The 57,671-nt window shown below is 54.7% G+C and carries 44 protein-coding genes and 2 tRNA genes (1 of these 46 running past the window's edge); 31 read left to right on the top strand and 15 right to left on the bottom strand.

Annotated features, from left to right (window positions below):
• Positions 1-617 carry the 3' portion of a VWA domain-containing protein gene (locus VEV40_RS14020; protein WP_324833176.1) on the top strand. The gene continues 508 nt to the left of window position 1, outside the view, so only the last 617 of its 1,125 coding nucleotides appear in the window; its start codon lies beyond the left edge, outside the window; its stop codon occupies positions 615-617.
• Positions 618-641: 24 nt separating this feature from the next.
• Here the strand turns inward: VEV40_RS14020 and VEV40_RS14015 are convergent, their stop codons facing one another.
• Entirely contained in the window at positions 642-1,454 is an 813-nt protein-coding gene (locus VEV40_RS14015; protein ID WP_324833174.1) for a hypothetical protein, read from the bottom strand.
• A gap of 284 nt (positions 1,455-1,738) precedes the next feature.
• Between VEV40_RS14015 and gcvT the strand changes: the two genes are divergently transcribed.
• The 5 genes from gcvT (at position 1,739) to VEV40_RS13990 (ending at position 6,574) form a co-directional block, all read left to right on the top strand.
• Complete coding sequence (gcvT, locus tag VEV40_RS14010) at positions 1,739-2,878, top strand: glycine cleavage system aminomethyltransferase GcvT (RefSeq protein WP_324833172.1); 1,140 nt, start codon at positions 1,739-1,741, stop codon at positions 2,876-2,878.
• 35 nt (positions 2,879-2,913) lie between these two features.
• Positions 2,914-3,303, top strand: coding sequence for a glycine cleavage system protein GcvH (gcvH, locus tag VEV40_RS14005; protein ID WP_324833170.1), 390 nt, complete (start codon positions 2,914-2,916; stop codon positions 3,301-3,303).
• Positions 3,304-3,368: 65 nt separating this feature from the next.
• Positions 3,369-4,733: an aminomethyl-transferring glycine dehydrogenase subunit GcvPA gene (gene gcvPA, locus VEV40_RS14000; RefSeq protein ID WP_324833169.1), complete on the top strand. Its 1,365-nt coding sequence runs from the start codon at positions 3,369-3,371 to the stop codon at positions 4,731-4,733.
• A 12-nt stretch (positions 4,734-4,745) separates the two neighbouring features.
• A complete protein-coding gene (gcvPB, locus tag VEV40_RS13995) occupies positions 4,746-6,299 on the top strand; it encodes an aminomethyl-transferring glycine dehydrogenase subunit GcvPB (protein WP_324833167.1) in 1,554 nt (517 codons plus the stop codon).
• A 5-nt stretch (positions 6,300-6,304) separates the two neighbouring features.
• Positions 6,305-6,574, top strand: a complete 270-nt coding sequence (locus VEV40_RS13990; RefSeq protein WP_324833166.1) for a hypothetical protein — start codon at positions 6,305-6,307, stop codon at positions 6,572-6,574.
• Here the strand turns inward: VEV40_RS13990 and VEV40_RS13985 are convergent.
• Complete coding sequence (locus tag VEV40_RS13985; RefSeq protein WP_324833165.1) at positions 6,571-7,122, bottom strand: DUF2911 domain-containing protein; 552 nt, start codon at positions 7,120-7,122, stop codon at positions 6,571-6,573. The two genes, VEV40_RS13990 and VEV40_RS13985, sit on opposite strands and share 4 nt — an antisense overlap.
• A gap of 65 nt (positions 7,123-7,187) precedes the next feature.
• Between VEV40_RS13985 and VEV40_RS13980 the strand changes: the two genes are divergently transcribed.
• Positions 7,188-7,264 (top strand) — tRNA-Arg (locus tag VEV40_RS13980).
• Between the two features lie 55 nt (positions 7,265-7,319).
• Here the strand turns inward: VEV40_RS13980 and VEV40_RS13975 are convergent.
• Complete coding sequence (locus VEV40_RS13975; protein WP_324833163.1) at positions 7,320-7,499, bottom strand: hypothetical protein; 180 nt, start codon at positions 7,497-7,499, stop codon at positions 7,320-7,322.
• Between the two features lie 888 nt (positions 7,500-8,387).
• Here VEV40_RS13975 and VEV40_RS13970 point away from each other — a divergent pair.
• Together VEV40_RS13970 and VEV40_RS13965 are read left to right on the top strand one after the other, a co-directional pair.
• Positions 8,388-10,205: an electron transfer flavoprotein-ubiquinone oxidoreductase gene (locus VEV40_RS13970; RefSeq protein ID WP_324833162.1), complete on the top strand. Its 1,818-nt coding sequence runs from the start codon at positions 8,388-8,390 to the stop codon at positions 10,203-10,205.
• Positions 10,206-10,226: 21 nt separating this feature from the next.
• Positions 10,227-10,769, top strand: a complete 543-nt coding sequence (locus VEV40_RS13965; RefSeq protein ID WP_324833160.1) for a GNAT family N-acetyltransferase — start codon at positions 10,227-10,229, stop codon at positions 10,767-10,769.
• Here VEV40_RS13965 and moaA read toward each other — a convergent pair whose 3' ends face one another.
• The 3 genes from moaA to VEV40_RS13950 form a co-directional block, all read right to left on the bottom strand.
• Positions 10,770-11,813: a GTP 3',8-cyclase MoaA gene (gene moaA / locus VEV40_RS13960; RefSeq protein ID WP_324833159.1), complete on the bottom strand. Its 1,044-nt coding sequence runs from the start codon at positions 11,811-11,813 to the stop codon at positions 10,770-10,772.
• Between the two features lie 195 nt (positions 11,814-12,008).
• Complete coding sequence (locus VEV40_RS13955; protein ID WP_324833157.1) at positions 12,009-12,437, bottom strand: VOC family protein; 429 nt, start codon at positions 12,435-12,437, stop codon at positions 12,009-12,011.
• Between the two features lie 141 nt (positions 12,438-12,578).
• A complete protein-coding gene (locus VEV40_RS13950) occupies positions 12,579-13,577 on the bottom strand; it encodes a hypothetical protein (protein ID WP_324833156.1) in 999 nt (332 codons plus the stop codon).
• 200 nt (positions 13,578-13,777) lie between these two features.
• Between VEV40_RS13950 and VEV40_RS13945 the strand changes: the two genes are divergently transcribed.
• The 4 genes from VEV40_RS13945 to VEV40_RS13930 all read left to right on the top strand — a co-directional run bounded on the left by VEV40_RS13945 (position 13,778) and on the right by VEV40_RS13930 (position 18,417).
• On the top strand, positions 13,778-15,424 hold the full coding sequence (locus tag VEV40_RS13945) for a CTP synthase (protein WP_324833155.1): 1,647 nt from the start codon (positions 13,778-13,780) through the stop codon (positions 15,422-15,424).
• Positions 15,425-15,599: 175 nt separating this feature from the next.
• Positions 15,600-16,253 (top strand): DUF4230 domain-containing protein, encoded by a 654-nt coding sequence (locus tag VEV40_RS13940; RefSeq protein WP_324833153.1) that lies wholly within the window; start codon positions 15,600-15,602, stop codon positions 16,251-16,253.
• Positions 16,254-16,290: 37 nt separating this feature from the next.
• The gene (ffh, locus tag VEV40_RS13935) at positions 16,291-17,664 is read left to right on the top strand and encodes a signal recognition particle protein (protein ID WP_324833151.1); all 1,374 of its coding nucleotides are present in this window, start codon (positions 16,291-16,293) and stop codon (positions 17,662-17,664) included.
• Between the two features lie 93 nt (positions 17,665-17,757).
• The gene (locus VEV40_RS13930) at positions 17,758-18,417 is read left to right on the top strand and encodes a peroxiredoxin family protein (protein ID WP_324833150.1); all 660 of its coding nucleotides are present in this window, start codon (positions 17,758-17,760) and stop codon (positions 18,415-18,417) included.
• An 86-nt stretch (positions 18,418-18,503) separates the two neighbouring features.
• Here VEV40_RS13930 and VEV40_RS13925 read toward each other — a convergent pair whose 3' ends face one another.
• Together VEV40_RS13925 and VEV40_RS13920 are read right to left on the bottom strand one after the other, a co-directional pair.
• Positions 18,504-22,040 carry a TonB-dependent receptor gene (locus VEV40_RS13925; protein WP_324833148.1) on the bottom strand — a complete coding sequence of 1,179 codons (3,537 nt, stop codon included), beginning with the start codon at positions 22,038-22,040 and terminating at the stop codon, positions 18,504-18,506.
• Between the two features lie 405 nt (positions 22,041-22,445).
• Positions 22,446-25,760 (bottom strand): TonB-dependent receptor, encoded by a 3,315-nt coding sequence (locus VEV40_RS13920; RefSeq protein WP_324833147.1) that lies wholly within the window; start codon positions 25,758-25,760, stop codon positions 22,446-22,448.
• A 310-nt stretch (positions 25,761-26,070) separates the two neighbouring features.
• Between VEV40_RS13920 and VEV40_RS13915 the strand changes: the two genes are divergently transcribed.
• From VEV40_RS13915 to VEV40_RS13885, 7 genes are all read left to right on the top strand, one after another.
• Positions 26,071-26,823, top strand: a complete 753-nt coding sequence (locus VEV40_RS13915) for a YggS family pyridoxal phosphate-dependent enzyme (RefSeq protein ID WP_324833146.1) — start codon at positions 26,071-26,073, stop codon at positions 26,821-26,823.
• A 244-nt stretch (positions 26,824-27,067) separates the two neighbouring features.
• Positions 27,068-28,510: a sodium:solute symporter family protein gene (locus VEV40_RS13910; protein WP_324833145.1), complete on the top strand. Its 1,443-nt coding sequence runs from the start codon at positions 27,068-27,070 to the stop codon at positions 28,508-28,510.
• Between the two features lie 489 nt (positions 28,511-28,999).
• Complete coding sequence (locus VEV40_RS13905; protein ID WP_324833143.1) at positions 29,000-29,296, top strand: DUF503 domain-containing protein; 297 nt, start codon at positions 29,000-29,002, stop codon at positions 29,294-29,296.
• Positions 29,297-29,906: 610 nt separating this feature from the next.
• Entirely contained in the window at positions 29,907-30,284 is a 378-nt protein-coding gene (gene rbfA / locus VEV40_RS13900) for a 30S ribosome-binding factor RbfA (RefSeq protein WP_324833141.1), read from the top strand.
• A gap of 47 nt (positions 30,285-30,331) precedes the next feature.
• On the top strand, positions 30,332-31,309 hold the full coding sequence (locus VEV40_RS13895; RefSeq protein ID WP_324833140.1) for a bifunctional oligoribonuclease/PAP phosphatase NrnA: 978 nt from the start codon (positions 30,332-30,334) through the stop codon (positions 31,307-31,309).
• A gap of 184 nt (positions 31,310-31,493) precedes the next feature.
• Positions 31,494-33,239: an ArnT family glycosyltransferase gene (locus VEV40_RS13890; protein ID WP_324833138.1), complete on the top strand. Its 1,746-nt coding sequence runs from the start codon at positions 31,494-31,496 to the stop codon at positions 33,237-33,239.
• 108 nt (positions 33,240-33,347) lie between these two features.
• The gene (locus tag VEV40_RS13885; protein WP_324833137.1) at positions 33,348-34,313 is read left to right on the top strand and encodes a GNAT family N-acetyltransferase; all 966 of its coding nucleotides are present in this window, start codon (positions 33,348-33,350) and stop codon (positions 34,311-34,313) included.
• 70 nt (positions 34,314-34,383) lie between these two features.
• Here VEV40_RS13885 and VEV40_RS13880 read toward each other — a convergent pair whose 3' ends face one another.
• The 3 genes from VEV40_RS13880 to VEV40_RS13870 form a co-directional block, all read right to left on the bottom strand.
• Positions 34,384-38,106, bottom strand: a complete 3,723-nt coding sequence (locus VEV40_RS13880) for a TonB-dependent receptor (protein ID WP_324833136.1) — start codon at positions 38,104-38,106, stop codon at positions 34,384-34,386.
• Positions 38,107-38,321: 215 nt separating this feature from the next.
• A complete protein-coding gene (locus VEV40_RS13875) occupies positions 38,322-38,501 on the bottom strand; it encodes a hypothetical protein (RefSeq protein WP_324833134.1) in 180 nt (59 codons plus the stop codon).
• Positions 38,495-38,911: a DUF6677 family protein gene (locus VEV40_RS13870; RefSeq protein ID WP_324833133.1), complete on the bottom strand. Its 417-nt coding sequence runs from the start codon at positions 38,909-38,911 to the stop codon at positions 38,495-38,497. The genes VEV40_RS13875 and VEV40_RS13870 overlap by 7 nt, the downstream gene beginning before the upstream one ends.
• A 133-nt stretch (positions 38,912-39,044) precedes the next feature.
• Between VEV40_RS13870 and VEV40_RS13865 the strand changes: the two genes are divergently transcribed.
• Positions 39,045-39,121 (top strand) — tRNA-Val (locus tag VEV40_RS13865).
• 5 nt (positions 39,122-39,126) lie between these two features.
• Here VEV40_RS13865 and VEV40_RS13860 read toward each other — a convergent pair.
• From VEV40_RS13860 to VEV40_RS13855, 3 genes are all read right to left on the bottom strand, one after another.
• Positions 39,127-40,317, bottom strand: a complete 1,191-nt coding sequence (locus tag VEV40_RS13860) for a site-specific integrase (protein ID WP_324833131.1) — start codon at positions 40,315-40,317, stop codon at positions 39,127-39,129.
• Complete coding sequence (locus tag VEV40_RS20745; RefSeq protein ID WP_414637849.1) at positions 40,286-40,537, bottom strand: helix-turn-helix domain-containing protein; 252 nt, start codon at positions 40,535-40,537, stop codon at positions 40,286-40,288. Before VEV40_RS20745 ends, VEV40_RS13860 begins: the two co-directional genes overlap by 32 nt.
• 156 nt (positions 40,538-40,693) lie before the next feature.
• Positions 40,694-41,698 carry a rolling circle replication-associated protein gene (locus VEV40_RS13855; protein ID WP_324833129.1) on the bottom strand — a complete coding sequence of 335 codons (1,005 nt, stop codon included), beginning with the start codon at positions 41,696-41,698 and terminating at the stop codon, positions 40,694-40,696.
• 193 nt (positions 41,699-41,891) lie between these two features.
• On the opposite strand from VEV40_RS13855, the gene VEV40_RS13850 reads away from it, so the two are divergent.
• The 6 genes from VEV40_RS13850 (at position 41,892) to VEV40_RS13825 (ending at position 49,624) form a co-directional block, all read left to right on the top strand.
• A complete protein-coding gene (locus tag VEV40_RS13850; protein WP_324833128.1) occupies positions 41,892-42,674 on the top strand; it encodes a hypothetical protein in 783 nt (260 codons plus the stop codon).
• Positions 42,675-42,881: 207 nt separating this feature from the next.
• Positions 42,882-44,882, top strand: coding sequence for an N-6 DNA methylase (locus VEV40_RS13845; RefSeq protein ID WP_324833127.1), 2,001 nt, complete (start codon positions 42,882-42,884; stop codon positions 44,880-44,882).
• The gene (locus VEV40_RS13840; protein WP_324833125.1) at positions 44,876-46,336 is read left to right on the top strand and encodes a restriction endonuclease subunit S; all 1,461 of its coding nucleotides are present in this window, start codon (positions 44,876-44,878) and stop codon (positions 46,334-46,336) included. The genes VEV40_RS13845 and VEV40_RS13840 overlap by 7 nt, the downstream gene beginning before the upstream one ends.
• Before the next feature lie 30 nt (positions 46,337-46,366).
• On the top strand, positions 46,367-47,701 hold the full coding sequence (locus VEV40_RS13835; protein ID WP_324833123.1) for a hypothetical protein: 1,335 nt from the start codon (positions 46,367-46,369) through the stop codon (positions 47,699-47,701).
• A gap of 79 nt (positions 47,702-47,780) precedes the next feature.
• Positions 47,781-48,950: an AAA family ATPase gene (locus VEV40_RS13830; protein WP_324833122.1), complete on the top strand. Its 1,170-nt coding sequence runs from the start codon at positions 47,781-47,783 to the stop codon at positions 48,948-48,950.
• Entirely contained in the window at positions 48,950-49,624 is a 675-nt protein-coding gene (locus tag VEV40_RS13825; protein ID WP_324833120.1) for a DUF4276 family protein, read from the top strand. The genes VEV40_RS13830 and VEV40_RS13825 overlap by 1 nt, the downstream gene beginning before the upstream one ends.
• A gap of 340 nt (positions 49,625-49,964) precedes the next feature.
• Here VEV40_RS13825 and VEV40_RS13820 read toward each other — a convergent pair whose 3' ends face one another.
• On the bottom strand, positions 49,965-50,402 hold the full coding sequence (locus VEV40_RS13820; RefSeq protein ID WP_324833118.1) for a tyrosine-type recombinase/integrase: 438 nt from the start codon (positions 50,400-50,402) through the stop codon (positions 49,965-49,967).
• A 96-nt stretch (positions 50,403-50,498) separates the two neighbouring features.
• Between VEV40_RS13820 and VEV40_RS13815 the strand changes: the two genes are divergently transcribed.
• From VEV40_RS13815 to VEV40_RS13800, 4 genes are all read left to right on the top strand, one after another.
• Positions 50,499-50,882, top strand: coding sequence for a BlaI/MecI/CopY family transcriptional regulator (locus VEV40_RS13815; protein ID WP_324833117.1), 384 nt, complete (start codon positions 50,499-50,501; stop codon positions 50,880-50,882).
• Positions 50,879-52,747: a M56 and DUF3738 domain-containing protein gene (locus tag VEV40_RS13810; protein WP_324833116.1), complete on the top strand. Its 1,869-nt coding sequence runs from the start codon at positions 50,879-50,881 to the stop codon at positions 52,745-52,747. The genes VEV40_RS13815 and VEV40_RS13810 overlap by 4 nt, the downstream gene beginning before the upstream one ends.
• Positions 52,748-52,764: 17 nt before the next feature.
• A complete protein-coding gene (locus VEV40_RS13805) occupies positions 52,765-55,824 on the top strand; it encodes a TonB-dependent receptor (RefSeq protein WP_324833115.1) in 3,060 nt (1,019 codons plus the stop codon).
• Between the two features lie 2 nt (positions 55,825-55,826).
• Positions 55,827-57,671 (top strand): VWA domain-containing protein (locus VEV40_RS13800; protein WP_324833113.1); only part of this gene is annotated, 1,845 nt, incomplete at its 3' end.

The following is a 57,671-nucleotide window of genomic DNA, read 5'->3' as shown; positions in this document are numbered from 1 at the left end:
CGACATCTGATTCTGATCCCGGCCAGCAGCGCATGCGCCACGGTGGCACACAGTTGTATGACGCCATCTATCTTGCCTCCGATGAATTGATGAAAAAGCAGCAGGGCCGCAAGGCCATCGTCGTGTTGAGCGATGGACAGGATCGCGGCAGCAAAGAGACCCTCAACTCAGCGATTGAATCCGCGCAGCGGGCCAATACAGTGGTCTATACGATCTATTTCCAGGGTGAGCAGCAGCATGATTACGAAAATCATGGCGGCGGCTATGGCCGTCCTCACATCGGCATGGGCGGCGGTGGTTATCCGGGTGGTGGCTATCCCGGAGGATATCCTGGTGGACGGGGCGGACAGCGTCCCTCGCAAGAGCCACACGTCGATGGCAAGAAGATCATGATCCAGATTGCAGAAGAGACCGGCGGCCGCATGTATGAGGCAAAGAAAAAAGAAAATTTTGACCAGATTTACGCGAGCATTGCCGAGGAATTGCGCTCCCAGTACATGCTCGGCTACACGCCGGACAAGTCCAGCACCGACGACAGCTACCACAAGATCACGCTGACCACGAATAAGAAGGATCTTTATGTGCAGACCCGCGACGGCTATTACGCGGATAAGTAACTGGCTTCGCCACTTGATGATTTCCTAGTCGTGTTTATTCGTTGGTGGGCTTACGGCCTGAGACGTCAACTCCGCGACGCTGGCCAGCAAAAGTCGATATGCAAAGGCCACACCTTTGTAGCGACGCTCCATGTATCGCCAGCCCGATAGGAGCAGGCAAGCTACTGATGCAACTTGAGCCGCAAACCAATACCAATGCCAATTCCCGCGGTCGAGGTAGAAAACAAATTGCAGGGAGACGGCGGACGCAAGGATCGTCCATGCGCGACGTTCTCTTATTTCTTTCGCAAGTTCGTTTTTCGTCTCTTGGCTGCTTGTTTTTCTCCAGCTTTCATTCAGCAGCACAGCCGCAATAAATAGAGTCAATACAATGAGTACCGCGAATATGATCCAGCCAACTCTCGCAGAAAGCGCTGCTGGAAGCAGGAAACCGGCAAGAAACAAAAGTACGGTCAGGCTGCGAAAAAATTTCGAATCAGCTTCATATCGGTCAATTTCCAGAGACGTCGCCGGGGTACGCAGCCTCGCATAAACACGGGTCCATTGATAGGTCGACTTAACCTCTCCCTTAGGAATACCGAGTGCCGTATAGAGGAGAATCTCTGCTCTGCCTTGTAGCTTGCCCGCCTCTTCTTTGTCTTTGTGGACAAGCTTGTAAGTCCGGTCATACAGGTTATCCAGGCTGGCGCTTCCAATCAGGAAAATAAAATGACCCAGAAGATACGAAATGACGGCGAAGGCAATCCAGCGCGGCCAGTATTGCCCTGGGGGAATTTCGCCGAAGATCGATTGATGGTAAAAGGAGTGGAGTGCAGAGTTTGTTTTGGTCAGTTGCACCAGAATGCCGGTAGCTATGGCTCCCGGTAGCAGAATGGCAAAGAAGTCAACAAGCCCGATGAAGAACTCGGCCGGCTTCGCAAGCGATGCGCTCTCATTTCTTTCTTCCGCCACGGGTCGCCTTTCTTGCAGGCAGTTCCTTTTAGCCCGATGAGGATGCCCAATATAACATGCCGAAGGAGTATATTCCCAGCGGCTTCTGTGGCGCTGAAAGCGCGTGTCGCCCTGCGCGCAGCAGCGTGGTAAGTTAGAAGGTTCGGCATCTTCAGGCGAAGGATCCTAACGTGTCTACACCTGCCACAGCCCCCGCTTTGCGCAAGACTGCGCTCAACGCCGTCCACCGCCAGCTTGGCGCCAAAATGGTCGATTTTGGCGGGTGGGACATGCCTGTCGAATACTCAGGCCTTATTGCCGAGCACATGGCTGTGCGTACGGACGTCGGACTCTTCGACGTAAGCCACATGGGCGACATTCAACTGCGCGGTCCTGAATCACTGGACGCAGTTCAGCATATCTGCATGAATGATGCCGCGAAGCTGCACGAGGGACAGGCGCAATATTCGGCGATGCTGTATCCGCAGGGGACCTTTGTAGACGATGTGATCGTCCACAAACTTTCTGACAATGACTACCTGATTGTCATTAATGCCGGAACGCGCGAGAAGGACTTCAACTGGATCAGGACAAACGCGCGGAACTTTCACTGCCACGTCAGCGACTACAGCGACCTCTACACCCAGCTTGCGATTCAAGGCCCGAAGGCTGCCGAAACACTGCAGAAGTTGACAAATGTCGACCTTTCGACCATCAAGTTTTACTGGTTCAAGTGGGGAACTGTTTGCGGCCTGCACAACACGCTGATCGCGCGCACCGGATACACGGGCGAAGACGGCTTCGAGATTTACATCCCATCGGACGAAGCCACCAGCAAGCGCGTCTGGGAAGAGGTGCTGGAAGCAGGCAGGGAATTCGGGATTGTCCCCTGCGGTCTGGGTGCCCGCAACACGCTGCGACTTGAATCGGCGCTATCGCTCTATGGGCACGAAATTTCCGAGACCATCAATGTCTTTGAAGCTGGGCTCGACCGATTCTGCAAGATCGAGAAAGGGCCATTCATCGGTTCGGAAGCCTTGCAGCAGGTACAGGCGGCGGGAGGCCCGTCGCGCAAGCTCGTCGGCCTGGAAATGGTTGACCGCGGCATTGCCCGCGATGGCTATGGCGTTTTTAATCCGGACGGAACACAGATTGGCTCTGTCGCCAGCGGCTCGCCCGCGCCGTTCCTAAAGAAGAACATCGCGCTCGGGTTTGTTCCGCGCGAGTACACTTCGCTGGACAATGAAGTTTTCGTACAGGTGCGCAATACTATGGTCCGCGCCAAAGTTGTGCCTATCCCGTTCTACCGGCGCCCGAAAAAGCAGTCCTGACCACAACAGACCTTACAATAAGAAAGAGAAAATACATGGCATACCCCGCAAACTACCGCTACACGCGCGAGCACGAATGGATTGAGGTCAACGGCAAAACCGGCAAGGTCGGCATCACCGATTACGCCCAGAATTCGCTTGGCGACATTGTTTTTGTCGAATCTCCCAAAGTGGGCGCAGCCGTGAAGAAGGGCGAAATCTTTGGCAGCGTCGAATCCGTGAAAGCTGTCTCCGACCTCTATTCGCCAGTCACTGGAACCGTGACGGAAGTGAACGAGGAACTGGCTTCATCCCCGGAAAAGATAAACACCAGCGCGCACGAGGCGTGGATCATGAAGGTTGAAATAAACGACCCGGCTGAAGTTGATTCACTTATGAGCGCAGCGGATTACGAAAAGTTCATTGCGGAAGAGACCGGGCATTGATCGTGCCAGCAAGTCTCAGTGTTCTTGTATTTCATCGTTGTTTTCAGCAGTAAGGACCGACAAACATGCGCTACCTCCCCAAGTCACCCGCTGAGCGCGCAGCCATGCTGCGCGAAATCGGCGTTTCCTCCATTGACGACCTTTTCACCGCCATTCCGGAAGAGTACAGGCTGATGCGCGACCTGAAGGTGCCGCGCCAAATGGGTGAGTCGGAGATCATCGACTATTTCAAGGCAGCGGCGGAAAAGAATGCCCATGCCTACACGAGCTTTCTGGGCGCGGGCGCGTACCGGCACTATCGTCCCGTGATCATTGATTCGTTAGTCCAACGCGGCGAGTTTCTTACTTCATACACGCCTTATCAGGCTGAGATCACGCAGGGCACGTTGCAGGCCATCTTCGAGTTCCAGACGATGATCTGCGAGCTGACCGGCATGGACATCGCCAATGCCTCAATGTATGACGGCTCAACCGGCGCGGCAGAGGCGGTGATGATGGCCGTGCGCGTGACCGGCCGCGATGGCGTGCTGGTGGCGAAGACGGTGCATCCGGAGTATCGCGAGGTGATGCATACCTACGCGCAGCATCAGGGGCATGAGGCGCGCGAGGTTGCGTACTATCCCGACGGCCATGTCCAGGCGGGACGCATCGACCTCGAAGCACTGGAACAGGCTGTGAATGAGGAGACGGCCTGCGTGCTGGTGCAGTCGCCGAACTTCTTCGGCGTGATTGAAGACATTCCGGTGATTGCGGAGATCGCCCACAAAAAAGGCGCTCTTCTGATTGTGTCCATCGCTGAAGCTGTGTCGCTAGGGATTGTGCGGCCGCCGGTGGAGGCGGACATCGTCTCAATGGAAGCGCAGTCGTTCGGAGTTGCGTTGAGCTACGGCGGCCCGTATTGCGGTGTGCTGGCGGCGAAGGAGAAGTATCTGCGGCAGATGCCGGGGCGTCTGGTGGGTGAAACCAAAGACAAGGAAGGGCGGCGCGGCTTTGTGCTGACACTCTCGACGCGCGAGCAGCACATCCGGCGCGAGAAAGCGACTTCGAATATCTGCACCAATCAGGCGCTGGTGGCGCTGATGGCAACGATCTTCATGACCGTCTACGGCAAGGAAGGCATCAAGGAACTTGCCGTGCAGAATCTGGCCAAGGCAACGTACGCGGCAGATGCGCTGGGAGCGCACGACAAACTGCTGTTTGGGCAGTCGCCGCGGTTCCATGAGTTTGTGTTGCAGACCGAGGAGCCTCCGCGGCGATTGAACGCGCGGCTGATGGAAAAGAAGATCATCGGCGGCCTCGATTTGTGTAAGTGGTATCCGGAATTGAAAAACGCGACATTATGGTGCGCGACAGAGCTGACCACCAAAGAACAGATTGATGCGGCGGTCGCGATAGTGGCCGAGATATCAGTGGCTTCTGCGGCGCGATAAAGGAATTCAGGAATGGCGACGACGACGAACGGATTTGTAGGTACGACCCGCAAGGTGACGGCTCACCTGACGCAGAACGAACCGTTGAGCTTTGAGAAGTCTTCACCGGGCAAGAAGGGCTACAAGCTTGCTCCGCTGGATGTGCCCGAAATCGATCCGGCCGCACTGCTGGGCGCCGCGACGCGCGAGGATAAGCCCGCGCTGCCGGAGTTGAGCGAGATCGAAATCATCCGGCACTTCACGCGGCTTTCGACGTGGAACTATGCGATTGATCTGGGGATGTATCCGCTGGGCAGCTGCACGATGAAGTACAACCCGCGGGTAAATGAATTTGTATCGAGGCTGGAAGGCATCGCAGAGGCCCATCCGTATCAGCCCGAGCGCCTGTCGCGTGGCGCGATGGTCATCATCAAGCTCCTGAAGGATTGCCTGATCGAGATTACCGGAATGGACGCCATCGCGCTGCATCCCGCGGCGGGAGCGCACGGCGAGTTTACCGGCATGCTGATGACGCGAGCCTATCACCAGTCGAAGGGCAATCCGCGCAAGAATGTCATTATTCCCGATTCGGCGCATGGGACCAATCCCGCGACGGCTGCGAGCTGCGGCTACCAGGTGGTGAACCTGAAATCGAATGCGCAGGGTGGCGTGGACGTTGCGGCCCTGGCGAAGGTGGTCAACGAAGACACGGCGGCGTTGATGCTGACCAATCCGTCGACGATTGGGGTCTTCGAGAGCGAAATCCACAAGATCGCCGATGTGCTGCACGATAAGGGTGCGCTGCTTTACATGGACGGTGCCAACATGAATGCGCTGGTCGGCAAGACGCGGCCCGGCGACTTTGGCGTGGATGTGATGCACCTGAATCTCCACAAGACGTTTTCGACACCGCATGGAGGCGGTGGTCCGGGATGCGGGCCGGTGGCGTGCAAACAATTTCTGGAGCCATTTTTGCCGGTCCCATTTGTGGCGCTGGGCGATGATGGATTGCTGCATTGGAGCTCCGACCGTCCGCATTCGATAGGGCGGGTGCGCGCCTTCTACGGCAATTTCGGAATGTTCGTGCGGGCACTGGCGTACATTCTGGCGAATGGTCCGGATGGGTTGCGGCAGACGACGGAAGATGCGGTGCTGAACGCGAACTACATCCGCAAGAAGCTCGAGGATGTCTATGAGCTGCCCTACGATACGCCGTCTATGCACGAGGTGGTCTTCAGCGACAAGCGGCAGGTGAAGAACGGCATCAAAACGGGCGACATCGCCAAGCGCCTCATCGATTATGGGTTTCATCCGTACACCACATCCTTTCCTCTGATCGTGCCCGGCGCGCTGATGATCGAGCCGACGGAGAGTGAATCGCGTGAAGAACTGGACCTGTTCATCGACGCGATGCGGCAGATCGCGCGTGAAGCGGAGGAAAATCCGGAGGTCGTGATCTCGGCTCCGCACTCGACACGCATCTCGCGCCTGGATGAGACGACCGCAGCGCGCAAGCCAGTGCTGCGCTGGAAGGGTCCGGCGATGCACGACGCTGTCGAAGTGGATACCGCGGCGAAAGAGTGGTAGTCGGCATGTCTGTCTTTCACGACCGGCGCGATGAACTCGAAAAGTACGAATTCATGATGGGGGCGTCGCGCGGGAGGCTGGCCGTATCGCTCGACGCGCTGACCGACGCGCTCATCCTCATCGGCCAGCATGGAGTCTATTGCGTCTCGAACCGCAATCCGTCAAAGCCCGCGCTCGACATTGAAACCGTCATGAACGAAATCAATGGCGCGAAGGAGCTGATCCAGTCCGTCATGCTGGAACTTGAGCGGGCGAGAGATGCGGGCCTCGGTTAAGGAACTGCCGTCACCTGCACGTAGACGTTGGTTGTTTCCCACTGCAGATGCAGCTCGGTGGAAAGGTCTTTGGTGTCCTCAAACTTGATCTGAAAAGTCTCAACCGGACTGCTCGGCATCGCGCCTTCCGACATCTTGACTCGGCCCAGGTCCTTGAGCTGGTCGTAGACTGTGCCCCACTGGCCTGTCTGGTTGTTTACGATCAGCGTCCAGCCATTTTCTCCGGGGATTGAGTAAAGCGTATGGGTTCCGGCGGGCACGCCCAAGTTGCCGATTCGCAGGTTCACATCTGACTTAATCGTGGTCGCTTCATTCGCTCCGGTGCGCCACTCTTTGTCGTAAGGCACGAGGCCGCCGAAGATCTTGCGTCCGCGCATGGAAGGCGCGCTGTAGTCGATGGTGACAGTGTGGCCTCCCAGCGACACAGTGGCCTGTTCGGGCGGGCTGGGGCGCGATTGCTTGTCCTGCCGGGCGAATGCTGACGTGCTGGCAATGAGCGTTGCGAACAGAGCGCAACAGAGTGTTTTCGTGACTGTCCTGCGCTGCATCTGGGACTCTCCTTTTCTCTCCATCAAAGCGGCGAAGCTTTGGCGGTATAGTATCCTAAAAACACGCGCCCGTAGCTCAGCTGGATAGAGCGAATGCCTCCGGAGCATTAGGTCGGGAGTTCGAATCTCTCCGGGCGCACCACTTTTCAAGGCACAGCGCTCAGCACCCCAAAGCACATCCAACTCAGGACACAGGGCTAGTCCTCCTCGGGCGGCATGGGAATGATTTCCAGATTGTTGCCGTTCAGGCTGGAGGCGAGCTGCAGGGCATGGAGCAGGGTCTGGGCCTTGTAGCCGATCCCGTCTTCGGCGAGGGCGAGGATGACGGCGGAGAGCATCTGCTGGATGTTGCCGGGATCTCGCAGGGCTACAGCCATGGCGTCACGGAGTTCGTCGGCGGGATAGCGGCGGCGGTTGCGTTGCCTCGGTTGGCGGCTGAGGTCGTGGAAGTAGCAGTGCCTGCGAGATACCATATGGAGGCGGGCTGTTTAATTTCGAGGAAAAATGAAGCCTAAATATCATTCAGAAAAGCAAGTGCGCGAAGAGTTTGAACCATTCGGCGGAGATGAACGGCCATCGGATACAAAACATATACCTCAGCGGCTAAAGCCGCATGTATTTTGGGCATGCGGCATGGCTGAAGCCATGCCCTTACGAAAAAGCGACTTTTAGCGTCCATCCTCTGAAGGCCGGGGCTGAAGCCCCCTAATTTTGGGCTCTATTTCACCGGGCTAAAGCCCGGTGCTTCTACCCTGCGTACCGTATGCTGCTTCGATCCTTCGGATAACATATGACCATCGCAAGAAAGAGTCAGACAAGTGCGAGATTCGATCCTTCAAGCGAAAGCGAAACGATCATGACGAAGAAATATGTCGTTACACTTTTGGGCGAAGAGCAGGATGGCGAAGTCCGGTACCGCAGCACGATTCGTCCGCTCGACTACTCGATGTTAGATTGACTCATTCGCATCCGGTAGTGATTGCCCAATATTCCCTGGGCTGTTTTCGCTGGGCTGAAGAGGGTGCTGAAAAATCCCATAGAAGACAAAGACCTATTACCTCAGCGGCTAAAGCCGCACTGTATTTAGAGCGATTACGGCATGGCCGAAGCCATGCCTTTACGAAGGGGGGAGTTTCCTGGTAAAAGGCCGGGGCTAAAGCCCTTGATTTTGTGCGCTGTTTCGCTGGGCTGAAGCCCAGCGCTTCTACCTAAAAGCACGGCTATCGCAGAATTCTGTTACCTCATGGGCTAAAGCCCATGTAATTGTGAGCGATTACGGCACGGCTGAAGTGCAGCACCTGGGACAGCAAGCCGCTTTCTCAATCCTGTATCATGTCCGGTCACCCATGATTACTTTTCGCAAACCACTTGAAGGCATTGACCGCCCGCAGATGGAGGCCGATGTTGTCATCATCGGTGGAGGCCCCGCCGGGATGGCCTGCGCGCTGCGGCTCTCGCAGCTGATCGATGAGCACAATACAAATCACCCTGACTCACAGCTTTCGAAGGAGAACATCTACGTCCTTGAAAAAGCGCGCGAAGCAGGCCAGCACTGCCTGTCCGGCGCGCTGCTCGATCCGCGCTCGATGCGGGAGCTTCTGCCCGGCTTCGAGTCTGAAGCGCCGATTGACGCCGAAGTCACAAAGGAATCAGTCTATTTTCTTCGCAAGAACAAGGCTCGCAAGCTGCCCATCGTTCCGCCGCCGCTAAAAGACCACGGCAACTACATCATCTCCATCAACAAATTCGTAAAGTGGCTCGGGCAGAAGGTAGAAGAGGCAGGCATCACTGTTTTTACCGGATTCGCCGGCTCCGAGCTGCTCTTTGAGGACGGGAGTACAGACCCTGAAACCGCCCGCGTGGCCGGCGTCCGCACCGACGACAAGGGCGTAGACAAGCACGGCCAGCCGAAGGCGAACTTCGAGCCGGGATATGATCTGCGCGCGAAGATTACCATCCTGGCCGAAGGCACACGCGGCAACTGCGCCAAGCAACTCATCGAGCGCCTTAACCTGGAAGACTCGGACCACGCCCAGACCTACGGCGTCGGTATCAAGGAGCTGTGGGAGATTCCCGCCGGGCGCGTTGCCAAAGGCGAGGTGATCTACACGCTGGGCTATCCGCTGACGGTGAAGGAATACGGCGGTGCATGGATTTACGGCATATCAGATACGCAAGTTTCGATTGGCTACGTCACCGGACTCGATTACGAAGACCCGCGCACCGATCCGCATCACGTCTTCCAGACATTCAAGGAGCATCCGCTGGCCCGGCGGATTCTTGAAGGCGGCAAAATGGTCCGCTACGGCGCGAAGTCAATGCCCTATGGCGGATGGCTGACCATCCCGCGCCTCTCGGGCAATGGCTGGATGCTTCTGGGCGACTCGGCCAGCCTGCTCAACTCGCAGCGGCTTAAGGGAATCCATCTCGCCATCAAGAGCGGAATGCTCGCCGCCGAGACCACCTTCAGCGCGCTCATTTCCGGCGACAGTTCCGCCGACACTCTCAGCGAGTACCAGTCATCCCTAGACAAAAGCTGGATTCGCGAAGAGCTGTACAAAGTCCGGAATTTTCATCAGGGCTTTGAGCATGGACGCTTCGAGGGTCTGGTCAAGGCAGGCGTCCAGTATGTTCTGCGCGGCAGTAATCTCGGGCCGGACTGCAAGAACCACGCCGGCTATCTGAACATGAAGCAGCTTAACTCGCTTGGCCAATGGGGCGGCGAGCGCACGCCGTTTCTCGGCAACGCAAAGGGCGACGGCAAGCTTACCTTCGATCGCCTCACCGATGTGTACCACTCAGGCACGCGTCACGACGACGACCAGCCGACGCACCTTGTCATCAAAGACCTCGACATTTGTAATGGCCGCTGCGGCAAAGAGTTCGGCAATCCCTGCCAGTACTTCTGCCCGGCTGCCGTATACGAAATGGTCGAATCGAGCGAGACGCCTTCAGGCAAGGAACTGCACATCAATTTCGCCAACTGCGTACACTGCAAGACATGCGACATCATGGACCCGTACCAGATCATCAACTGGGTGCCTCCGGAAGGTGGCGGCGGCCCTAACTATGACGGGATGTAGACTGCGGTAGATTGGCTTCGTATGAGCAGTATCTTCCTCCGCGCAGCAACCAGAGACGACATTCCCGCACTACGCGAGTTGATTGAGCACTCCGTGCGCGAGTTGCAGGCAGACTGGTATACGCGAGAGCAGATTGAGGCGGCTGTACACTCCGTCTTCGGCGTCGATCAGCAGCTCATTGACGATGGCACCTACTATGTTGCCGAAATTGCCGGCCAAATCGCCGGATGCGGCGGATGGAGCAAGCGCGGCACCCTCTATGGGGCGAGCCACTACGATCATTCACGCAACGACGTCATGCTTGATCCCACGCGCGACCCGGCGCGCATCCGCGCCTTCTTCACGCATCCTAAGTTCGCGCGCAAAGGCGTAGGCCGGGCGTTGCTTGAACGCTGCGAGCAGGAAGCGCGCAGTGCCGGGTTCCACAGCATGGAAATGGCGGCCACCCTACCCGGTGTTCCGCTCTATGCGGCGCATGGATACGAGGCATTCGAGACGTTCGATGTTCCGTTGCCGGGAGGACAGTCCATTCAGGTGCGGCGCATGGCAAAACGCATCGCGTAATCAGCCGCCGATATGCACCATACTGCGCGAGGGCTTGAGAAAATCAGGCTCACCGATATGGTGGCGCGCTTCTTTCTTTTCCACGGTCGCGCGGATGAAGGCGGCCATCTCTTCATCATCAGCGCCGCGCACCATGCGTCCATAGAGATCGTGGTCAAACTGTGAAAAGAGGCAGGTGCGGATCTTGCCGTCAGATGTAAGACGGATGCGGCTGCAATGCCCGCAGAATGCCTGCGAGACAGGCGCAATGATGCCTATCTCTCCAATGCCATCGTCAAAGGTGTACCGCTGCGCTGTCTCACTCAGAGCATTGGCTTCCAGTCGAACGACAGACCGGAAAGTACTGAGCCGGGCTATAAGCTCGTGCACAGGAATGACCGAGGCAGGCGTCCAGAGGCGGTCCTCCTCCAGCGGCATGAACTCGATGAAGCGCACGATAACGCCCTCATCGCGCGCGAATTTCGCGAAGGGGACGATCTGGTCTTCATTGAAGCCGCGCAGCAATACGCAGTTCACCTTTACCGGTCCCAGCCCGGCACGCTGGGCAGCGCGGATTCCCTCGCGGACTTTGTGGAAACTCCCGGGAACGCGTGTGATGCGTGCAAAAGTATCAGGATCAACCGCATCCATGCTAACGGTGACGCGCGTAAGACCAGCGTCTTTAAGAGACTGCGCCATATCGGCGAGCAGATGACCGTTGGTTGTTAGAGCCAGATCAAGCGGCTCACCGTCAACCGCTGTTCTCAGCTTGGCAAGTTCGCCTATCAGGTCTGGCAGGCCCCTGCGCAGCAGCGGTTCCCCGCCCGTCAGCCTTACCTTTTCAATGCCAAGTTCAACAAAGATGCGCGCAATACGCAGGTAGTCGGCGATGGGCAGCTCTGAATACTGGGCACCGTCGTTCCCCGTGCGGCAGTAAACGCACTTGTAGTTGCAGCGGTCGGTCACCGACACGCGCAGGTCGGTAATGGCGCGGCCATACTTATCGATAAGGCGCGACCGATTTCCGTTTTCCTCAATGCCGAGGCTGGTCAGGGATGCTGCCATCAAGCTTATATCTACTGTATTCGATGCGAGGGGTGGAGGGATACGGTTCAAATTTGGAGTGGGTCGGAAAGAGAAAATGCAGGTTCTCTTCAGCTGCGCTCAGGGCGGGCTTTCGTCTTCATTCCACTCAGCTCGTGCTGACAAATCTGGGTAGTGTCTCAGTTTGGATTCAGTTTCGACCGAATATCGATGTGACTACTTCTGTTCCCGCATCGATGGAGTGAAAGTAATACCGACCAGCAGTCCTTCTGGTGAGATGAAACGGCTAACAATCTGCCCCCACGGTTCTTTCTTGTTCTTGACAAGCATTCGATGTCCGCTCGATTCAAGGGCCGTGGTTGCCTCTTCAACACTGTCCACATCGAACTCCAACCACGCCTGGGGGGCAGCAACGTTCGCAGGCCAGGAATCTTTGCCAAAACAAGACTGTGCCACCTGAGAAAGTGGCCACAGTGCAAAAGTCTTTGCACCCGGAACAGCTTCGGTATGAAGGTAGCCGCCCGTCTCTTCTTTGAAAGCAATGCCGAGAACATCGCGGTAGAGCTTACGACTTTCTTCCGTGTCGGGGACGATGGGACCAAAACCCGCGATGAAAAGAACCTTGACGTTTTCAGCTAGCTGCATGGCGTCTCCTTTGCTGAATTTAGGCAGTACACTCACTGTCCCGATTCGATGAGAGCAGGTCGTCCTGGAGGCTTTTCCCCTTCGGCTGTATCACTATCTCCCAGAGCCGAAATTCATGAGACACTATCCAAATCTGAATTTTTACTTCGCCTGCAAGATTGGACTCAGCGTGTTCTTGTTTTCCGGGGCTGTTGGGTCAATTCCAAAGTCCCATACGTCAAGATTCACTTCCTGCGGCGAGAGCACTTCCATCAGTGCATATTCACCAAAGTTGAGCGGTTCTTTGGGCACAACCTTCATCCAGTGTCCACCCGGCAGAATCTGGCTCGTGGTTTCGACAATTGTTTCCGAATGCGAAACCTTGCCCAGCATGCTGATGTTCATCGCGGCAACAACCCGCAAATTGCGGTGCTGCTGCACGCGCACAATGACGTAGTGGCTATTTGGGGAGCTGTAGTTGTTCTTATCCTTCGGCATTGAACTTGCGCCATGGGTGTCCACTTTGAGGGCGTCATCGGGGACGGAATCGTCGTTTACATCAAGACTGACGTAAAGTTCGGGCTGGGCTACATGCATCTGGAATCTCGACCGCTCACCGTCAATCTGGATCAGTTGCTTCGAGCCCCCCATCGGATTGATCGTCGCTTTCAGAACGTTGTGCCCAAGGTTCTTGTTGATGTCGCCATTGCTTTGCTGCAGCCGAACCAGTTCCGGAGTGCCGTGGAACGTATCCAGCACCCACACGCCGCTTTCATCCGGCAGCCGCAGACCAGGCGAAACAATGGGCATACGCGCCTTTTCAGCGGCGCGCTCGGTCGCCTCCTCTTTGTCTATTGCGGCGGCATCGTTCTGTTCAGCCTGCTCGCGGGCGGCTTCGGCAGCCGCCATCGCATCCGGGGCGTGCTCCTTGTTCCATTTGTCGGTTGCCGGCCAATCCACCAGGTCTTTGGGCAATTCTTCCCACTGGCCTCCGCGCTCAGCGCTCTTGTAGCGGACGCGGTCGCCTGCAATCTGGTATTCCGTCACAATCTGGTAGGAACCATCCTTCAGAATCAGCCGCTTGTCTCCGCCGCCCTGGGCGAAGCCGGGCAGGAGACTGAATAACAGCATCGCAATCAGGATGGAAGCCAGGTGTTTCATGGGCCGTCTTTTAGACGAAACTGTGCAATAACACGTCACTTATCTCCCTTTTATCTCACAATTTGGTGCAGATTTAGGTGTTTTCAGGCTGGATTCTGCCCCTCATTTTCTCCTGCTTTCATTCTCCCGAAATTCCGGGTAGAATCAATTGTGCCTACCTGGTACGCCAATCAAAACCACAAAAAAAGGGTGAAGCAGCGATGTCAGCAAAGTACATCTTTGTGACCGGCGGAGTTGTGTCCAGCTTAGGAAAGGGCCTGGCCGCGGCATCCATCGGCTGCCTGCTGGAAGCGCGGGGACTGAAGGTCAACCTGATGAAGTTTGACCCCTACCTCAATGTCGATCCTGGGACGATGTCGCCCTTTCAGCATGGCGAGGTCTTTGTCACCGACGACGGCGCGGAAACTGATCTCGACCTCGGCCACTATGAACGCTTCACCCATGCCCATCTCACCCGCGACAACAACCTCACCACCGGCCGCATCTATGAGCAAATCATCACCAAAGAGCGCCGCGGCGACTATCTTGGCAAAACCGTCCAGGTCATCCCCCACGTCACCAACGAAATCAAAAACGCCATGCGCAAGGTCGCGGCAAATTGTGACGTCGCTATCGTCGAGATCGGCGGCACGGTCGGCGATATCGAATCTCTGCCGTTCCTTGAAGCCATTCGCCAGATGCGGCAGGAGCTGGGCCGCGAGAATACGGTCTTCGTCCATGTCACGCTGGTCCCTTGGATAAGCGCGGCCCAGGAGTTGAAGACCAAGCCCACGCAGCATTCCGTCAAGGAAATGCTGTCGATCGGGATCCAGCCCGACATCCTCCTTTGCCGCAGCGATCGCCCGTTATCCCGCGAGATCAAGGGCAAGATCGCACTCTTCTGCAACCTGGAAGAGAAAGCAGTCATCACCGCGAGGGACGTGGACTCGATTTACGAGGTCCCGCTCTGCTTCGCGCAGGAAGGCGTGGATGCGCTGGCGCTCAGATATCTGCACCTTGAAACTGCCGAGCCGGATCTGAGCCGCTGGAAGGATCTCGTCCACCGCTGCTATAACCCGAGAGATGAAGTTTCCATCGGCATTGTCGGCAAGTATGTCGAATACGAGGACAGCTATAAGTCACTCAAAGAAGCGCTGGTGCACGGCTCGCTGGCGCATAACCTGAAGCTGCGCGTGACCTGGATCGAGGCCGAGGGGCTTGAGGCAGCAAACTACGAAGAACAGCTCAGGGGTTTCGACGGGATTCTCGTGCCCGGAGGCTTTGGCAAGCGCGGTATCGAGGGAATGCTTAATGCCATTCGCTATGCGCGCGAAAACAAGGTCCCATATTTCGGCATTTGCCTGGGCATGCAGACCGCCTGCATTGAATTTGCTCGCAATGTCTGTGGCCTGAACGGAGCGAATTCAAGCGAATTCGATCCTGCAACTCCGCACCGCGTCATTTACAAGCTGCGCGAGCTCACCGGCGTCGAGGAAATGGGCGGGACCATGCGTCTCGGCGCGTGGACCTGCATTTTGCAGGAGAATTCCCTGGCTTCAAATGCCTATGGCTCAACAGAGATCAGTGAGCGCCACCGGCACCGCTATGAGTTCAACCGCGAATATGAAGCTCTTTTGACCGGAGGCGGGTTGCGCATTACCGGAACCACCCCGGATGCGACATACGTTGAAATCGTTGAGATTCCCAACCATCCTCACTTCCTGGGCTGCCAGTTCCATCCCGAGTTCAAGTCAAAACCGCTCGAGCCGCATCCGCTGTTCAGCGCCTTTATCAAGGCGAGTTACAAAAACCGCATTGCTGTGGGTGAACAAATCGAATTGACCGAGGAGAAGGTTTTGCGGTCATAGATTATCCTCAGCTGTTGTTCGTGGCGTCACGGACTTTGGTCATCTGGCGTTTGCAGCGATAAAGTATATTGATTACAAGAATTTAAAAAGTCAGATATAGGTGGCTCCTTCTCAAACGCAAACTTTGTTCTACTGAGGTCGTCCACCTGCATCATCTAAGCTCTTCATGAGCATCATGCCTGTTCTGGATCCTGACGTTCCTAAAAGGCCCATATTCGGCAAAATTCTGCTTGCCCTTATTCTGGGCCTCATCATCGGCGTGGCTGGACTGGTCTGGTTTGTCCGTCATGCGACGAAGGGTTTCTGGAATGAAGTGGCAGCCAAAGTCACGGGACGAAGCCTCACTCTGGATTCATCTCTGCCCACTGTGGTGGCCAAGATTCAGCAGTTGCAGCGGCTCGAAACCGTCGTCTATACCATGGACAAGGTCGAGGAAGGCTCACGGGAAAATGCCTGGCTGCCGAACATCCTCGCCGGAGACAAACTCCTGCTCGTAGTCCATGGCCAGACCGTCGCCGGCATTGATCTCAGTCAACTCAAACAAAGCGACGTACATATTAACGGACGCGCCGTGCGTATCCACCTGCCGCAGCCGGAAGTCTTCTCCACGACGATTGACAACAGCAAAACCCGCGTTTATTCACGTGATACCGGATTGCTGGTCGGCGCCGACCCCAACCTCGAAACTGAGGTTCGCGCCAAAGCCCAGCAGGACCTGCAGCAGGCTGCATTGGACGACGGCATCCTTGACAATGCCCGCAAGAACGCCGCCGCCACCGTCACCACCATGCTGCTTGGCCTTGGGTTTGAAACTGTGCAGACTGAGTAGGTCCAGGCGGCTTCGCTGATAAACTTAAAAAGCACCTATGTTTGAAAATCTCTCAGAAAAGCTGCAGCGCGCGTTTAAGAACCTGCGCGGACAGGGCACGGTCTCCGAGGAGAACATCGGCGAAGCCCTGCGCGAAATTCGCGTGGCGCTGCTCGAAGCAGACGTCAACCTCAATGTCGTCAAGGACCTGATCGAGCACATTCGCGCAAAGGCCGTTGGTCAGGAAGTGATGACAGCGCTCTCGCCTACCGAGCAGGTCATCAAGATTGTGCGCGATGAACTCGTCGCGCTCCTGGGCAAAGACACGGCCCGGTTCCAGTTTGCTTCAAAGCCTCCCACGGTGATCCTGATGGCTGGCCTTCAGGGCTCGGGCAAGACGACGACTTCAGGCAAGCTGGCGGCATGGCTGCAAAAGGGCGGCCATCGGCCCATGCTCGTGTCGGTAGACGTGTATCGTCCGGCAGCACGGGAGCAGTTGAAGGTTGTTGCCAAGTCGATCAAGGCCAATCTGTACGAAGGTGACACAAAGGGCGAGGCTGCGGGAACTCCACTCGTCGAGCGGTTGGCCAAGGAGGCGCGCCGCGAGGCGATCATCTCCGGCTGTGACACGCTGATTGTTGATACCGCAGGCCGTCTACACATTGACGAAGACCTGATGGGCGAGATGGAGTCGCTTAAGAAGCTGCTTTCGCCACAGGAGATCCTGTTTATAGCTGATTCGATGACCGGACAGGACGCAGTCAAGTCGGCTGACGAGTTCCATAAACGGCTCGCGCTTACTGGCATCATTCTTACCAAGATGGATGGCGATGCACGCGGCGGCGCGGCGCTGTCGATTCGCCACGTCACGGGACAGCCGGTGAAGTTTATCGGTACAGGCGAGAAGCCGGACGCTTTTGAGCCGTTCCATCCGGACCGCATCGTGGGCCGCATTCTCGGCATGGGCGACATCATGACGCTCATCGAGAAAGCCGAAGAAAAGCTGGACCGCAAGAAGTCCGAGGAGTTCGCGCGCAAAGCGCTCTCGGGCGACGGCTTTTCGCTCGAAGATTTCCGTGACCAGCTGCGGCAGATTCGCAAGCTCGGCTCATTGCAAAGCATCATGAAGATGCTTCCATCAGTCGGGCCGCTGGCGGGCATGCAGCAGATGGCCGATCAGGTGGACGAAAAGCAGTTTGTCCGCGTCGAGGCGATCATCAACTCGATGACGCAGAAGGAGCGGAACAATCACGAGATCATCTCCGGAAGCGGGCGCAAACGTATTGCCGCTGGTTCCGGGACTTCTGTGCAGGAAGTGAACCAGCTCCTGCGGCAATACGCACAGATGCGGAAGATGTTCAAGAACGTAGGCAAGGGCGGAATGCTGCAACGGCGCGCGATGGGTATGTTAAGCGGCATGCGCGGGCGGTAAGTTCCGCTAAAAACCTTTCACCGCAGTGGACGCTGAGGTTTCGCAAAGGTTCGCAGAGAAATGCTTTACCGTAGAGACTTTGGCTAATTTCCCATGATTGACCTCGATCACCGATTGCAGGATCAGCTCGACGAGATTACCGCCAATACGCGCAATCTGGTGCAGCCGGAGCGGCTGGCCATCAGTGAGCAAGCGGTGGCCGATCTTTTTTCGAGCGGCATTGAGGAGCGGATTCTTGCGGTGGGGACCAAAGCGCCTGAGTTTGTGCTGCCAGATGCATCGGGGCGAATGGTGCGCTCGTCTGACCTGCTGGCGTTGGGACCGCTGGTGGTCAACTTCTTTCGCGGGCGCTGGTGTCCTTACTGTATGACGGAGCTAGAGGCCTGGCGCGACCTTTATCCCGCAGTACGCGAATATGGCGCGCTCCTGGTTGGCATTTCACCACAAACGGCTCGGCAAAACGATTTCACCGCCGGGCAGCACAAAATCCCTTTCCCTTTACTCTTCGATTCGCATTGCGATGTTGCGCAGCACTTCGGGATTGCTTACCGCGTTCCACCCTTTCACCAGCAATACTTCCGCAGCATTCTCGTGAACATCCCTTTCGTGAATGGCGACGAGAGCTGGATGCTACCGCTGCCGGCCACCTATGTACTCGGTCAGGATGGGACAGTCCTCTACGCTAAGGCCCATGCCGATTTCCGGGTCCGCCCGGAGCCGGGTGAAGTACTGAAATACCTGCCTCGGCGATAAATATCTATCCGCGATATTTGAGTTCCCGGGCCTGACCAAAAAATAGGGCGCCCGTAAGGCGCCCATTTGTAGCTCGTCCGAACGATTTAAAAGATTACTTTCCCTCCCAGGATCACGAATCGTGTGCCCGATGTGTTGCCGGGAACCGTCGCGAAGCTGTTAAAAGCGGTATTCAGGAATGGATTGAAGCCAGACGGGCTGTAGTCACCCACGTTGGAGTCTCCAGTGGCGCGGAACTGCTGGTTTAATGCGTTGTACACATTGAACTGCAGTTGTATGGAAACACGTTCAGTAACCTGGGTTGTTTTGTAGAGGCTCAAATCCAAATCGCTGAACGTGCTGCCACGCAGGATGTTGCGGCCTGATCCCGGATATGGATTCCCAACCGCCTGGGCGTATGCCTGGTTGTTGACGATCCAGTGCGCAGACGCCGGGTCGATCGGGGTACCAGGGTTGTAGTTGCCGTTGTTGTCGATGAAATCGGTGTTGTACTCGACGTATTGCGGTGTGCCAAGGGTTGGACTGCCACCGACGGTTGGCCCGGTGTATGGGTTGAGATATGCGACTGTGTTAAGCGGGGCTTTGCGATTGGATACGACAAGGCGGCAGGTATCGAGCGCTGAACCTACAGAGGAGCCGTTGAATGCTCCATCACAGAAGCTGGTGTCACCAGTAAAACCGTCCAACGTAAGCGGTTGGAAGGCATTGAAAGGCTGGCCGCTGTTATAGCGATAGAAGCTGCCAAGGGAGAAGCCATTGACCAAGCGGGAGACAAACCCGTTCGAAGCGGCAAACTTTGGCAACTCATAATTGAAAGCGATGCCTACGACATTCGGATAGCTGTTGCCGCTTACTCCGCGTTCGCCCACATCCGGATCTTGTGGGTTCTGTGGAAAGGCATTCGTGTTGCCTGCCGCGCCAGTACTAAATACGTCGGTAGAATTGTCGATCGACCTGCTCCATGTATAGGACACAGTGCCTGTCAATCCGCGATAGTTCCTGGTAGATAGATTGAGTTGGAGACCGCTGTAATTTGCCCAGCCACCGTTCGTTACATACGCCAGGTTGGAGCTGTTGCAACTGGGTCGTCCAAAGCCGGGCTGTGTGCTGTCTGAGCAGAGAGACGAAGGCGACACGTAGTTGGGAAATGAAGCAGCTACGGGCAGCAGGAATGGGTTCTGGTCGACCGAGCGGAAGTCGCTCGTGGTTTTCGAACCGACATAGCGAATCTCCCCTACTGCTCCGTGCCCGATCTGATGCTGAAGGGCCAGGGTGTAAGTCTGCACATAGGGCGTGCGGAAGTTTGCCGGGACGTAGGTCTGATCCCGGAAGCGCGGATCAACACCGACCCCAATTGGCAGACTGGAGAGATTCGTCGAGCGGACGCTGGCGCCGGTCAAATTACCGTTTGCCGGCTGGCAGTTTCCACTGCAGCCAACAACGCCAGTATTGGCAACCGGGCTGGCAATCGCATCAAGCAGGAAGATGTTGTAGTAAGCAGGATTGGCATTGATAGCATATCCGCCGTTCACGACAAGTTCCTTATCAAATGAAGGATTCCACGCAAAGCCAATTCTAGGTTCGAAGTTCTTATAGTTTTCGTTCACAGCGCCGACTGTTTTGTCCGCCAGAGGAAGGCTAGGATCCCAGAATGCGGTAGCGGGATTCGACTCGCGCGCGACAGTTTCGTCATGCAGCTTGTTTACCGCCTGACCGAAGTATTCCCAGCGCATGCCAAGATGAGCAGTGAAGTTTGGCGTGACTTTCCAGTCGTCCTGGACATACCCGGCAGCATCGGGCTCGGTAAAGGGAATGACCGGATTGCCATTGGCAAGCAGAAGAGCACCGGAATCCTGGAGGAAACTGGAGAAGTCACTGTACAGATAATCGCCGTTATAGAGTGGCAGGAAGATGTTCGGGGAGTTCTGATAATCAAACTCGCCGCCGAACAGAATTGTGTGGTTGCCACGTGTCCAGGTGGCATTGTTCTGGATCTGAGTCACTTTTACAATACGGCCCTGTGGAGAACCCGCGTTGTAACCAAATCCAGAGTCCTGATTGCTGCCAGTGAAAGTGATCTGGGCCGGACATACGGTCAAATTGTTCGCTGTGCAAGCTGGTATGGCGCCACCCTGAAAGAGCACGTTAGATTGCTGGAAGCTGTAACGGAGCTGGTCGACCCAGCGATCTGAAAATACGTGAGTCCAGTCGGCACCCACAGAATGCGTTGTTCCTGGCACATCGACATAAGAACCAGCTGAAATACTGCCTGCACCTGTGCTTGCAAACGGCACGCCGGTACTTAGCTGGTCCTGATAGAAGTAGCGGACGAACAGGTGATCTTTTCCGGTTGGCTGCCAGTCAAGACGACCCAATTCTTCCTGATCATTGAATGGGGTCGGAATGGTGCGCTGCACGCCCGCGAACGGAATGGAAAATGTCGCGCCGTTCGGACCTGTGACATTTTCAAAAACGGTCGCCCCCGCCGGTGTGGGGTTGCCCACCGTGACTCCATAAGGACCATAGGCCGAGAGCATTGCTACTGCTGGATTGCCGGGAAAATCTGCTTGCAAGGCCTGGATGCCAGCAGGCGTGGGAGTGAGATCCGGCAAAGACTGAGACGGGGTCACACCCGTGCGCACATGATCCCAGAAGGTGCTTCCGAAGAAGAACAACTTGTCCTTGAGGATTGGGCCTCCGAGGGTGCCACCATAGCGGTTTTCGACGAATCGCGGAACAACAGGAGCTGCGCAACCGGAGTCTGGGCTTTGACCTGATCCGCAAAAACCGAAGAGCGGGTTCTTTTCTGCATTTGTGAGAGAACTTAGGGCCTGGCCTTGGTAAAACTCAAAACCGCTTCCGTGAAAAGCATTGCTGCCGGATTTCGTAACGTAATTGACGACAGCGCCGGCATTGCGGCCATACTGCGCGCTGTAATTGTTGGTAATGACCTGGATTTCCTCAATGCCATCCTGGCTGCCAAAAAAAGCCTGAGGGCCGGCAACTGAATTATCGTTGTTCGTTTGCCCGTCAATTTCAAAGTTGTTGTAACGGCCGCTTTGGCCGTTGACCGAGAACCCATCCCCATTGGTATTGGAGAAATTCGTGCCTCCGGCACCATGCGTGCTGACGACACCGGGAATAACCTCGGTTATCGTGTCAAATCCGTTGTTCAAGGGCAGGCTCTGTACACTTTGCGTGCTGAATGTGGTCGTCACTTGCGAATCGGCAGTGTTCAGAAGTGGCTGGCTGGTGCCACTGACAACAACCTGCGTTGAGGCGCCGATGGTCAGCTGAATCGAATTCAGATTGTTGGTGACGCCTGATGCGACTTGAATGTTGTTTACAACCGTCTGGTTGAAGCCATCGGCTGTGACTTCGATTCGATATGTACCCACCGGAACAGCGCGAAACGAGAAGATACCGTCGGCAAGGGAATCCGTCACCAGAGTGGTGCCCTTTGCTGTATCAATAGCCTGCACGTGGGCGTGCTGAATCACAGCACCGCTCGGATCCACTACAGTACCGGTGATCGTTCCGGTAGTAATGCCTTGACCGAAGGCAAAGGAGGCAACCCCAACAACAAAAAGTGCTATCGCGAAAAGTTTTTGACTTCGAATCATCTGTATTCGCTCCTCGCATTACAAAAGGCAATTCGGGTGCCTAATTCTCAGCGATTGTTTATATATCAGTAAATATATGAAACCAAAAAGCTTCGGAGCAAATAATTAACTTTATAGTTAATGTATTGCGGTCATTTATTTGATATTTGGTAATTAAAATACTGAATTTGGTAGGTATACGAAAAACAACTGCACAAATTGTGACAATGCACTGGATCGAAGGGGTTAACGGCGTTTCACAGGGGTAAACGGATGGATTTTCTATCGTGCTCAGCCCCACACAGTGAGTAAGGGAATAGAGGCAAGCAAATGACATATTCGACTGGCACTCGCAGTCAATGATGAAGCCGAAAAGGGAAGGGGCGCCTGAAGTGAGCGCCCCCGTGCAAGTTAGCTAGAAAGTAATTAGAAGCTGAACTTCATCCAGAAGCGCAGGTTCCTGTTGGTGGTGGCGCGAGCATTCGTAGTATTCATAAAGCTCGTGCTGCCTATGTCGAGAAGGCTGGTGTCGAGGATTCCGACATCGTTGTGATTGCCAATGTTCTGGACTTCTGCCCGAAGTTGGAATGTTGCGCTCTCGAGGTGGGTCCACGGAGCGGGAATGTCCTTTTCGGCGGCCACATTCCAGATCGTTGTTCCCGGGTTGCGGAAACTGTTACGACCGACCTCAAAGGGCATGAATTGCGGACCGTACGGAATCAGCCAATGAACCTGGCTGTTGTTTACGACAACCACGTTCCCGGTTGAATTGAGTTGTCCATAGTCGTAATAGACGCCTGGGGTTCCTCCAATGTAGATACCATCGATACCCGCAGTGTCGATGGGAGCATGAACGTTTCCAATAATGGGACGATCATTGACAGCACTGCCATCGCCATTTGTATCGACACCGGGGATGGTGAAGGTGCTGGGCGGTCCAGCCTGCAGTTGCGTCACCCCTGAGAATGACCAATGCCGGGTAAGGCCGCTTAACAACATATCTGTTGTGTGGTTGTCGGAGCGGACGCCGATCGGCGCCCAGGTATAGGCAACTGAAAAGAACTGCGGAAAGTCAAAGGCGGACGCGCCCCAGTCCTGACGTCGTCCACCAGGAGCGAGGTTCGCACTGTAGGAAGTGCTGCTGTTGAACAGAGAGAAGACTTCGGAGCCATTGTCCAGGTTTTTTCCGTAGGTATATGCCGCGCGGAAAGTCAGGCCGTGCGAGAACCTCCGCGACAACTCCGCTTGAATGCTGTCGTATTCCGAAGCAGCAGTGTTTCCGCGCGCATTCACGGCGCCACGATCGGGATTCAACCGATCGCCGGTGTTGAAGTCGAAGTAGTTGTATTGCTGGTTGGCATACAGCTTACGTCCGCGGGTACCGACATAGTTGAGGGTCAACTTCAGGTCCGCCGGCAGAGCGCGTTCCACTCCCAGGTTCCACTGATATACGCGCGGGTTGACCAGGTTCTTATCTACGCTCAACACGCTTGAGAACGGGCTGATGGGAGCAGGCGTAATGGAAGGAACCAGGCTGAGGGCATTGCCTAAACCAGTCGGCGCTTGCGAAGTCAAGGTTGTTGACACCGCATTGGGCGAGGACTGAGCGGAATTGACCGGAATGTTGCTGAAGTCGGTGTCGTAGAAGATACCGGCGCCGCCGTGCACAACAGTCTTGCCGCTGCCCAGCCAGCCTCCTCCGGTGGGAGCGTAGGCAAACCCGAAGCGCGGCCCGAAGTTCAAGGCGCTGTTATTGACCCTGTATACATTCGTGATTGGCGCAAAGGGATCCTCAACATCAATTCCCGGATATTGCAGTGAGTTGCTTGGATCGGTGATGTAGTCATAGCGGAGGCCGAGATTCAGAGTGAGATCGGGCATCACTTTGACGTCATCCTGAACAAAGCCGGCTGAACGCCAGATATGTGGATCGATCCGCGTGGGACCAAACGTACGTTCGGCTGTGCCGCCTTTGCCCAGATTGTCATTCAGGTAATTACCCATGGATGTGAAGCCTGCGCTGCTGGTGATGGTCAACTGCCCCAGCGCTTCCTGGGCCACCAGATCGGTTTCCAGGATGCGGCCAATGTCGGCTCCCATGCGAATGGACTGCTTGCCGATGTTCCAGCTCACTGTGTCCTGGAACTGATAGAAGTTTTCCAGACGACCCTGAGGAATGTTCTGGGAGACCCCTAGAACTGGAAAAGACGGAGTGCTTCCACCGTTGTACGCGTCCTGGAATTCAAGAGAGTAGTTCTGTGCCAGCGGATTCGCTTTTGTCTCGGGCGTGGCCTGGAAGAGAAAATCGATGCGCGTCATAGAGGCGCGGAATTCGTTGAGAAGATGCGGGCTGAAAACGTGCGTCCAGTTCACATAGCTGAGATAGGAGGGCCCTCCAACCTCTCCATCGAAGCCGGGCAAGCCGGAAGTATTCAGACCGAGATCGGGAGTAAACGTTGCATTGTCGCGCATGAAGCGGACGGCAAATGAATCGTTTTGATTCGGAGTGTAGTCGCCGCGAATGATGTACTGCAGATCAGGTTCCTGCTGAGGAACCGGGGGACGCTCGAACAGGGCGGTGGTAACGACGCAGCCACTTGCGGGGCAAGCACCGGAGGCGCCGGTTGTGGGCTGGCCGACATTGATCGGCGCAGTCGCGCCGACGAAATTGTATTGATTGAGGTATGTGCCGCTGTTGAGCAGACCTTGCAGAAGCGCAACATTGGGACCGCCAATCGAAGTCAGGACGTTATAGCCGTTCTGGTCAGGCAGTTCAATCGGAGTTGAGTTTGAATTGCCATAGAAGCGGCTCCACTGCGAGGCGCCGAAGATAAACAGCTTGTTCCGCCAGACGGGCCCGCCTCCAGTGAATCCAAACTGGTGTTCGTCAAATCGCGCTTTATTGGCAGAACTCTTGGGCGTGATCAGGCGGGTCTGGCCGTCGACTGAATTGAGCCCCGATCCGGAATAAAGCTCAAACGCAGAGCCATGGAACTGATTGGTGCCGGATTTCGTGACCAGGTTCACTACGGCGCCACCGGCGCGTCCATACTCAGCTGCTGGAGAGTTGGTCAGCACGGTGACGGATTGAAAGATGTCGGGAATCTGCGGTTGAAAGGCCTGGCCACCAAGACCGACGTCATTAATATCCTGGCTGTCCATCATGAAGTTGTTAGCGCGCGGACGCGATCCATTGACTTCAATCTGTTCATAGTTGCCGCCCGCGCCAGCCAGGTTAAGCATGGGATTGACATATTGGACGCCGGGGATAGTAGTGGCCAGTTCAATGGGGTTAAGGGAAAAGATCGGCAGGGTCTTTAACTCACCGGACTCGATTGTGCCGGAGAGATGACCGTTATCGAGATTGATATTGTTTGTGGTCGCCTGCACAGTGACCGTTCCTGTGACGGCGCCAATGCTCAAGACGATGTCGCGAGACGTGACGACGGAGGGTGTCACGCTCACGTCTGTGATTTGATTTGCTGCAAAGCCAGAAGCTGCCGTGCTAATGGTGTAGACACCTGGATTGATGGCATCAACCCTGTATTCTCCACTCCCATTGGTCTGGATGGCGCGGGTTTCTCCGGTTAACTGGCTTTTGATCGTAACCGTTGCATTCGGGATAACCGCGCCGCTTGCATCGCGGACAACGCCAACGAGAGTCCCCTTGCTCGTCTGCGCGATGAGCGGAGCGCCTGCCACGGAAAGCAGGGTCAGCAGCAAAACCAAGGATTTCATCATTCTTGACATACTTTGAAGCTCCTTATCAGTTGGTCAACATCAAAACCATTGCTCGATGAGACCCGCGAATTTAGGCGAACACCGGATTCCTGCAAGACGCCCGCTTTGGATTTCATACAAACTCTGTGAACTGAGCGAGTTAACAAGCAATTGAGACTCCATTTGGCGTCAAGGAATTGTCAAATCAGTTAATTAGTGACTGGTCATAAATATACGTTGAGTAAATCGCGTATTCTTGTGGTCAGATACACTTGAAAATGCGCCCACCTCTACAGAATTTTGTAGAGTATCTTCCTTAAACGAAACTCAGATGCTCCAAGACAAGGCGATTCAAGAGCGGTTGTCCTCGATATACGAACGCATCCATTCCGTTTGCCGCCGGACAGATCGCAGCCCAGCGGATGTCAAGCTGATGGCTGTCTCCAAAACACATCCTCCTGAGACGATTGCTGCCGCTGTTCACGCAGGGTTGCGCCTATTCGGTGAGAATCGGGTACAGGAATTTCAGCAGAAGCGGCCTGCATTGAGCGGATTGGGGATTGACGTCTCGGGAGTGCCGGGCTCGTCAGGCGAGTCGATTGCGGTTCATCTGATCGGGCATCTGCAATCGAACAAAACAGGACGGGCGGCGGAGATTTTTTCCGGGGTGGATACGGTTGACTCGCTGAAGCTGGCCGAACGGCTGAACGACGGAGCGAAAAAGCTGGGGCGGCGGTTGCCGGTTTTGGTCGAAATCAAGATGAGTGAAGAAGCAGCCAAGACGGGGCTTGGGCCCGAGTCGCAGGAACTGGCTGAGCTGCTGGATAGGCTAACTGACCTGGGCAGCTTGCAGATGCGTGGACTGATGACGGTGCCTCCCTTGGACGAAAATCCGGAGACGGCGCGGGACTGCTTCCGGCGTCTGCGAATGTTGCGTGAGGCGTTGGCAGGACGGCATCCACAGCTGGACTTCAGCGAGCTTTCAATGGGGATGTCAGGAGATTTTGAGATTGCCATTGAAGAAGGCTCCACGCTGGTGCGGATCGGGACAGCGATTTTTGGGGTACGGCCTAAAGCGGGCTGATTCTACCGCTGCGGCTTTAGCTTTCACCACGGAAAACGGGGAGAAACAGGTTTGGATTGTTACTTTCCCACCCTATCGCAAACTAAGCGATAGGATGGGGCACCCGTTTCTGTGCTGATATGAAGAAAAAGCAGGTCCTTACGTTTCTCTTTGTTCAGCGTTAGGGTGGCAAACTTCAGAAGTGATGGCGGGCGATCACGCTTTCCCCGTACACTGTCCGTTACGCTTTCTCTAAAGGATAGACATGAGTCATCTTTACGCCGTGGTAGTCGGCGCTATCGTTCTCACTCTGCTTGTGGTGTCGCTCACGCGGCTGGGCAAGGTCAAGACCAAGGCCGACTATCTGGTTGCCGGGCGTACTCTGCCTGCCTTTGTGCTGGTCTTTACGTTGTTGTCGTCCTGGATCGGGTCGGGTTCGCTGCTGGGCGCGGCGGAGAATGCCTACAACCACGGATTTGTGGCCATCTGGCAGGCCGCCGGCGGATGGGCCGGGCTGCTGCTGATTTACTTTATTGCGCCAAGAGCACGGCGGTCGGCCCAGTTCACAATTCCCGACCTGCTGGAGGCGCGCTACAACCAGACGGCGCGCGTGCTGGGCGTGATTGCGGTCTTGTTCGCATATACAGCGATCACCAGCTACCAGTTCATCGGCGGCGGAGACATTCTGAGTTTGATTTTCCCCAATGTCATTACGCCTGTATTGGGTGAGTACATCATTGCCGCGTTTGTCATCGTGTTTACGGCGATTGCCGGGATGTCGTCGGTAGCGTATATGGATGTGTTTATCGGGTTGCTGGCAACGATTACGATGCTGATTGCCTTGCCGGTGCTGATGCATTCGGTGGGCGGATGGAGCGGTTTTCACGCGTCACTGCCGCCTTCGCACTTCACTGCGCTGGGCGATGATACGTTTATGCAGGCGCTGGAGCTTTTTGTGCCGACGTGTCTGCTGATGCTGGGCAACCAGGCGATGTATCAGAAGTTTTTTTCGGCAAAGTCGGAGAAGGACGCGCGCGTCGCCGTTGTCGGCTGGATCATCGGCACGGTGATTCTGGAAACGGTGATCGTAGTGTTGGCGATGCTGGGGCATGTGCTGGCGATGAGGAAGCACGAATCGCCATTTCCACGCGAGATTCTCGCATTCACTTCGCTGCACAGTCTGCCGGGACTGCTGGGCGCGTTGCTAATGGGAGCGATTTTCGCAAAGATCGTCTCGACGGCGAACAATTTTTTGTTCTCGCCGGCGACGAACCTGGTGAACGACATTTTTGTGCGCTACATATCTCCCGAAGCGTCGAACAAGCGCATTCTGATTGTTTCGCGGTTGATGGTGGTGCTGCTGGGTGTCTGGGCGCTGTATCAGGCGCTGCATACCGGGTCGGTGCTGAAGAAAACGCTCTATGCTTACACGATTTATTCGGCGGCGCTGACGCCGGTAATTCTGGCGGCCTTTTATTCAAAGCGAGCGAATGCCGCAGGCGCCGTAAGTGCGATTTTTGCGGGCACATTTATTACCGTCTTCTGGGATTCGAGCTTTATTCACAACCATCTGCCCGCAGTGTTGGCGCAGCGGGACGCGATCTTTCCTGCTCTGATTGTGGCAGTGCTGTGTCTAGTGGTTGTCAGCGCGTTTACGCAAACTCCGCGCAAGGACCAGGTGGCGATCTTCTTTGGTGAGCAGGCATAAAAATGGCAAGCGGCCTGGGGTTGGTAGGGCCGCCTGCCTATGGGTTAAAAGCGAGATTTTCTGAGTTGCTCTTACCCACGTAAAGCTAGGTCTGGTCCAGAAGCGAAACTCCATCCATTGAGTCGAGCGCGAGCGTGACGCAGTTTTTGGGCATGACATTGCTGGCATCCCAGAGCTTCGATAGCGCTTGTGCCTGTAGAAGGTGAATGCACTTGTGCCAACAGCAGGCGAAAGGGATGGAACATTCCTTGAGGGCTCCTTGTAGCCATAAACCAGCTTACTGGGCGATTTATTTCTTCCCGATGGAATTGGGGCGGGATGTGGGGCGTCTGCGATGAACCGTTGCCCTCAAGGCGCAAGCTGCTATCCAAACCAGAGGCTGCATCCCGAATCTCTTGCTTTCAAGCGACAGGCCCCTCCGTGAGCAACGGCCCTGAACAAAACCAGAAAAGGGCACTTCTTCCTTGTTTCTTGCCGTAGGCTACATTCATGCCTGTGGCTGTGCTTACGCTTGAGGTTCGCATTGAGAATGCCCATTCGCTCAAGGATCGGAGGCAGGTGGTACGCAGCCTGAAGGAGAAACTGCGGAATGGTTTCAACATTTCCGTAGCGGAGATGGATGAGGCGGTGACATGGCAGTCAGCAACGATTGGCGCAGCGGCGATTTCGGGGTCGCGCGATTATCTTTCGGGCCTGATGAAGCAGGTCGAGGACGCGGCGGTGCGGATTACGAATGACCTGGGGGCGCAGGTGGCGGATGCCTGGTGGGAGTTTCTGGAGGAGTAGCTCAGTGTGCAAGCGACTCAGCGTCAGAGAATAGAGGCGCACGCTTTCCCACGCTATCGCAACTGCGCGATAGGAGTTAGCGCGAAATTTCGCTTGCTGCTTTCAGAAAAAGCAAGTCTTCTCCTTTACTCCCTCAGGAGAAACACGCTGAAATCCTGCCTCCAGGACCTTATTTTGTTCGGGTAACGCTCAACTGGTTACGACATTACCAAACGAGGAAACTATTTTGTTATTGGCGGGCGGCGACAGGCTGGGATACATTTCAATCATTGAGTAGCACTTGGGGGAGGGCTACTGAATTGTTAACGCCTGTGGAATGATTTCCACAGGCGTTTTACATTTGGAAAGAATTTCCCATCAAATGGCGGGGCAGTTCGTTCAATTTGATGCAGATACGGCATAAAGAATTGAAGCTTCCCTTCGGCTTCACATTACTGCGCAATGACTTCGGTCGGATGATATTTCCATACAAGATCACGCCAATATCAAAACTGGTCTAAACCTGTCTTCGCGTCCCACCGTCAAAACTTTTTTCGCCTTATGCTTACTTTTGTGCAATCCGGGCCGTCTGGTCTGGTATTCTCAAACGTTTAACCAAAGGAAGCTGGAGATGCCGGAACAACGGGCACGCAAATACCATCAGGATCGCGTGGCGGAAGCGCTGCGTGAAGAAATTGGGGCGATGATCGAGGGCGAATTGTCTGACCCGCGGATCAGCTTTGCCTATGTCAGCCAGGTGGTGCTGAATCCTGGGGGTAAGTCGGCGCTCATCTATGTGGCCGTGGATGGCGGCGCGGCGGAAGAAGAGCAGACGATTGAGGGCCTGATGGCTGCGAGAGGCTACATCCGGCACGAACTGCTGGAGAGGATGGGCGTGCGGCATATTCCGGACCTGACGTTCCATATTGATCGTTCGGAAAAGATGAAGGCCCGGATCGATGAGCTGCTCGGGAGGGCGCACAAGCGTCAGAAGAGTGTAGTGGATTGAAGTTTCACATCAGAGGACATAGAGGGAATTAACGATCAAAAAGGGACATGGGAGAACGGCACAACATCCACGCTGTACTGAACGCGCTTGAGCGCGGGCAGCGGTTTCTGGTGAGCGCGCACGCACGTCCGGATGGCGACGCGGTGGGGTCCATGCTGGCCTGCGCGATGATCATAGAGCAGCTGGGAAAGCAGGCGGACATGGTTTCCTGCGACCGGGTGCCACTGATATACCGGTCTCTGCCATGCTCTTCGGCGATGCGGCAGGCGGTCCGCGTGGAGGATGAATATGACGCAGTGATCCTGCTGGAATGCGATGGGATCGAGCGTTCGCGGCTGCGCGGACTGGAAGGCCGATTCCTCATCAACATCGACCATCACGCGAGCGGACGGAATTTTGCTAATGTCAACTGGATCGACACCGAGGCGTGCGCGGTGGCGGAGATGGTCTACGAACTGGCCATGGTGGCGGGCGTCCGGATTACCCCGGAGATGGCGACCTGCCTATATACCGCCGTCCTGACGGATACAGGGCTGTTTTGCTACGACGGGACAGATGCGCACACCTTTGAATTGGCAGCGGAGCTGGCGAGGCATGGAGCGCGACCGGCGGCGATCGCGAAGGATGTTTACTTTTCGCACCCAACTTCAAAGATGATGCTGTTGGGCGCGGCCCTCTCAAACCTGCGGCGCGAAGGACGCATCGCCTGGATGTGGGTGACGCACCAGGACATGCTCCGCACCAGCGCAGCGGAGGAAGATTGCGAAGGCATCGTGAATTACGCGATTGCAATCGCCGGTGTGGATGTGGCCATTTTTCTGCGAGAGTTGAGCACTCACCGCGTGCGGCTCTCGTTACGCAGTAAGGGTCAGGTGAATGTGGCGCGGCTTGCCGAGCGTTTTGGCGGAGGCGGGCACCAGCACGCCAGTGGCTGCACGCTCGATGGGCCATTGCCGGACGCGACGGAAATAATACTGGAAATAGCGCGGCGGACGTTGAACGCGGCAGTGCACGAAGTCGCGTAGGTCTTTGATCAACCTTGTTAAATTTCTGTTTGCCCCCCAAATCCTCAGAATCGAGCCTTCGACCTCTGCTCAGAGGAGGCCCTCGACCGGGGGCATCCTAAATACCTCAATCTATGAAGTCGTGCAGTTGAATCTGATAGCCTTGTCTGCGGAAAGCAATTCCATCCGGGACCTCTGAACGAACGTGGCCATCCCTAAGAGCATCAAGGCGCTACGCATCAGCCCAACGACTGCCATGACGCGCTTCCCTTTTCTCGGGACGACGCTGGAGACGTTGACACTTTTCATTTTTACGGCCTTCTTTTTGTTCTACGGGCTGGTGCCCATTTTTGGAGGTGACGGTATCGGGCTGGTGGGTGCGGACGAGCCGCGATATGCGCAGGTAGCGCGCGAAATGCTCCAGCGGCATGACTACGTTACGCCAATTCTGTACGGTCAGCCATGGCTGGAAAAACCGGCGCTCTATTACTGGCGGGCGATGTTCGCATTTCGCGAGTTCGGCATACACGACTGGTCAGCACGTCTTCCGTCGGCGAGCTTTGCGTTTGTGCTGGTAGTCCTTGTTTTTCTGCACATGCGACGGTTCCGCCCCGGCGGGCAATTGGACGCGGCGCTGCTGACGGCGTCTTGTGCGGGCATTCTGAGCTTCGCGCGCGGAGCATCGACGGACATGCAATTGGCCGCGCCGTTCTGCATTGGAATGCTGGGCTGGTATGCCTGGTATGAGACAGACAGCAAATTCTGGCTGTTTGATCTGTACTTTTTTGTGGGGGCGGCGACACTGGCCAAAGGCCCCGTGGCTCCATTTCTGGCGCTGGTGATCCTTACTGTCTTCGCAGCGCTGCGAAAGGAGTGGTCGATCCTGCGACGAAGCATCTGGTGGCCCGGTGTTGCGCTGTACTTCGCAATGGTGTTGCCGTGGTTCATCGCGGTGCAGAAGCGCAATCCGAATTTTCTACGGGTGTTCTTTCTGGAACATAACCTGGAGCGTTTTGCCACCAACCGCTTCGAGCATGAGCAGCATTTCTGGTATTACATTCCCGTCGTTGTGTTGAGCCTGATGCCGTGGGCTGTGATTGCCATTGCGGCATTCTGCGACGCGATTAAGGAATCGATTGCGGAGTGGCGCGCGCGGCGGGCCAAGTATCACTACATGGGGCACCAGCGAACGGGCGACGCCTTTCCGGAGTTTCTGGTGCTTTGGGCGCTGATTCCGATTATTTTCTTCTCGTTTTCAGATTCGAAGCTGCCCGGCTACATTCTTCCATCCGTGCCGCCACTCACGATTCTGTGCGGCGATTATCTGAACCGTATGCGGGGACGGGGGCTGAAGCCGTGGCTACTGATTCTGCATGGCTTGCTGGCGGGGGCGCTTACGACGTTGGTTCTGCTGCTGCCGCGGCTGATCCAGCACTCAGACAAGATGCCGCCGCAGAATGCGCTGATTGCGGCAGGCGCGACAGGATTTGCGACGACTATCTTCATTCTCGTAACTGTGGCACGGTTTGGCCTCAAGCGCCTACGCATCGCGACCATGGTTCCAATTGTGATTCTGCTGCTGTTTCTCTATGGAATCGGGCCTTTTTTCGGATTCGGGCAGATTGCTTCCACCAAAGGGACGGTGCAGTTAATCGATCTGACCTATTCGGCGCGCCCTTTGTCGAAGATTCTGGAGCAGATTTCCCCACCGGATGGTACGGTTGCGGTCTATAAAGTTCGCCGGGATATGGAGTATGGCATCTCCTTTTATCGCAACAGGAAAGTTGTGAACTATGAACAGGATGGGATTCCGCCTGAGCAACATATCCTCGTGGCGCGTGAATCTTATGTAGACGAATTGCGTCAAAAACTTACCGGCAGGCGATATGAGCCGCTCTTCGTGTATCCTGCTCAAAATCTCGTCGTCTACGCCGTGGCTGCGCAAGAGTAATCAGATAGTAGGGCGCTTGCTGATACGTGGCCTGTTGGGGACGACCGCCGCCTGGAAGAAAGATACAGGACAGCAGGATGATTACTTTGTTTCCTTGGTGAGTGAACTGTGAGTTCGGCATTGCAGTTTGAAATTCTCGACCTCAGGCATTTTTCCGCCAGCAGCCTGCGTCCTGTGCTGGATGCGGAGAGCCGCATGTGGAGCGATCGCCTGCAATGGGACTACCGCACTTCAGCCGACCTTCTATTGCAGTACCTGGATTCGCGGGTGCTGCCAGGGTATGTCGCAGTAGAGAATGGGCGCATTTCGGGCTATGTTTTCTGCGTATATGAAGAGCACAAGGCGATTATCGGAGATGTGTTTTCCCTTTCCGATGCTGCTGCTGACGTGCAGGATCAATTGCTGCGGCACCTGATCGAGCTGTTGCGGAACTCTCCGGGTATCGATCGCATTGAATGCCAGCTGCTGCTGCATCCGCATGGGCTGCATGAGGAAACTTTCCGGGAGGCGGGATTCAAGCTCTTCCGCCGGCTCTTTATGGAACTGGAGCTGGCGCAATTCAAACCGTCTACGTCACGACAGCAGCTTCCGCAGGGGCTTGCACTGAACACATGGCGGGAGAGCGATTTTCATCCAGCGGGATACCTGATTGCTGACGCATACGACGGGCATTTGGACAGTTTCATCAATGACCAGTACCGATCAGTAGCAGGCTCGCTGCGATTCCTGCACAACATCGTCCGCTTTCCTGGATGTGGACTATTCGATCCCCTGTCGTCACGCTCGCTGACACGGACAGCAGACGGCTCGCTGGCGGGAGTACTGTTGTGCTCGCGCGTACGCGATGACATCGGGCATGTGACCCAGGTCTGCGTGGCTCGGAACCAGCGAGGGCTTGGACTGGGCAGGTTGCTGATTGAAGAGTGTGCGGAGAACCTGCGCGGGCGCGGTTTTCGCGGCCTGACGCTGACGGTCACCGAAGAGAATGCCAATGCGGTCGAGCTTTACAGGCGCATCGGCTTTGTTGAAAAGCACTCGTTTGACGCAATGGTGTGGGACCGCTTCTGGCGCTGAATCTTATCCTGAGAAATGCAAAATAAGTGAGCCCACGCCCCAGAAGTCACAATCTGAAAGCCCTGCTACATCAGAAAGCATACTTCGCTGAGAGCTGAACAGTACGCGGCGAGCTTCCGGGTGAAAGTCCGAAATTTTCCACCGTTGCGAAATCCACCACACCAAATGCGGTGCTGTCTATCCGCCCGCTTGCTGGCTGATCGAAGTGCATGGCGTTGAGGGCATTCTGCATTTCGATGCGCAGTTCCAGTGAATGACCCTCCAGGATAGGCGTGACTTTGCCCACGCTCAGGTTCAGAACGGTGTACGGAGCGAGGCGGAAGAAGTTCCGTCCTACGTTGCTGAATTGCCCGGGCACTGGAGCAGAGAATTTCGCGATCTGCGCCGGGGTAAGGTATGTCAGCAGCCCGGTGGAAGGATCCTTGTGCACCTTGAACATGTGACCATTGCAGTGATCGCAATTGGCCGGCGTGCGTACAATGCTGCTCATCGTGTACGAGGGAGAAAAAGCTGTTATTGGGCGCCCGGATTCAATGATCGAAGAGCCGCTGATTTCCCATCCACCCACCAGGCGGTCGAGTAGAGGGCCTTTGCTGCCCCATCGGCTGTCTGGCCCAAAAGGTACCTGGTAGGTAAAGACGCTCTGAAAGACATGGGTGCGATCGGTATCAGAAGGGGCGTAGTTGAGCTTGCGGTTGAAGTTGTTAAAGGGCGTGCTCCCTGATCCGAAAGTAGAGCTGCCGGCAACAACCGTGGAAAATGTCGGATCGAAGGAGCGGCTGTCCATGGACTTTGACCAGGTGTAGTTCAACTGGAAGTTGAGATCCTGCAGACGCCCGTGGTAGCTGGCCTGCAGTCCGTTGTAGAGCGACCAATCATTGCTGTCGAGAACGATGTATCCGGCGGCGAACTGCGGATAGTTGAAGAAGAAATATGGAGAAAGGCCCGCGGACACAGGCAGAGGCACGCCGTTTGAGTCCGTAGCCAGGCCTATATCCTGAGCGACTTTGGCTACAGAGCCAAGGCTGAAGTCGCCATAGTAGGAACCGTTGGGATCGGCTAGATATGCCGAGCCGCTTTCCCCAGAAGCCTGCCGTCCGGGATCGTTGGTGAGTAGTTGGTCGATCAGCGGGCTGTCGCCTCCGGCGGCTACGGTGTTGAATGCCTGAAGGAAGCCATTGCTCTGGGTAATGGCCTGGTTTGAATCATAAGCACCAAAGAGGTGCACGGCGTGATGTCCGATGTAGGAAAGCTCAGCCACGGTGTTGCGAGTGATCTGATGCTGCAGGCTCAGGCTCCATTCTGAAACCTGTGGCGGCGTCCAGTCCGGGTTGACGGCGGTAATGGAGGTGGGAGAGAACGAAGGCGGCTGGCGGAAGGACACAGGCGTTGCTCCGGCTGGTGGCGCGAGCGTTGGAATTCCATCCGCGACGCGGCCCCCCGCGAGGCCAAATGCCTGATAGTTCAGCTGGTACGTCTCGCCGGGCAGCCCCTGAAAGACCGCCGATGAAAGTACAAAGGTGTTCATACGGTCATGCGCGAGGCGGTAGTTGCCGCGCACGGATGTTTTACCGTTGGAGAACGGATCCCACGCAAAACCAACCGACGGGCTGAGGACATGCCATGCGTCTTTGTAGAGGTTGCCCGGAGCCCATGCAATCGTATCGCTGGGAGCGGAGCCGACGACAAACGGCTGATTGGGCCGCAGTAGAAAGTTGCTTGAGACGCGCGGGGAGAGTTGAATTCCCCAGCGCAGGCCCAGATCGATCACGAGGTTAGGGCGGGCCTTCCAGCTATCTTGTGCGTAAAAATCGTACTCCGGCATGCGGAAGTCGTCACGAAGATGTGTACCTGCTGGTGCGTAGGTGCTGGCGTTTGCGGCCACGAATCCCTGCTGCATGCTTCCGACGCGCCCGAGCAGGTTATTGATGGCCCCTTGCAAAGTCGGCAGGTCATAGGTGCCGTTAATGTCGCCAGGAAGATTGAATGCGGAACCGACGCGATTCACGTCAGTATCGAAATACACAATCGGAGCGGCGTCATAGGAACCAATCGAACCGCGGTCATCAATGTGCCGTTGATAGCGCAGGTTTGTCCCGAATTTCAGCGCATGCGCGCCGTGAAGATAGGTGAGGTTGTCTACGAACTGAATGTCAGTAAGGGCGCGCAGGTTTCCGACGTAGTTCTGCAGCGGAGACGTAAGATACGCGTCGCCGGAGTTGTCGCCATTCAGCAGATAAGGAGGGTTCGAGGCATAGTTGGGGTCAGGGTTGATGAAATTGAAGATGAAGCGGTTCATGCCGGCAATGGCTTCATTGGTGATAACAGCATTGGGAGTATATCGCCAGGAGACGGAAAGGTTGCGCGGCTGACGCAGAGTATTAACTATATTTGGCGCATTGGGAAATGGCTGGAGACCCCCATTACCGATATCACCAATCGTATTCTGATGTCCGTGAGCCCATCGTCCATACATGGAGTTTTTGGCGTTGAACTGATGGTCGATGCGGACGGTGAAATCGACCTGCCGCTCCTGCTCCGGAGCAAGGAAGGTGTAGCCCGCGGTGTTCAGGCCGTCGCCGACCCCGAAATTATTTGGCAACGGCGTGAGACCCAGGAAGCTTTGAATGGATGAGTCAAGGCCGCGATGCTGAGGATCGTTGGCAGCAACATCATAGGTGCTGACGGGGACTATCGGATTGCCGCTGGAGTCAACAGATGCTCCGGACTGTCCTGCCGCAGTGTTACGTGGACAGTTGCTTCCACAATTGGCTGAATTAGTAACATAACGGAAGAATCCGTTGCGCGCCGGCTGCGTGTAAACGATGCTGGTGGTGGCAAAATCCTGCGCGGTGTGCAGAAACTGTGTGTTCACGAAGAAGAACGTTTTGTTCCTGATAATGGGGCCGCCAACGCTGAAGCCCAGGATATTCTGCACAAATTGAGGGCGATCCAGTCCATTTTCCTTATTGCCAGGATCGTTCGCGTTCAGACCAGGCGTCTGGTAAAACCAGAAGACATTACCATGAAACTGGTTGCTGCCAGAGCGTGTCTGCAGAACGACCTGTGCGCCGCTAGTAACACCAAACTCCGCGGTAGCGTTCGACGTAATGACGCGGAAACCGGAAATGGAATCAGGATTGGTGCGCAAGGGAGAGAAATTCGAGCCGGGCGCGCTGGTTTCATTCATGTCAATGCCATCGAGTGTATAGTTCCAGGCGCGGTCGCGCGAGCCATCAACGGTTACACCGCCGCCAGTAATGTTGGCGCCAGAGCTGTTCATTGGACCGCCATCGTTCACGCCCGGGACAAGCTCGAGAAGATCAAGCGGGCTGCGTCCACGCGCGCCGACGATCGGGAGCGTCTCCAGAGCACGCTGGTCGATGAGCGCGCCGAGGTTGCCGGAGGTTTCCGTCTGCACCAACTCGGCCCCCGCGCTGACTTCCACTTTTTCCGTCGCCTGGCCTACCTGCAACACACCGTTAAACACAAGCGGCTGCGCTATGGTTAGCACGTTCCCGGTTGTAGTAAGCGTGGCAAATCCCGCTTTTTCAATGGTGATGGTGTAAGAGCCGGGAACGATTCCGTCGAAGACATATGCGCCTGCGGATGTTGTGCTTGTGCGAACTGAAACTCTTGTAGCCTCATTCGTCAAGATGACAGCAGCGCTTGAAATAACGGCTCCGCTCTTGTCCTGGACGACACCCGTTACACGAGAGGTAGACTGCGCCCATGAAACGTTTAAACAAGTGCTCAGAAGTACTAATAAAACGAACCTCCAATACCGCTTCATCTGGGCCCCCTTGGAGATGCAGATTGAGTACTGGTTGATAACTATATCGCCATCAATGAAGAAAAAGATATTTATTTTGACATCCCCATGCCTTCAGGCGGAAGTGCTTGATATGAATGGGCGACAGTGGTAGATATGCAGCGTGGAGGAGTTCTTTGAGCCTTCTTCGTTAAGGCTCAGCGTTCAGGGCAACACGAATTGTTTGAGGAACCCGCCTAACGGCGGATGAACCACATTAGCCAACTGGCCGCGATCACGATTCCTACAAACATGACCCAGCAGTAGAGGCCGTAGCGGACCATCGCTTTGGGCGTGGTGCGCTGCGTGATGCCGAAGACCACCGAGGCAAACGTGGCAAAGACCAGGACTGCAGAGAAATGCGAGAGGGTCAGCATGCGGGCTTTCTGCCAATGCGGAGATTATGCGCATCGACGGCGGAGATGATGTTGAGCAGCCCGGCCACTACGATGTATTTCGTTCCATAATCAGCTGTCGCAAGCTGAATAGCGCTATGACCCAGATCCATAACTCGGCTGATGATGTAAAGTCCGCCGCAGCCCAGGTCGCCTACGAAGCCCAGCATCTCCAGCACATCTCCCAGATTGGCCTGATAGAGTTTGCCTTGCATCATGATTCCCAGGACGAACATGCTGGTGATCGAGACAAAGAGTAGAGCGGCACGGATCCAATGTCTGGTGAGCGCATGACCGAGGCCGGGAATCAGCCAGCCAAGAATGAGCGCAGCATATGGCAAGCCTGGAGACTTCGTCTCCAGCTTTGCGCCTACCTGAACTTTCGAAGCCATCACTTTGACTATACAGCACCGAACAGACCCGCAGACGCCACTCCAGCCGCCATTCAAATGGTGACTGCCTCGCCAAAATGCAGCGAAGAGCACCAAAACTTGATATTATCTGTAAAGTAAGTCCCTACCTCGCAGGCGCGTAGCTCAGTTGGTTAGAGCGCTACCTTGACACGGTAGAGGTCAGGAGTTCGAGTCTCCTCGTGCCTACCATCTTTTCAATCACTTACTGCATTCGCATTATTTCCGACGGTACGCAACGGTACAGAAGCCGTCAGCAATTCAACTTGCCGCTGACTCGCATGACGTTTATCAGCCGAGACTGCTTGCGTGTAGATGTCCATTGTTGTGCGACTGTTCGCATGTCTGAGAAGTTCCTGTGCAACCTTCACGTCCACGCCGAGCGAGCGCAAATTGGTTGCGAGACTGTGCCGGAACGAGTGCCAGCCGATGACCTTCCGGACCCCTGCCTTGATTAGGGCCGGACGAATGGTCTTCTTTAGCACCATATCCGGTTGCAAAGGCTGAGAACCGTTCTTCCTCAGCGATGGAAAGACGAAGTCATCATCAGCGCAATAGCGTGACTCTGCCCGCCATCCCAACAGGCTTTCAGAGACGCACTGGTGCAAGGGGACCGGTTTCCTGCTGGCTTGCGTCTTTGTATCACCAATGTGATTCCCGACGCAGGACCGTGTGACGGCAACCTCCATATTGAAGAAGTTGATGTCACACCAGCGCAATGCGAACAATTCAGAACGTCGAAGCCCCGTTGAGCCTGCCAGCATGACCATGACCCGTTCGCGGAGTTCCAGTTGTTGCAATAAAGCCTGAAACTCGCTTGGGGTGAGGACATCGGGTTCACGGAGACGCTTCGATGAACAGCGTACCTTGGCTATCGGATTGAAAGTGACCCACTCGTACCTAATGGCGTGACTGAAGATCGCCGACATGATGTTGCGAATCTTCGTTTTTGTGGCGGGTGCGAGATCGTGTCCTCCTAGCCAATGTTCTACGGCAACGGTCTTGACGTCGGACAGCTTGTACTCCTTCCACTTTGGCAGCACATACAGATTCAGGAATGACTTGTGAACCTGTACGGTAGCGTACGCCTTGCGTTCCAGCGTCAGCTCATGTTGTGCGTAGTGGGCTACGAGTTCGCTTACCGTTTCAGGTGAACGTACCCCGGTGTTAATCTTTGCGCGAAGTGCAATGACTGCCTTCTCAGCGTCACGGCGGCGAGGGAGTTCCTTAACCGTACCGATTCTGAGATTGCGATGAACGCGTCTTCCGTCCACATCTTCGTAATAACGGAAGAACCAGCTATCATCTGTCGTTTTGTTCTTCACGAGTTTCAGACTTCCTTTTTGAAAGCGATTGCTACCAACCATAATTCTCCTTGGTTGGAGCATCGGCGACTGTGCCGAGTGTAACGGTACCTGTACGCCGTGACAACATCCATCGTTCAAGGTCACTCTCCAGAAATCGCCAGAGTCTGCGCTTACCCTCGCCAATGGGATATGAAGGCAGGTATCCTTCGCGAGCCCAACGGGTCACGGTGCGACTGTGAAGGCCCCCGAGATATTCAGCGGCTTGCTCTGGTGTAAGAAATCTCTCGGTTATTGTTTTCATGTTTACCTGCCCTTCTTGGCCTAATTCATTACCAAAAGTTCAACAATCTAGCTGTACGGAGTGCACAACGTGCATGTGTTTCAAGCGTTAGAGCGGGGCCATGCAGCACATCCCACGCACCTGTACGGGGTGCACAGCGTACATGTGATTCAAGCGTTAGAGCGAACATTGCGGCACCTGCTTATGTACCCCTGCGTCTGCACAAGGTGTGAATCCCAGGTCCCACTCGATTTCGAAAGTTTCAAATGCGACTAGGTATCCGTCTGCGTCGGGATTGATGCGAGTTACCTTCGAGCGATGGAGATCGAAAAGCCTGACAATCGGAACTTTTATCAACCGCCACGCGAAATCGCTTTGCTGTTTTGCAAATAGCTGAATGCACCTCGACGTGGTCACTCGACGTGCACGTTTCGGAGCACACAGAAGCATTTGCTTGGTGAGGTACTTCGACAAATACCGCGAGACGCGGTGCAGATCGACGCGCTTGATGTCTACGATCCTTCCCCCGCCAACAGCTGACCAAGCTTCTGACACCCAATCCTGGGGTAGATAGCAATTCAGGAGTACGTGTAGGTGTGCGTTGCCGTTCTTCTGATATTCCAGGACCCGGATGTACGCGGGAGAATGGCCTAGCTTGCGACGCAGATATACGCGAAAGTCCGCGAAGACTTCGTTGATGTATCGAGTGGAGTCCGCACCGTCGAGTTTGGACGGATCGAGCGTGAGAGTCAGGAGCTTATTGAGTTTCAGCTTTTCTGCCGTCTGTGCGATGCGAATGCAGTACGCTGCCGCTCTGCGTGGTGCACACCCGCCGCAGTCCCAACACTTGCAACCAACGCGGCAGTAGCGTGTCTTACCCGCTATCGCGCTCGAAGCACCACGTACCGTGAACCTGCCACAGTTGCGCTTCCAGTGTTTCGGCTTGTCACGTTTAATCTGTACTTGGTCAAGTGAAGAGGACAGGCGCGCTGCGCGCGCAGAAACAGCGGGGCTCTGCCCCGCACCCCGGGACAGCTTTTCTTCCTTACCGGCAGGTAGGGGAATAATTCCCCCACCCGCCGTTTCGCAGGATGCGACGTGCCGTATAAGTCGCGGGGCGGAGCTGTCCAAGAACCGTTGCCCGCTCTGGTTTTCATCGCATTCTGCAAACTGAATCTTCATATCAAGCCCTCCATAAAATCTGGAACTTCTGGCTCGAAAAGATTGAGCGCTTCAATACCTCTTTGTTGTTTGCTCATGAACCGGATAGTAGGGCAAGGCAGGCGAAGTTATCACCTTGGAAAATAAGGGAAAACCTCGTATATGCGGGCTATATTTCCACATTCGAGGCATAAGCCTTATTCTGATGTGAGATATGAGGAGAAGGCCGTTAAAGGAAGCAAATTCTGAATTTTCGAATTCTTCGATTGTGACGAAAAGCTCAGTAAATTCTGGTGTCGAGCTTACGTCGTCTGAGTTGGCACAGGTGCTCCACGAAATCAAAGAGCGTTTATCGAGGCTAGAGACGGAGGCGTTTGGAACTAACGGCCTAATTCCACACTCACCGCCTAAGAAACCCAAAAGGGGTAGGAAGCCCAAGCTGGATCAGCAGGAATTGCTCGAACGCCGAGATCAGTTGGTCACGTTCTTGGAGCAGAACTGGCCCTATCTGTCGGTAGCACTATGCAAAGCCCAAAAGCCACGAAACGCGAGTGGGGCGGTAGCTCTTGCGAAAGGAAAAATTCCGGGATTATCTCAGGCACCGTTTTATAAAGACCCACTCAAGCATGAAGAAGCACTGTGGATGTTCTTACAGAGTGGCCGATTTGTTGGGAATCCCAGAAACCTTGCCGGTGCTGTGGCCGGGCTGCCGGAGTTGAGCTGGAAGCGTTCATTAGATCGCTGTCCTTACAATTCGTGCAAACTGCCTATCGCACAATCTGCGTTGTGGGATTATATGCGGAGGAACTTCCCTGACCGTTTGCGAGAGCTTCAGCCAGCACAAACGACGGAAGATGTAAAAGCAGTGCTGGCAAAATCTCAATCGCAGGACCCGACGTACCTCCATCTAAAGAAGCATCCAGACCAAACATTAGAATGGCTCAATTCCGGACGCCCCGTATCGGAGAAAAATTTCGCTCGGTTGAAAGTTCGCTAAGAGGGAATGAGTTGTGCCTAAAATGGCGATACGCTCGCTATAGCGATTTGTCAGGCAAACGCCTTCTTCTTGTCGAAATTGCGAGGACGTGGCGGGTCAAATCGCCTTGAGTAGTCGCAGGAAATCGAACCGCGATTGCTATCGCCATTCAACAAGGCTGGATGGCAAAATGAATAGGTCTTTCCCAAAGTCCTAAAGGAGTTCTTGATGACGGCGAAGCTCGTCACTACGCTGCCAGACCGTAAGATTTGCGACTACATCGATCAGAAGATCCGAAGCGATACGCCTGAAGAGTATATCCGCCAAAATATTGAACGCCGCCTGGTTTTGGAACTGGGGTATAGCCGCGATCAAATCGCTGTTGAGTACCCCATCAAGATTGGCTCCAATCGAACGCGCGTAGATCTGGCGATTTTCCCTGACGGCGCGGAGCACACACAGGACAACATCTTCATCATCATTGAGTGCAAAAAGGATTCGATAGAACCTTCATCCAAAAAGGATGGCGTTGACCAGCTCAAGTCTTATATGTCGGCATGTCCAAACGCCGAGTGGGGGATGTGGACAAATGGACGCTACAAGGCCGTTTTTCGCAGGCTAATCGAGGGAAGAAAAACAATATGGGGTGAGCCGAATGACGTGCCATCAAAGGATGGTGACCCCGAAGACGTTGATCGTCCGACAAGAGATTCCTTGAAGCGGGCTGTTGAAGACAACCTACTCTTCTCATTCAAAATATGCCATAACCATATCTACGTCACTGATGGGTTACAAAAGCAACCAGCCTTCTTTGAGCTGCTAAAGGTGATCTTTAGCAAGATCCACGATGAACGAAATCTTCCAAAACCGCTCGATTTTTATGCTACAGCTGAAGAGAAGGCAAGCCATGACGGGAGGCTAACGGTTGCCCTTCGTGTCGGGAAGATCTTCGAGGCGGTGAAAGCCCGCTATCCCGCGATCTTCGATAAAGCTGACGTAATCAAGCTAAATCCTCGTTCGTTGGCCTACGTCGTGGGCGAGCTCCAGCGATACAGCTTCCTTGATACCAACATTGACGTGAAGGGAAAGGCGTACGAGGAACTGGTGGGAGCGAATCTCAGGGGTGATCGAGGCGAATTCTTTACCCCGAGAAATATCCAACACATGGCGATTCGGATGCTAGACCTGCATCACGACGAGCGGATTCTGGATCCCGCATGCGGGACAGGTGGCTTTCTTGTTATTGCAATGAACGAGATAATTCGTAGCCTTAGATCTGAGGTGGAAAAGAGCGGTAAGTCATCTAGTGGCATGAAAGCTGCGCTCAACGAAAGGATCCGGGAGATCGCCAAACAGTCGTTCTTCGGGATTGACATCAATCCCGACTTGGTAAAAGCCACCAAGATGAATATGGTGATGAACAATGATGGATCTGGCAATATCTTCCGCCAGGATAGTCTTCTTCATCCTCACCAATGGGAAAGTGAATTTCGCCGTCAGTTCGCACGTGCGGTCGGTACCAGCACATCGGAATTGACCAGACCCGAAGATTTGGCACTCTTCGATGTGATTGCAACCAATCCTCCATTTGGCTCGAAATTGCCGATCAAAGATCGCGAAACCCTTAGCCAATACCAACTGGGTCATGTCTGGGCCAAACGAGACGACACCTGGGTGCCTACAACACAGCTCCAGACCTCGCAGCCTCCCGAGATTCTCTTTATTGAGCGGTGTTGGCAATTCCTGAAACCAAGTGGTCGGATGGCAATCGTTCTTCCTGATGCGATTCTGGGCGCGCCAGGCCTGGCCTATGTGCGCCATTGGATAGTGAAACATTGCCGTTTGATTGCATCAGTAGATCTTCATCCAGATACTTTTCAACCCAGAAACGGCACGCAGACGTCGATTCTGGTTCTCCAGCGCAAGACAGAGGATGAACTGCGCAGGGAGGATCGACAGGGACAGCTTAACGATTATGAAATATTCATGGCACAAGTTATGGCCATGGGGCACGATAAGCGTGGAAATACGGTTTACCGGAGAAACGAAGACGGCGAAGAGATTTGGGTACCGGGGGAGGAAGAACAACCCTCAGAGCTTTTCGAACACGCCTCAACAGGTGACATCACCAAAAGACGCCTTCCTAGACATCGGATGCTAGATGACGACACGCCACAAGTGGCTGACGAGTTCTTGCGCTGGAAAGAGGATGCGGTACTGGGATGGTAGCTAGCACCGTCCGGAGAAGGCGCAACCCTGAAGCAGAAGAACCGCACAAGCTTTCGACCTCCATTAACTTGTCCGAGATAATGGGCGAAGGTCTACGTCTGGAAGCATCAGCTTACAACATCGATGCACGCGCGGCAGTCGATGCAATGATCGCAGCAAAGCTGCTATTGCAGCCGATATTCGGTCAGCGGGGCTTATGCAACGACGCGCCCAAACCAATCCGTACGACGCGACGATGGGTTGAACCCGACTATGGCGTCCCGTTCCTTTCCAGTTCAGATATCATCAGCATTCGGCCGCAAGCTGATTCTTATATCAGCCGAGCAAAGACCAGGCGATTGAGTGAATTAATAATCAAGCCTTGGGATGTACTCATTTCCCGTTCCGGGACTGTCGGGAACGTTGGCTTAGCCTCGGCTACTTTCGTTGGCAACGCTCTTTCGGAGGATGCCATCCGATTACGTGCGACCAAACCGGAAATTGCAGCTTATGCCGCAGCCTTTCTACGCAGCCGTTATGGCCGACCACAGATAATCCAAGCTACTTACGGTTCAGTGATCAAGCACATTGAACCTGAACACCTAGCCCGCGTCTTGATTCCAGATCTCGGTGAACCGGGGGTATCTATCGGAGAGCGGGTCATAAAGGCCTATCAGCTGCGAGACGAGGCTAATGCCTTGTTGGACAGTGCCAACCGTATGTTGCATGAACGCTTAGGGCTACCAAAGATATCTCTGGAGACTCCGCAGGGACCTGTTGTGGTATGCGTTCGAGCATCACAAGTGTCGGGCAGATTTGAGGGCAACTATCACAACCCACTTGTCTCACAAGTTGAGCACACCCTCTCTAAGGTAAACACGATTCCCTTGAGCGATAGACGGATAACTTCGGTTATTCGAGCTGTAACCAAGTTCCGCAAACGAGTTTATGTCCGTCGCGGCGGCATTCCGATGCTAAGCAGCAAGCAGCTTCTGCAGATCGATCCAGTCGATGTAAAGGGACTAGCTAAGGGTGCGCACACGAAAGATCTTCCTGAAATTGCTCTCAAGAAGGAAATGATAACGGTGAGCTGCTCAGGAACAATAGGACGTGTTCAGATCATTCCCGCTTACATGGAAGGCTGGAGTGCCAATCAGCATGCACTTCGCGTGATCGCAGCGGATGGGATAAATGCTGGCTTTTTGTATACGTGGTTGGCATCTAGTTATGGACAAACTCTTATTCGAAGATGTTCCTATGGCTCCGTTATTCTAGAGATCGATCGGGAAATGCTTGGTTCGATTCCAGTACCATATCCCGAGGCTTCGATTCGGTCAGCCATTGGCGACCCTGTACTTACGGCAAATGGACTGCGTGATGAGGCATGGAAGCTTGAACGTCAGGCCATAGACGATCTGGAAACTGCGATCGATTCAAGAGTGCCGCTCTCTATGTGGAGGCAAATCAAATTGTGACGACACGTCGGTTTTTCCCAAGGAGGGAAAATGGCCGAAGCGCTATCCGATCTAGAAGAGTTGATCTTGCGATGCCGGAAGCCGGCGGGCAAGGGATATATAACCGAGGCCATTGCTTGCTACAAAGCAGGAGCATACCGGTCGGCTGTCATCGCAGCTTGGATTTCTGTCGTTTATGATTTCGTGAGCAAATTACGTGAACTAGAAATGACAGGCGACAATCGTGCGAAAGTGATGCTGGAAAGATTTGAAGCGGCAAGGCAGAACGATGATGTGAAAGCGAGTCTCGAGTTTGAACGTCTTTTAGTCTCTCGAGCAAGAGACGAATTTGAGTTATTTTCTCCAGTTGAAGCAAAGGATTTCGAGCGCCTATTCGAAGACCGGAACCGTTGCGCACATCCATCTATGGTCTCCCCAGAGGACCCTTATCAACCCCCCGCCGAACTGGCTCGAACACATATTCGAAATGTGGTGGTTCACTTACTAGCACTTCCGCCAGTCCAGGGAAAGGCCGCAGTTGCTTCAATTTTGCGCGATGTTGAATCGGAATACTTTCCCACGGATCATAGCAAGGCCGTAGAATTTCTTCGCGCGGGACCGTTCGTGCGCGCGAGGGATGTTCTCGTACGAAACGTGACAAAAGCTCTGCTGAAAGATTTGCTCCAAAAAGGTTGGTCAGTACCTAAACGAAAACGGCGTTTTGCAGCACTCAGTGCTGTGATTCACCTTCACCGCGAGGCAGCGGAGTCTGTCCTACAGGACAGCTTGCCTCAACTCGTATCGAAGCTCGAAGATGAACGACTATACAGAGCCTGCTTTTTGTTGGCTGCCGTTCCAGAGAGTAGAGGACAAATAGGCTCCGCTGCCGACATCAAGATCCGCCAGTATATTGAGAACGTCCCCGAAGATGGATTTGCCAGAGCGTTCCCGTCAGCGGTGCTCATTCCCGATCTTAGGCCCATCGTGTTGAGTCGTCTTTCAGAGACAGACGATGAGACACTTGCAACCATCATTGCCCGCGATCCATCCCCTGATTATCTTGAACAGGCGCTCAGACGATTTGACGAGTCTCATTCATTTGATTCTGCGACAAGTCGTTTTGAAAATTTGATCCTACCTCTTGTGAGGATGGTTAGCGGGCAACAAGAAATCGCAATCCTGATGACCTACAGGACCAACGATCAGGCATGGCACGCTCGCGCAATGGCGGGCTTGCTAAATGACTACTTAGACCAGAGAGGACAAGACGTCTTGAACAACAAATCTGCGTGGAACGAGATTTTCGACTTTGTCGAGTCTAATGCTCGCTGGATTAGGGGATCTGACACATTATTAGAAAATATTCGCAGCACTTTTTCTTTCTAGCGGAGGCTCAGAAAAGGGCTTTAGATCGTGAAGTGCATTGAATCGTCAAATGCCTGACTAACGTAGGAATATTAAACCAATGGGCGAGATCATCGACAAAATTACGATCAAAGGCTTCAAATCGATCCGAGATTTGGAGTCTTTCAAGCTCGGCAACACTAATGTCTTAATTGGTCCAAATGGAGCCGGTAAGAGCAACTTCGTGAGCCTTTTCCGATTGCTTCGCGAGCTGATGGACGGACGGCTTCAACTCGCCTTGGCAACGGAGGGAGGAGCTGATGCGTGCCTCTATTTGGGCCCAAAGGTAACAAAGGAATTAAGGGTCAAACTGATGTTTGGCCAGAACGGGTACGAGTTCAGTCTCGTTCCGACAGTGGATAACAAATTAGTTTTTTCGAGCGAGGCATCGATCTATAACGGACCTTATGTTCAATGGAAAGAGTCGAAGGCACAATTCGGATCGGGACACTTTGAAGCCAGACTCAAGGATCGTAAAGATGATGCTGGCCTATACACAAGAAAAGGACCGTCACTCTATGTTTTTGAAGCACTTTCAAGTTGGGTCGTCTATCACTTTCACGACACGAGCCTGCTAGCTGGAGTTCGGCGGCAAGGCGGAATCAATGACAATGTATCGCTTCGATCGAATGCCGAAAATCTGGCAGCGTTTCTATATCGTCTGCAGCGGACTGATACTGAGAACTACACAAAAATTCGAGATGTCGTGAAATTGGCCGCGCCGTTTTTTGATGACTTCCAACTTCGTCCAGTACCAACTAATCCAGAGATGATTCAGCTGGAGTGGCGACAGCGTGGGTCAGATTACCCGCTGCGTGCCAGTCAACTTTCGGACGGCACTCTCAGATTCATTTGTCTAGCAACGGCCCTTTTGCAGCCAAGCCCGCCGCGCACCATGTTGTTCGATGAACCCGAGCTCGGCCTTCACCCATATGCTTTATCCCTCCTTGGCGGAATGATTCAGAAGTCAATTGCGCCGTGGGGGAATCCGGTCAATCAGATCATCATCTCTACCCAGTCTGCACCGCTACTGAATGAATTTACCCCAGAAGATATTATTGTCGTCGACCGTTTTGAAGACCAGTCGGTGTTTCGTAAATTGGAGCCGAAACAGCTGTCTGGCTGGCTTGCCGACTATAGCCTTGGTGAGCTTTGGCAGAAGAATTTGCTTGGCGGTAGACCTCAGGTAGATGCGGCTCATCCTGTCCCCACCTCTGGGGAAACCTGCTGATGTCACGAGTAATCATCATTTGTGAAGGGCCAACAGAGGCACGTTTCATCAGCGATATTTTGGGACCATATTTCTGGTCTCGCAGAATCTACCTACATGCAATGCTTCTGGGCGTTCCTGGACAAAAGGGGGGCAACGTCAAGTACACGCGAGTACGAAAGGACATTCTGCTTCTACTGAAACAGGATGCAAACGTGTTCTGCTCAACTATGTTCGATCTCTATGGACTTGGCTCGGGTTTTCCAGGAACCGTACCTCCCACGGGTTTGGTTGCGATGGAGAAAGCAACCCACATCGAGAACGCAATTAGGGAGGACATCCTCAGAGAAGTCCCGAACCTGCGTCCCGCCCTTCGCTTTATTCCATACCTTCAGGTACATGAATATGAGGGTCTCCTCTTTAGCGACACCGAGGCTTTTGCCAATGCATTAGGAAAGGCTAATCTTGCTTCTCAATTGGCCTCCATTCGCAATACTTTCGCGACCCCCGAAGACATTAACGACCATCCAAACACCGCTCCTTCAAAGCGGATTCTGGCTGTCTATCCCCAATACAACAAAGTTATTGAAGGTACCGTGGTTGCGCAGCGGATCGGGATCAATCGAATGCTGCAGGAATGCCCGCATTTTCGTAATTGGATCGAGCGTCTCACTGCTCTTCCGGGTGGAAACTAGGGAGTGTCCCTGCGTGTTGAAACACTCCTCAACCTCTGGCAAAACGACATTGATGACAACCAGAACTCCCGACTATAGCAACCGTCGCTACGACTCACCGGATGCCAGTACCGTGGACCTCTACCGAACTCGGATAGATGTCACTACACTTCTAAGTGAAAGAGTGAACTTGTACTTTTTGGGGTGTGACGGTACGCACGACGGTACGGAACTTTGGTTTTGGGTGATTTCGGATGCCTTAGGGTGTCGCCGATGCTCCTGAAATCAACTAGTTACATGCGTCCAAATATTTGACACGGTAGAGGTCAGGAGTTCGAGTCTCCTCGTGCCTACCATCTTTTCAATCACTTACGTTCGCCGCAATTTCTTGCGAAGGTGCTGAAGGGTGCTGAACGTTTTGGCAGACCATCTTTGAGGGCAGTAGCAGCTCAACCAGCTTGTCACTCGCTTCCCTCTTTTGGGATGAGACCGCCTGGGTGTAGAGATCCAGAGTCGTTCTCACATTGGCATGCCTCAGGAGTTCCTGGGCCGTTTTCACATCCACTCCCAAAGACCTGAGATTGGTCCCTATCGAATGGCGGAAGGTATGCCAGTCTATCGTCTTTCCCTGGATTCCTGCACGTGTCGCAGCAGGCCGGATGATCTTCCTCAGCACCATGTCCGGCCAGACCGGAGTCTGCCCGTTCTTTCGGATGGAGGGAAATAGGAAATCATTCGGCCGATTGTAGAAAGATTCGGCTCGTCCACTCCTTCTGCTACGGCCAACTACAGAGCACACATGTTTCTTACGTCAAAGTTCGCGCTTGCAAAAAAACTACTAATGTAGTAGATGTAATTACTGACGTAGTAAATCCGCGTAAGGCAGGAAATCGTAATGGCCACTCCGAGATTGTCGAAGCTTGAGCTGCAAATCATGGAGACGCTCTGGACGCGGGGCGAATCCTCGATCCGGGAGATACAGGAGTCCTTCCCTGAAAGCAGGCGGCCTGCTTACACAACCGTACAAACAATCGTCTACCGCCTTGAGGGGAAGGGGGTCGTCAAGCGAGTCCGGAAGGTTGGCAACTTTCATATCTTTGCCTCGGCTGTGTCCCGGGAAGTTGCTCAGAGGCGATTGATCGATGACTTACTGACCCTCTTTGGAGGAAGGTCGCAGCCGGTGATGGCGCACCTGATCGAGTCCGGCAAGCTGACGATGGATGACGTAAAGGAAGCGGAAAAAGCGCTGCGCGCGCTGGAAAGGAAGGCGAAGGCATGATTTCAACAATCGGTTCAGTCCTTGGTCCTGCGATGGCAAATCATCTCTGGCAGTCCACGCTCTTCGCACTATGTATGGCCTTACTGGCAGTTCTGCTGCGCAAAGGTCCAGCCCACGTGCGTTTCTGGCTCTGGCTGGCTGCGTCGTTGAAGTTCCTGCTTCCGTTCTCATTGCTGACCGGCCTTGGCGGACATCTTGCACCTTCGCACAGCCGCACCGCACAGATGCAGCCTGCGTTTTATTACGCGATGGATGTCGCCAGCCAGCCCTTCACATTTGCGTCTTCCTCCGCGCCGGCAATGATGCATACTGCGCATGCTTCGCACTTTGCCGGGTGGATTCCATCAATTCTGAGCGGCTTCTGGATTTGCGGCTTCATAGTTGTGCTGGCGACCTGGTGCGTACGCTGGAGAAAACTTGCGGCAATTTTGAGGCATGCAGCGACGGCGGAGTGGGGACGCGAGTTGGAGATACTTCGCCGACTTGAACTCAGAGAACCGAGGAGCAAGTCCCTGCGACTGGTCATATCGAAGACTGCGCTGGAGCCAGGGATCTTTGGGATTTTTGAACCCATGCTTGTGTGGCCGGAGGGCATATCAAATTTCCTTGACGACGCGCAGATCGAATCGATCATCGCCCATGAACTGCTTCATGTTCGTCGGCGCGATAATCTCGCGGCTGCGCTGCACATGCTGATTGAATCCATTTTTTGGTTCCACCCGCTGGTCTGGTGGATTGAGGCGCGCCTTATGGAAGAACGCGAACGCGCTTGTGACGAAGGAGCACTGCGACTTTGCGACTCGCCGTGGGTCTATGCCGAAAGCATTCTTAAGGCCTGTGAATTCAGTGTGGCACCTCCACTCCCCTGCGTGGCAGGCGTGACAGGTGCCAATCTGAAAAAGCGAATCATCCGCATCATGACGGAGAACATTACAGAGGGCCTCAGCATGAGTAAGAAGGCGCTGCTTATCATCGTCAGCGCAGCTGTAATTGCGGGGCCGATCATCTTCGGCCTGGTCAATATTCCCAAACTGGACGCGCAGCTAGCACAGGTTCCCGCTGGCCAGCCGTCGCCCTCATTTGAGGTTGCATCGGTCAAGCCGAGCCATTCCGCGGATAATCGGATGCGCATCATGATGTTTCCGGGGAAATTCACAGTTGAGAATGTTTCGTTGGGCTCCCTCATTATGTTTGCTTACGATGCCAAGTCAGAGGCGCAGATCTCCGGCGGCCCGAGCTGGATCAAATCCGAAACCTTCAACATTGATGCAAAAGAAGACGATGCGCAGGCTGCTGACCTGCAAAAGCTTCCTCCGGATGAAGCTCAAAAGCAGATCAGACTTATGGTGCAATCGCTGCTGGCTGACCGGTTCAAGCTGAAGGTGAGCCACCAGATGAAAGAGCTGCCTGTATATGCGCTTGTTGTGGCAAAGAATGGCCCGAAACTCACGCCGTCCAAACCGGAACCGTCGCCTGCGGAAGGAGCGGGTACTGATGCACAGCCCACGATGCGGCGCGGCATCATGATGAATGGAAGAGGCGAGCTACAGGCCACTGGTGTTTCCATGAGCCTTCTAGCAGATGTGCTTTCGAGGCAGCGAGAGACCGGTGGCCGCATTGTGATAGACAAGACCGGCCTGGCTGGTAACTATGACTGGACTTTACACTGGACGCCTGAGAGCCCGGCGCCTCTTTTCAAGGGGGCGGACAATAATGCACCGCCCGACGGTGCGCCTACGCCTGATACCAGCGGGCCGACGTTCTTTACTGCACTTGAAGAGCAGCTTGGTTTGAAACTTGAGCCGCAAAAAGGCAGCGTGGAGACCCTTGTGATCGACTCTGCCGAGCAGCCCACTGCCAACTGAAAACGGATCGTACCCAGATGCACCGGCGACTAGTCTATGCGTGCCTCTTTGGTGCTTTGGCGCTGTTCTTCCCGGGCAATGTACTTGCGTCGGAATACAAGGGGCAGGTCACGTTCGGCGGCTTCCCTGTTCCGGGAGCTACCGTTACGATCAGCCGTGATGACAAGACTTTCAGCACTATTTCGGACGATAACGGAACTTACTCATTTGCTGACCTTGTTGACGGCATGTGGAACATTCAAATCCATATGCAGTGCTTTGCTGAGATCAAGCAGCAGATTGAGGTGTCAGCTGGAACGCCATCGGCTCACTGGGAACTGAAGTTGCTGCCACTCGACGAGATCAAGGCACAGCGCGAGGCCACTACGCAACCGTTGGTCGCCAGCGCTCCTGCCACAGAGGTCGAGCAGGAAAGAAAACCCGCGGCTGAGCCCACGTCTGCCGATCAGGCCAACCAAGCTGCCGACGGCATGCTCGTCAACGGCAGCGTTAACAATGGCGCGGCGTCGCCGTTTGCTCAGGCGATGGCTTTCGGCAACAACCGCAGCAATCCTCAGGGCTTATACAACGGCGGAGTTGGCGTGCTCTTCGATAACTCTGCGCTTGACGCGCGTCCTTATTCGCTCAGCGGCCAAAGCGCACCCAAGTCTTCGTATAACCGCGTGATTGCTTTGGCTACTTTGGGCGGCCCGCTTCGGATACCTCGCCTGATTCCGCATGGCCCTACATTCTTCGCGGCTTACCAGTGGACGCGCGATCATGACGCTACAACTCAGTCGGCACTGGTGCCAACGCAGACAGAGCGGGTAGGCAACTTCTCTCAGAACCCTTCTCCTATCTTCGATTCCACCACGGGGAAACCATTTCCCAACAACATCGTTCCATTGAGCCAGCAGGCAAAGGCGCTGCTTGACTACTATCCGCTGCCAAACGTTGCGACAAATCCGCGTTATAACTTTCAGATCCCCATTCTTGACAGCACGGATCAGGATGCGATGCAATTGCGCCTCGATAAGACGCTCAACAACACGAACCAGATTTATGGCAGCTTTGCTTTTCAAAACACGCGCTCGAGTGACACCAATCTATTCAGCTTTACGGATGCGATGCAGACTCTGGGCATCACTTTGGGAATCAACTGGTCACATCGCTTCAATCGCAGTCTTTCCTTTAACGCTGGGTATCGGTTCAGCCGACTATCTACGCGGGTTACGCCTTATTGGGAAGACCGCGAGAATGTCTCTGCTGCGGCAGGCATTTCCGGCAACAACCAGGACCCGATGAACTGGGGCCCTCCGACGCTCAACTATGCGAGCGGCGTTGCTGGGCTTACAGACGGGCAGAGTTCCTTTGACCGCAACATGACGAATGCGTGGTCGTACAGCATGTTGTGGAACCGCGGTAAGCACAATGTCACCTTTGGCGCGGATTTTCGCAGGCAGCAGTTCAACTATCTTTCGCAGCAGGATCCGCGGGGGACTTTCTCATTCACGGGAGCGGCGACGCAGGGCATGGTGGATGGCGTCGCCACGGGCGGGTCAGACGTTGCGGATTTTATCCTCGGCATACCAGACACAAGCTCCATTGCCTATGGGAATGCTGACAAATATTTCCGACAATCTGTCTACGACGCATACTTCATCGATGATTGGCGGCTACGCCCGCAGCTCAGCCTGAACGTGGGCTTGCGTTGGGAATATGGCGCTCCGATCACGGAGATCGAAAACCGCCTTGTGAACCTTGACATCCTGCCAGGATTCACGGCAGTGGCTGCGGTGCTGGCCAGCGATCCGGTTGGGCCGCTTACTGGGCAGCGCTATCCGTCATCGCTGATTCGCCCGTATAAGGGAGGCTATGAGCCGCGGGTTAGTGTGGCGTGGCGGCCCATTCCTGCTTCGTCGTTGGTGATACGCGCCGGATACGGCATTTACTACGACACTTCGATTTACCAGTCCACTGCTTTGAATCTGGCGCAGCAGGCCCCGCTCTCGAAGAGCCTGAGCGTGCCGAACAGCGCATCGTGCCCGCTTACACTAGCGAATGGATTTATCACTTGTCCCGGTATTACTTCGAATACCTTTGCCGTCGACCCGGATTTTCGCGCTGGTTACGCGCAGAACTGGCAACTGACGATACAGCGTGATCTTCCGTTCTCGCTTCAGCTTGTGGTCAATTACTTAGGGACCAAAGGGACGCATGCCGGGCAGGAGTTTTTACCGAATACCTATGCGCCCGGTGCAGCTAATTCCTGCCCAACTTGCCCGTCTGGTTTCACCTATCTTGCATCCAATGCGAATTCGACGCGCGAGGCTGGCCAGGTTCAACTGCGACGCAGGTTGCACAACGGGCTTACCGGCACGCTTCAATACACGTACTCCAATGCCGTAGACGATGCTTCCATGCTCGGTGGCCAGGGAGCGACGTTGGCCACGCAGGCGACTCCATCCAACCCATTTCCTTCGCCCTCGCCGCCTCAGAGCACGAGTACTCCTTCCATTGCGCAAAATTGGCTCAATCTTAGGGCAGAGCGGGGCATGTCTACATTCAATCAACGGCATCTTCTCAATTTGCAAGTGCAGTACACGACTGGCATGGGCATTGGCGGCGGGACCCTGATGAATGGCTGGAAGGGCGCTCTGTTCAAGGAGTGGACGGTGCTGACGCAGATCACAGCGGCCACCGGATTTCCGCAGACGCCTCTTTATCCGGTAGCGGTGCCGGGAACGGGTGTAACCAGCTCCATTCGCCCCGACTACACGGGTGCGCCTATCTACAAGTCACCTGCGGGACTGTTTCTTAATCCGGTGGCCTATGCGCCTCCACGTGCCGGCGAATGGGGCACGGCAGGTCGCAACTCGATCACCGGCCCCCAGCAGTTTATGCTCAATGGCTCGCTGGGCCGGACCTTCCGCCTGCGTGACCGTTTCAATCTTGATCTGCGCACGGATTTCACCAATCTTCTGAACCATGTTGCATACACGAGCTGGAACACTGCGATTACAAGCCCGCAATTCGGCCTGCCGGCGGGAGCCAATCCGATGCGCAGCGTGCAGACCACGCTCCGGATGAGGTTCTAACCATGCGCATTCTCCTTACAATCCTGCTCTTCTCTGTTCTTACAGTTGCCGCGCAGCAAACCGGTCAGAACACTACACAGCCTGCCAACAACAATGCCTACACCATTTCTGTGAACACAACGCTGGTAATCGAAACTGTCGTCGTTAAAGACAGGAATGGCGATTCAGTCGACGGGCTTACGGCGAATGACTTCAACGTCACTGAAAACGGCGTGCCGCAGTCGATCAAGTTCTTCGAGCATGAACAACTGGCACAGCCGTCTGTTACTGTGTCTTCGACACAACTTAACCCTGAGCAAGTCAAGATCTACGACAAGCTCTCGCGCGTGAAAATCACGCCAGAGACGGATGGAAATACGCGCTACAAAAACCACCGTTTACTTTGCTTTTACTTTGACATGACGTCGATGCCGCCGCCGGACCAGTTGCGTGCGTTGAAAGCGGCACAGACATTCATTCGCGAACAGATGCAGCCTGCCGATCTGATCGCTATCATGCGCTATGCCGGTGGATCGGTCGATGTGCTGCAGGATTTCACCGGCGACCGCAATCGACTGCTCAGCATTCTTGAGACGATCATCGTGGGCGAAGGCCAAGGCCTCGGTGAAAGCTCTTCAGACGCTTCGACCTCTGACATTGGCGCAGCCTTCGGGCAGGATGACAGCGAATTCAACATCTTCAACACTGACCGCCAGCTTTCGGCGTTGCAGACGGCTGCGGACATACTTGGGCATCTGAGCGAAAAGAAATTGCTGATCTACTTTGCCAGCGGGCTTTCGCTGAATGGGTTGAATAACCAGGCACAGCTACATGCGACCATCAATGCTGCGGTACGAGCGGGCGTTTCCTTCTGGCCGATTGATGCGCGGGGACTGGTCGCGCAGGCGCCTCTAGGGGATGCAACGAAGGGATCTCCAGGCGGCGTCGGTATGTACTCAGGCGCTGCAGCGCTGGCTGTCACAACAAACCTCCAGCAATCGCAGGACACGCTTTATACGCTGGCCGCCGACAGTGGAGGCAAGGCTCTCCTTGATGACAACGACCTCACACATGGTATTCGACAAGCCGAACAGTCCGTGCATAACTATTACATTATCGGTTACTACACCAGCAACGCTACCAAAGATGGCAGGTTCCGACGTATCAAGATAACGCTCAATAACAACCAATCAGCAGCTGCGCTTGACTATCGTGCGGGCTATTACGCTCCCAAGGAATTCAGTAAGTTCAATGCAGTTGATAAAGAGCGCCAGCTGGAAGACGCCCTGATGCTTCCGGATCCCGTCACCGAACTGACCATCGCCATGGAGATCAACTATTTCCAGTTGAACAGCGCAGAGTACTTCGTCCCTATTACAGTCAAGGTTCCTGGCAGAGAACTCGTTTTAGCTAAACGTGGCGGTTATGAACGCACACTTATCGACTTTGTTGGAGAGATCAAGGACAGCTATGGCACGACCATCTCCAACCTGCGTGATCATGTAAATATCAAGCTAAGCGATGCGACCGCCAGCGAACTCGCCAAGCAGCCGATTGAATACGATGCCGGCTTTACGCTTCTTCCCTCTAAGTACACCATTAAGATTCTTGCCCGCGATGATGAAACCGGGCGCATCGGCACCTATCAGGCATCGTTTATTGTTCCCAACCTGAACAGAGAGACGAAACGAGTGGCTGTTAGCTCTATCGTTCTCAGCAGCCAGCAGATCGATGTCCATGATGCTATCTATAACGCCGCCAAAGAGAAGGAGCAGAACAAAGCTGAGGCTGTCGATCCGCTAGTCCAGAATGGCCGCAAATTCATTCCGAGCGTTACGCGCGTCTTTAGCCAGACACGTCCGATGTAC

The sequence above is a fragment of the Alloacidobacterium sp. genome, from assembly GCF_035631355.1.
Classification (GTDB): domain Bacteria; phylum Acidobacteriota; class Terriglobia; order Terriglobales; family Acidobacteriaceae; genus Alloacidobacterium.
Note: the sequence above shows the minus strand (reverse complement) of the source record. Positions and strands in the feature narration are given on the sequence as shown.

What these genes read in the sequence shown, in the direction of transcription:
- gcvH (WP_324833170.1), top strand. Translation starts at nt 2,914, where the DNA reads ATGGCATACCCCGCAAACTACCGCTACACGCGCGAGCACGAATGGATT.
- gcvPA (WP_324833169.1), top strand. Translation starts at nt 3,369, where the DNA reads ATGCGCTACCTCCCCAAGTCACCCGCTGAGCGCGCAGCCATGCTGCGC.
- gcvPB (WP_324833167.1), top strand. Translation starts at nt 4,746, where the DNA reads ATGGCGACGACGACGAACGGATTTGTAGGTACGACCCGCAAGGTGACG.
- VEV40_RS13990 (WP_324833166.1), top strand. Translation starts at nt 6,305, where the DNA reads ATGTCTGTCTTTCACGACCGGCGCGATGAACTCGAAAAGTACGAATTC.
- VEV40_RS13985 (WP_324833165.1), bottom strand. Translation starts at nt 7,122, where the DNA reads ATGCAGCGCAGGACAGTCACGAAAACACTCTGTTGCGCTCTGTTCGCA.
- VEV40_RS13975 (WP_324833163.1), bottom strand. Translation starts at nt 7,499, where the DNA reads ATGGCTGTAGCCCTGCGAGATCCCGGCAACATCCAGCAGATGCTCTCC.
- VEV40_RS13965 (WP_324833160.1), top strand. Translation starts at nt 10,227, where the DNA reads ATGAGCAGTATCTTCCTCCGCGCAGCAACCAGAGACGACATTCCCGCA.
- moaA (WP_324833159.1), bottom strand. Translation starts at nt 11,813, where the DNA reads ATGGCAGCATCCCTGACCAGCCTCGGCATTGAGGAAAACGGAAATCGG.
- VEV40_RS13955 (WP_324833157.1), bottom strand. Translation starts at nt 12,437, where the DNA reads ATGCAGCTAGCTGAAAACGTCAAGGTTCTTTTCATCGCGGGTTTTGGT.
- VEV40_RS13950 (WP_324833156.1), bottom strand. Translation starts at nt 13,577, where the DNA reads ATGAAACACCTGGCTTCCATCCTGATTGCGATGCTGTTATTCAGTCTC.
- VEV40_RS13945 (WP_324833155.1), top strand. Translation starts at nt 13,778, where the DNA reads ATGTCAGCAAAGTACATCTTTGTGACCGGCGGAGTTGTGTCCAGCTTA.
- VEV40_RS13940 (WP_324833153.1), top strand. Translation starts at nt 15,600, where the DNA reads ATGCCTGTTCTGGATCCTGACGTTCCTAAAAGGCCCATATTCGGCAAA.
- ffh (WP_324833151.1), top strand. Translation starts at nt 16,291, where the DNA reads ATGTTTGAAAATCTCTCAGAAAAGCTGCAGCGCGCGTTTAAGAACCTG.
- VEV40_RS13930 (WP_324833150.1), top strand. Translation starts at nt 17,758, where the DNA reads ATGATTGACCTCGATCACCGATTGCAGGATCAGCTCGACGAGATTACC.
- VEV40_RS13925 (WP_324833148.1), bottom strand. Translation starts at nt 22,040, where the DNA reads ATGATTCGAAGTCAAAAACTTTTCGCGATAGCACTTTTTGTTGTTGGG.
- VEV40_RS13920 (WP_324833147.1), bottom strand. Translation starts at nt 25,760, where the DNA reads ATGATGAAATCCTTGGTTTTGCTGCTGACCCTGCTTTCCGTGGCAGGC.
- VEV40_RS13915 (WP_324833146.1), top strand. Translation starts at nt 26,071, where the DNA reads ATGCTCCAAGACAAGGCGATTCAAGAGCGGTTGTCCTCGATATACGAA.
- VEV40_RS13910 (WP_324833145.1), top strand. Translation starts at nt 27,068, where the DNA reads ATGAGTCATCTTTACGCCGTGGTAGTCGGCGCTATCGTTCTCACTCTG.
- VEV40_RS13905 (WP_324833143.1), top strand. Translation starts at nt 29,000, where the DNA reads ATGCCTGTGGCTGTGCTTACGCTTGAGGTTCGCATTGAGAATGCCCAT.
- rbfA (WP_324833141.1), top strand. Translation starts at nt 29,907, where the DNA reads ATGCCGGAACAACGGGCACGCAAATACCATCAGGATCGCGTGGCGGAA.
- VEV40_RS13895 (WP_324833140.1), top strand. Translation starts at nt 30,332, where the DNA reads ATGGGAGAACGGCACAACATCCACGCTGTACTGAACGCGCTTGAGCGC.
- VEV40_RS13880 (WP_324833136.1), bottom strand. Translation starts at nt 38,106, where the DNA reads ATGAAGCGGTATTGGAGGTTCGTTTTATTAGTACTTCTGAGCACTTGT.
- VEV40_RS13875 (WP_324833134.1), bottom strand. Translation starts at nt 38,501, where the DNA reads ATGCTGACCCTCTCGCATTTCTCTGCAGTCCTGGTCTTTGCCACGTTT.
- VEV40_RS13870 (WP_324833133.1), bottom strand. Translation starts at nt 38,911, where the DNA reads ATGGCTTCGAAAGTTCAGGTAGGCGCAAAGCTGGAGACGAAGTCTCCA.
- VEV40_RS13860 (WP_324833131.1), bottom strand. Translation starts at nt 40,317, where the DNA reads ATGCTCCAACCAAGGAGAATTATGGTTGGTAGCAATCGCTTTCAAAAA.
- VEV40_RS20745 (WP_414637849.1), bottom strand. Translation starts at nt 40,537, where the DNA reads ATGAAAACAATAACCGAGAGATTTCTTACACCAGAGCAAGCCGCTGAA.
- VEV40_RS13855 (WP_324833129.1), bottom strand. Translation starts at nt 41,698, where the DNA reads ATGAAGATTCAGTTTGCAGAATGCGATGAAAACCAGAGCGGGCAACGG.
- VEV40_RS13850 (WP_324833128.1), top strand. Translation starts at nt 41,892, where the DNA reads ATGAGGAGAAGGCCGTTAAAGGAAGCAAATTCTGAATTTTCGAATTCT.
- VEV40_RS13845 (WP_324833127.1), top strand. Translation starts at nt 42,882, where the DNA reads ATGACGGCGAAGCTCGTCACTACGCTGCCAGACCGTAAGATTTGCGAC.
- VEV40_RS13840 (WP_324833125.1), top strand. Translation starts at nt 44,876, where the DNA reads ATGGTAGCTAGCACCGTCCGGAGAAGGCGCAACCCTGAAGCAGAAGAA.
- VEV40_RS13835 (WP_324833123.1), top strand. Translation starts at nt 46,367, where the DNA reads ATGGCCGAAGCGCTATCCGATCTAGAAGAGTTGATCTTGCGATGCCGG.
- VEV40_RS13830 (WP_324833122.1), top strand. Translation starts at nt 47,781, where the DNA reads ATGGGCGAGATCATCGACAAAATTACGATCAAAGGCTTCAAATCGATC.
- VEV40_RS13825 (WP_324833120.1), top strand. Translation starts at nt 48,950, where the DNA reads ATGTCACGAGTAATCATCATTTGTGAAGGGCCAACAGAGGCACGTTTC.
- VEV40_RS13815 (WP_324833117.1), top strand. Translation starts at nt 50,499, where the DNA reads ATGGCCACTCCGAGATTGTCGAAGCTTGAGCTGCAAATCATGGAGACG.
- VEV40_RS13810 (WP_324833116.1), top strand. Translation starts at nt 50,879, where the DNA reads ATGATTTCAACAATCGGTTCAGTCCTTGGTCCTGCGATGGCAAATCAT.
- VEV40_RS13805 (WP_324833115.1), top strand. Translation starts at nt 52,765, where the DNA reads ATGCACCGGCGACTAGTCTATGCGTGCCTCTTTGGTGCTTTGGCGCTG.